General features: G+C 69.8%; 48 protein-coding genes. 11 read left to right on the forward strand and 37 right to left on the reverse strand.

Going from position 1 to position 51538, the window contains the following annotated elements; translation table 11 throughout:
• Both SCI24_RS06210 and SCI24_RS06215 read left to right on the forward strand, forming a co-directional pair.
• The coding region (locus SCI24_RS06210; RefSeq protein WP_318724550.1) for an efflux RND transporter periplasmic adaptor subunit at positions 1 to 599 on the forward strand (599 nt) is incomplete at its 5' end.
• A 1-nt stretch (position 600) separates the two neighbouring features.
• Complete coding sequence (locus SCI24_RS06215) at positions 601 to 3663, forward strand: efflux RND transporter permease subunit (protein WP_318724551.1); 3063 nt, start codon at positions 601 to 603, stop codon at positions 3661 to 3663.
• A gap of 105 nt (positions 3664 to 3768) precedes the next feature.
• On the opposite strand, the gene rsd is transcribed toward SCI24_RS06215, so the two are convergent.
• Positions 3769 to 4269: a sigma D regulator gene (gene rsd / locus SCI24_RS06220; RefSeq protein WP_318724552.1), complete on the reverse strand. Its 501-nt coding sequence runs from the start codon at positions 4267 to 4269 to the stop codon at positions 3769 to 3771.
• Positions 4270 to 4567: 298 nt separating this feature from the next.
• Between rsd and SCI24_RS06225 the strand changes: the two genes are divergently transcribed.
• From SCI24_RS06225 to SCI24_RS06245, 5 genes are all read left to right on the forward strand, one after another.
• Positions 4568 to 5710, forward strand: coding sequence for an ABC transporter substrate-binding protein (locus SCI24_RS06225; protein ID WP_318724553.1), 1143 nt, complete (start codon positions 4568 to 4570; stop codon positions 5708 to 5710).
• Between the two features lie 69 nt (positions 5711 to 5779).
• Positions 5780 to 6700, forward strand: coding sequence for a branched-chain amino acid ABC transporter permease (locus tag SCI24_RS06230; RefSeq protein WP_318724554.1), 921 nt, complete (start codon positions 5780 to 5782; stop codon positions 6698 to 6700).
• Positions 6693 to 7724 (forward strand): branched-chain amino acid ABC transporter permease, encoded by a 1032-nt coding sequence (locus SCI24_RS06235; protein ID WP_318724555.1) that lies wholly within the window; start codon positions 6693 to 6695, stop codon positions 7722 to 7724. The genes SCI24_RS06230 and SCI24_RS06235 overlap by 8 nt, the downstream gene beginning before the upstream one ends.
• The gene (locus SCI24_RS06240) at positions 7717 to 8460 is read left to right on the forward strand and encodes an ABC transporter ATP-binding protein (protein WP_318724556.1); all 744 of its coding nucleotides are present in this window, start codon (positions 7717 to 7719) and stop codon (positions 8458 to 8460) included. Before SCI24_RS06235 ends, SCI24_RS06240 begins: the two co-directional genes overlap by 8 nt.
• A 1-nt stretch (position 8461) precedes the next feature.
• Positions 8462 to 9142: an ABC transporter ATP-binding protein gene (locus SCI24_RS06245; protein ID WP_318724557.1), complete on the forward strand. Its 681-nt coding sequence runs from the start codon at positions 8462 to 8464 to the stop codon at positions 9140 to 9142.
• A gap of 17 nt (positions 9143 to 9159) precedes the next feature.
• Here the strand turns inward: SCI24_RS06245 and SCI24_RS06250 are convergent, their stop codons facing one another.
• From SCI24_RS06250 to yrfG, 9 genes are all read right to left on the reverse strand, one after another.
• On the reverse strand, positions 9160 to 10092 hold the full coding sequence (locus tag SCI24_RS06250; RefSeq protein WP_318724558.1) for an alpha/beta hydrolase: 933 nt from the start codon (positions 10090 to 10092) through the stop codon (positions 9160 to 9162).
• A gap of 5 nt (positions 10093 to 10097) precedes the next feature.
• The gene (locus SCI24_RS06255) at positions 10098 to 10634 is read right to left on the reverse strand and encodes a disulfide bond formation protein B (RefSeq protein WP_318724559.1); all 537 of its coding nucleotides are present in this window, start codon (positions 10632 to 10634) and stop codon (positions 10098 to 10100) included.
• Positions 10631 to 12262 carry a glutamate--cysteine ligase gene (gene gshA / locus SCI24_RS06260; RefSeq protein WP_412929168.1) on the reverse strand — a complete coding sequence of 544 codons (1632 nt, stop codon included), beginning with the start codon at positions 12260 to 12262 and terminating at the stop codon, positions 10631 to 10633. Before gshA ends, SCI24_RS06255 begins: the two co-directional genes overlap by 4 nt.
• Positions 12263 to 12337: 75 nt before the next feature.
• A complete protein-coding gene (locus SCI24_RS06265; protein ID WP_318724561.1) occupies positions 12338 to 14701 on the reverse strand; it encodes a Tex family protein in 2364 nt (787 codons plus the stop codon).
• Between the two features lie 56 nt (positions 14702 to 14757).
• Positions 14758 to 15255: a peptide-methionine (R)-S-oxide reductase MsrB gene (gene msrB / locus SCI24_RS06270; protein WP_318724562.1), complete on the reverse strand. Its 498-nt coding sequence runs from the start codon at positions 15253 to 15255 to the stop codon at positions 14758 to 14760.
• Positions 15256 to 15391: 136 nt separating this feature from the next.
• Positions 15392 to 16960: a phosphoenolpyruvate carboxykinase gene (locus SCI24_RS06275; protein WP_318724563.1), complete on the reverse strand. Its 1569-nt coding sequence runs from the start codon at positions 16958 to 16960 to the stop codon at positions 15392 to 15394.
• 270 nt (positions 16961 to 17230) lie between these two features.
• The gene (hslO, locus tag SCI24_RS06280; RefSeq protein WP_318724564.1) at positions 17231 to 18106 is read right to left on the reverse strand and encodes an Hsp33 family molecular chaperone HslO; all 876 of its coding nucleotides are present in this window, start codon (positions 18104 to 18106) and stop codon (positions 17231 to 17233) included.
• Positions 18107 to 18118: 12 nt separating this feature from the next.
• On the reverse strand, positions 18119 to 18505 hold the full coding sequence (hslR, locus tag SCI24_RS06285) for a ribosome-associated heat shock protein Hsp15 (RefSeq protein WP_318724565.1): 387 nt from the start codon (positions 18503 to 18505) through the stop codon (positions 18119 to 18121).
• Positions 18498 to 19187 (reverse strand): GMP/IMP nucleotidase, encoded by a 690-nt coding sequence (gene yrfG, locus SCI24_RS06290; RefSeq protein WP_318724566.1) that lies wholly within the window; start codon positions 19185 to 19187, stop codon positions 18498 to 18500. Before yrfG ends, hslR begins: the two co-directional genes overlap by 8 nt.
• A gap of 140 nt (positions 19188 to 19327) precedes the next feature.
• On the opposite strand from yrfG, the gene nudE reads away from it, so the two are divergent.
• Positions 19328 to 19933 (forward strand): ADP compounds hydrolase NudE, encoded by a 606-nt coding sequence (gene nudE / locus SCI24_RS06295; protein WP_106229833.1) that lies wholly within the window; start codon positions 19328 to 19330, stop codon positions 19931 to 19933.
• Between the two features lie 5 nt (positions 19934 to 19938).
• On the opposite strand, the gene SCI24_RS06300 is transcribed toward nudE, so the two are convergent.
• The 14 genes from SCI24_RS06300 to nrdR all read right to left on the reverse strand — a co-directional run bounded on the left by SCI24_RS06300 (position 19939) and on the right by nrdR (position 35945).
• Positions 19939 to 21027 (reverse strand): oxidoreductase, encoded by a 1089-nt coding sequence (locus tag SCI24_RS06300; protein ID WP_318724567.1) that lies wholly within the window; start codon positions 21025 to 21027, stop codon positions 19939 to 19941.
• Between the two features lie 82 nt (positions 21028 to 21109).
• Positions 21110 to 22954, reverse strand: a complete 1845-nt coding sequence (gene ilvD / locus SCI24_RS06305) for a dihydroxy-acid dehydratase (protein ID WP_318724594.1) — start codon at positions 22952 to 22954, stop codon at positions 21110 to 21112.
• Positions 22955 to 23059: 105 nt separating this feature from the next.
• Positions 23060 to 23725, reverse strand: a complete 666-nt coding sequence (locus SCI24_RS06310; RefSeq protein WP_318724568.1) for an ATP-binding cassette domain-containing protein — start codon at positions 23723 to 23725, stop codon at positions 23060 to 23062.
• A complete protein-coding gene (thiP, locus tag SCI24_RS06315) occupies positions 23709 to 25412 on the reverse strand; it encodes a thiamine/thiamine pyrophosphate ABC transporter permease (RefSeq protein ID WP_318724569.1) in 1704 nt (567 codons plus the stop codon). Before thiP ends, SCI24_RS06310 begins: the two co-directional genes overlap by 17 nt.
• Positions 25388 to 26386 (reverse strand): thiamine ABC transporter substrate binding subunit, encoded by a 999-nt coding sequence (gene thiB / locus SCI24_RS06320; RefSeq protein WP_318724570.1) that lies wholly within the window; start codon positions 26384 to 26386, stop codon positions 25388 to 25390. The genes thiP and thiB overlap by 25 nt, the downstream gene beginning before the upstream one ends.
• Positions 26387 to 26568: 182 nt before the next feature.
• The gene (lon, locus tag SCI24_RS06325; RefSeq protein ID WP_318724571.1) at positions 26569 to 29001 is read right to left on the reverse strand and encodes an endopeptidase La; all 2433 of its coding nucleotides are present in this window, start codon (positions 28999 to 29001) and stop codon (positions 26569 to 26571) included.
• A 78-nt stretch (positions 29002 to 29079) separates the two neighbouring features.
• The gene (locus SCI24_RS06330; RefSeq protein WP_318724573.1) at positions 29080 to 30339 is read right to left on the reverse strand and encodes a DUF945 family protein; all 1260 of its coding nucleotides are present in this window, start codon (positions 30337 to 30339) and stop codon (positions 29080 to 29082) included.
• 78 nt (positions 30340 to 30417) lie between these two features.
• Entirely contained in the window at positions 30418 to 30891 is a 474-nt protein-coding gene (locus tag SCI24_RS06335) for a phosphatidylglycerophosphatase A (RefSeq protein ID WP_106229826.1), read from the reverse strand.
• Entirely contained in the window at positions 30888 to 31847 is a 960-nt protein-coding gene (gene thiL / locus SCI24_RS06340) for a thiamine-phosphate kinase (RefSeq protein WP_318724574.1), read from the reverse strand. Before thiL ends, SCI24_RS06335 begins: the two co-directional genes overlap by 4 nt.
• Before the next feature lie 13 nt (positions 31848 to 31860).
• Positions 31861 to 32364, reverse strand: coding sequence for a transcription antitermination factor NusB (gene nusB / locus SCI24_RS06345; protein WP_318724575.1), 504 nt, complete (start codon positions 32362 to 32364; stop codon positions 31861 to 31863).
• Positions 32361 to 32861 (reverse strand): 6,7-dimethyl-8-ribityllumazine synthase, encoded by a 501-nt coding sequence (gene ribE / locus SCI24_RS06350; RefSeq protein ID WP_318724576.1) that lies wholly within the window; start codon positions 32859 to 32861, stop codon positions 32361 to 32363. The genes nusB and ribE overlap by 4 nt, the downstream gene beginning before the upstream one ends.
• A gap of 82 nt (positions 32862 to 32943) precedes the next feature.
• Positions 32944 to 34107: a bifunctional 3,4-dihydroxy-2-butanone-4-phosphate synthase/GTP cyclohydrolase II gene (gene ribBA, locus SCI24_RS06355; RefSeq protein ID WP_318724577.1), complete on the reverse strand. Its 1164-nt coding sequence runs from the start codon at positions 34105 to 34107 to the stop codon at positions 32944 to 32946.
• A 204-nt stretch (positions 34108 to 34311) separates the two neighbouring features.
• The gene (gene ribD / locus SCI24_RS06360) at positions 34312 to 35460 is read right to left on the reverse strand and encodes a bifunctional diaminohydroxyphosphoribosylaminopyrimidine deaminase/5-amino-6-(5-phosphoribosylamino)uracil reductase RibD (RefSeq protein WP_318724578.1); all 1149 of its coding nucleotides are present in this window, start codon (positions 35458 to 35460) and stop codon (positions 34312 to 34314) included.
• Positions 35460 to 35945, reverse strand: a complete 486-nt coding sequence (gene nrdR / locus SCI24_RS06365) for a transcriptional regulator NrdR (RefSeq protein ID WP_133637706.1) — start codon at positions 35943 to 35945, stop codon at positions 35460 to 35462. Before nrdR ends, ribD begins: the two co-directional genes overlap by 1 nt.
• Before the next feature lie 141 nt (positions 35946 to 36086).
• Between nrdR and SCI24_RS06370 the strand changes: the two genes are divergently transcribed.
• The gene (locus SCI24_RS06370) at positions 36087 to 37898 is read left to right on the forward strand and encodes a sugar phosphorylase (RefSeq protein ID WP_318724579.1); all 1812 of its coding nucleotides are present in this window, start codon (positions 36087 to 36089) and stop codon (positions 37896 to 37898) included.
• On the opposite strand, the gene SCI24_RS06375 is transcribed toward SCI24_RS06370, so the two are convergent.
• The gene (locus tag SCI24_RS06375; protein WP_318724580.1) at positions 37899 to 38363 is read right to left on the reverse strand and encodes a copper chaperone PCu(A)C; all 465 of its coding nucleotides are present in this window, start codon (positions 38361 to 38363) and stop codon (positions 37899 to 37901) included. It abuts the gene before it with no gap.
• A 220-nt stretch (positions 38364 to 38583) separates the two neighbouring features.
• Between SCI24_RS06375 and dsbG the strand changes: the two genes are divergently transcribed.
• Positions 38584 to 39348 (forward strand): thiol:disulfide interchange protein DsbG, encoded by a 765-nt coding sequence (gene dsbG / locus SCI24_RS06380; protein WP_318724581.1) that lies wholly within the window; start codon positions 38584 to 38586, stop codon positions 39346 to 39348.
• An 84-nt stretch (positions 39349 to 39432) separates the two neighbouring features.
• Here the strand turns inward: dsbG and SCI24_RS06385 are convergent, their stop codons facing one another.
• The 12 genes from SCI24_RS06385 to SCI24_RS06440 all read right to left on the reverse strand — a co-directional run bounded on the left by SCI24_RS06385 (position 39433) and on the right by SCI24_RS06440 (position 50525).
• Positions 39433 to 40449 carry a c-type cytochrome gene (locus SCI24_RS06385; RefSeq protein WP_318724582.1) on the reverse strand — a complete coding sequence of 339 codons (1017 nt, stop codon included), beginning with the start codon at positions 40447 to 40449 and terminating at the stop codon, positions 39433 to 39435.
• A 13-nt stretch (positions 40450 to 40462) separates the two neighbouring features.
• On the reverse strand, positions 40463 to 41110 hold the full coding sequence (locus SCI24_RS06390) for a c-type cytochrome (RefSeq protein ID WP_318724583.1): 648 nt from the start codon (positions 41108 to 41110) through the stop codon (positions 40463 to 40465).
• Entirely contained in the window at positions 41107 to 42501 is a 1395-nt protein-coding gene (locus SCI24_RS06395) for an ATP-binding protein (protein WP_318724584.1), read from the reverse strand. The genes SCI24_RS06390 and SCI24_RS06395 overlap by 4 nt, the downstream gene beginning before the upstream one ends.
• Complete coding sequence (locus tag SCI24_RS06400) at positions 42498 to 43199, reverse strand: response regulator (protein ID WP_318724585.1); 702 nt, start codon at positions 43197 to 43199, stop codon at positions 42498 to 42500. The genes SCI24_RS06395 and SCI24_RS06400 overlap by 4 nt, the downstream gene beginning before the upstream one ends.
• 200 nt (positions 43200 to 43399) lie before the next feature.
• Positions 43400 to 43828 carry a DUF6691 family protein gene (locus SCI24_RS06405; RefSeq protein ID WP_318724586.1) on the reverse strand — a complete coding sequence of 143 codons (429 nt, stop codon included), beginning with the start codon at positions 43826 to 43828 and terminating at the stop codon, positions 43400 to 43402.
• Positions 43825 to 44286: a YeeE/YedE family protein gene (locus SCI24_RS06410; RefSeq protein ID WP_318724587.1), complete on the reverse strand. Its 462-nt coding sequence runs from the start codon at positions 44284 to 44286 to the stop codon at positions 43825 to 43827. Before SCI24_RS06410 ends, SCI24_RS06405 begins: the two co-directional genes overlap by 4 nt.
• Positions 44287 to 44348: 62 nt before the next feature.
• Positions 44349 to 46112 (reverse strand): sulfate permease, encoded by a 1764-nt coding sequence (locus SCI24_RS06415; protein ID WP_318724588.1) that lies wholly within the window; start codon positions 46110 to 46112, stop codon positions 44349 to 44351.
• A 127-nt stretch (positions 46113 to 46239) separates the two neighbouring features.
• Entirely contained in the window at positions 46240 to 46659 is a 420-nt protein-coding gene (locus SCI24_RS06420) for a TIGR01244 family sulfur transferase (RefSeq protein WP_318724589.1), read from the reverse strand.
• Positions 46660 to 46700: 41 nt separating this feature from the next.
• The gene (locus SCI24_RS06425) at positions 46701 to 47585 is read right to left on the reverse strand and encodes an MBL fold metallo-hydrolase (RefSeq protein ID WP_318724590.1); all 885 of its coding nucleotides are present in this window, start codon (positions 47583 to 47585) and stop codon (positions 46701 to 46703) included.
• A 161-nt stretch (positions 47586 to 47746) separates the two neighbouring features.
• Positions 47747 to 48658: an MBL fold metallo-hydrolase gene (locus SCI24_RS06430; RefSeq protein ID WP_318724591.1), complete on the reverse strand. Its 912-nt coding sequence runs from the start codon at positions 48656 to 48658 to the stop codon at positions 47747 to 47749.
• A 217-nt stretch (positions 48659 to 48875) separates the two neighbouring features.
• A complete protein-coding gene (locus tag SCI24_RS21545) occupies positions 48876 to 48950 on the reverse strand; it encodes a DUF2892 domain-containing protein (protein WP_412929183.1) in 75 nt (24 codons plus the stop codon).
• Positions 48951 to 49115: 165 nt separating this feature from the next.
• Entirely contained in the window at positions 49116 to 50525 is a 1410-nt protein-coding gene (locus SCI24_RS06440) for an MBL fold metallo-hydrolase (RefSeq protein ID WP_318724592.1), read from the reverse strand.
• 295 nt (positions 50526 to 50820) lie between these two features.
• Here SCI24_RS06440 and SCI24_RS06445 point away from each other — a divergent pair, with 295 nt between their 5' ends.
• A complete protein-coding gene (locus tag SCI24_RS06445; RefSeq protein ID WP_318724593.1) occupies positions 50821 to 51330 on the forward strand; it encodes a gluconokinase in 510 nt (169 codons plus the stop codon).
• Positions 51331 to 51538 lie beyond the last annotated feature (208 nt).

Consider the following 51538-nt stretch of genomic DNA (forward strand, 5'->3'; position numbering starts at 1 on the left):
CACCCTTCGACGGGGTGCTCGATCGCCTCGACGTGGAGCTCGGCGACCTGGTCCAGGTCGGCGAGGCCTGGGGCCGGCTGGTCGACGACTCGCGCCTCACGGCCATCGGCGCGGCCCCCCAGCGGGATGCCCTGTCGCTGGAGCCCGGCCTGCCCGTCGAGATCCAGCTGCTCGACGGCACCCGTCTCGCCGGCGAACTGAGCCACGTGGCCAGCCGCGCCGAGGAGAGCACCCGCAGCTTCCCCGTCGAGGCGACGCTGGCCAATCCCGAGGGGCGCCGCCTGGCCGGTGCCAGCGCCACCCTGGTCATCCGCCTGCCCGAACGCCGGGTGCATCGCCTCTCCCCCGCCCTGCTCGAGCTCGACGGCGAGGGCCAACTGGCGGTGAAGCACCTGGACGACGACGACCGGGTCCGCCTCACCCCGGTCGAGCTGGTCGACGCCGATGCCGAGACCGCCCGGGTGGCCGGGCTGCCCGAGCGGATCCGGCTGATCACCCTGGGGGGCGGCTTCGTCGAGGCCGGCGAGCGAGTGGAGGCCGTACCCGTCGAGACCCCCACCCCGCAGGCCGGCAACGACGCGCCCGGAGACGCGCCCTGACATGCGCACCCTGATCGAGGCGGCGCTGGATCGCTCGCGTACCACCCTGCTGCTGCTGGTCGCGCTGCTGCTGGCGGGGCTCGCCGCCTGGCAGGCGATCCCCAAGGAGGCCAATCCCGACGTCACCATCCCCATCATCTATGTCTCGATGTCGCTGGAAGGCGTCAGCCCCGAGGACGGCGAGCGGCTGCTGGTGCGCCCCATGGAGCAGGAGCTGCGCAGCATCGAGGGCCTGCGCAAGATGACCGCCCAGTCAAGCGAGAGCCATGCCGCGGTCACCCTGGAGTTCGATGCCGGCTTCGACCCCGACCAGGCGCTGACCGACGTGCGCGAGAAGGTCGACATCGCCCGCGCCGAGCTGCCCGCCGAGGCCGACGAGCCGCGGGTCATGGAGGTCAACGTGGCGCTCTTCCCGGTGCTCTCCATCGGCCTGGCCGGCCCGCTGGAGGAGCGCCAGCGGCTGGCCGTGGCGCGCCGGCTTCAGGAGGAGATCGAGGGTATCCCCGAGGTGCTCGAGGTGGAGATCGGCGGCGACCGCGAGGACCTGCTGGAGATCGTGGTCGACCCCCTGGTACTCGACAGCTACGGAGTCAACTTCGGCACCCTGTTCAACCTGGTCAGCCGCAACAACCGCCTGGTGGCGGCGGGCAGCCTGGACACCGGAGCCGGGCGCCAGGCGCTCAAGGTGCCGGGGATCATCGAGCGCCTCGAGGACGTCATGGCGATGCCGGTGAAGATCGACGGCGACCGGGTGGTGACCTTCGGCGACGTGGCCTGGATCCGCCCTACCTTCAAGGACCCGGAGGGTTTCGCCCGCATCGACGACCAGCCGGCCCTGGTGCTGGAGATCTCCAAGCGCGCCGGCGCCAACATCATCGCCACCGTGGCCCAGGTGCAGGGGCTGCTCGACGAGGCGGAAGGCCTGATCCCCGACGAGCTCGAGATCACCACCATCCTCGACCAGTCCGAGACCGTGCGCGACATCCTCTCGGAGCTGCTCAACAACGTGGTCACCGCGGTGGTGCTGGTGCTGGTGCTGATACTCGCCGCCATGGGCCTGCGCTCGGCGCTGATGGTGGGCCTGACCATCCCCGGGGCCTTCCTCACCGGCATCCTGCTGATCTGGGCACTCGGCTACACGCTCAACATCGTGGTGATGTTCGCGCTGATCCTGGTCGCCGGCATGCTGGTGGACGGCGCCATCGTGGTCAGCGAGCTGGCCGACCGCCACCTGCGCCAGGGGCAGCCGCCCCGCGAGGCCTGGATCCGGGCCGCCACGCGCATGAGCTGGCCGGTGATCGCCTCCACCGCCACCACCCTGGCGGTCTTCGTGCCGCTGCTGTTCTGGCCCGGCGTGGTGGGCCAGTTCATGAAGTACCTGCCGATCACGGTGATCCTCTGCCTGCTGGCGTCGCTTGCCATGGCGCTGGTGTTCCTGCCCACCCTGGGTGGCGTGTTCGGCGTGCGCAGCGCCGGCGCCACCCGCGATGCCGAGCTGGTCACCGCCGGCGGGCGGCTCTACCGGGGCCTGCTGGGCCGCCTGCTCGCCTGGCCGGGCCTCACGCTGCTCGTCGCCCTGCTGCTGATCGCGCTGATCTACACCGCCTACGCCCGCTTCAACCATGGCGTCGAGTTCTTCCCCAGCGTCGAGCCCGACACCGCCCAGGTGCTGGTGCGCTCGCGGGGCGACTTCTCCGCCACGGAGACCGACGCCGTGGTGCGCCGGGTCGAGGCGCGGCTCGCCGGCATGAGCGAGGTCCAGGCGCTCTATGCGCGCTCCTTCGCCGTGCCCGACCAGCAGCTCGGCGGCGACGTGGTGGGGGTACTGCAGTTCCAGCTGATCGACTGGCAGCGACGTCGCCCGGCCAGCGCGATCCTGACCGAGATGGCCGAGCGCACCCGCGACCTGCCGGGGATTCAGCTGGAGTTCCGCGAACAGGAGATGGGGCCGGCCGGCGGCAAGCCCATCGTGCTGGAGATCAGCGCCGAGGAGCCTGCCCTGGCCGACCAGGCCGTCACCGAGCTGCGCCGGAGCATGGGCGAGCTGGGCGGCTTCCGCGACATCGAGGACAACCGCAGCCTGCCCGGCGTGGAGTGGCGGGTGAAGGTGGACCGCGAGGCCGCCGCCCGCTTCGGCACCGACGTGGCAAGCGTCGGCAGTGCCGTGCAGCTGATCACCACCGGGCTGCAGGTGGCGAGCTACCGCCCCGCCGGCGTCAACGACGAGGTGGATATCCGGGTGCGCCTGCCGCGGGGTGCCCGTTCGCTGGACCAGCTGGGCCGGCTGAGCATCAATACCCAACGGGGGCAGGTGCCGATCTCGCACTTCGTCTCGCTGGAACCGGCCCCCAAGGTGGGTACCCTGCACCGCATCGACGGGCGCCGGGCCATCACCCTGGAGGCCGATGTCACCGCCGACCACCGCCCCGACGAGCGCCTGGCGGCACTGATGGCCGCCATGGAGGCGCCCCCCGAGGGGGTGATGGTGAACGTGGCCGGCGAGCAGGAGGACCAGCAGGAGGCGATGCGTTTCCTGGCCACCGCCTTCCTGGTGGCGATCTGCCTGATGGCGCTGATCCTGGTCACCCAGTTCAACAGCCTCTACCAGGCGGCGCTGGTGCTCTCCGCCATCGTCTTCTCCACCGCCGGCGTGCTGCTAGGGCTGCTCGCCAATGCCCAGCCCTTCGGCATCGTCATGGTGGGCATGGGCATCATCGCCCTGGCGGGCATCGTGGTGAACAACAACATCGTGCTGATCGACACCTACAACCAGCTGCGCGGCGAGGGGCTCGCTCCCGGGGAGGCGGCCCTCGAGGCCGGCGGCCTGCGCCTGCGCCCGGTGCTGCTCACCGCCGTGACCACGGTGCTGGGCCTCACGCCCATGGTACTGGGCGTCAACGTCGACCTGATCACCCCGAGCCTGGGGCTGGGCGCGCCCTCCACCCAGTGGTGGACCCAGCTCTCCAGCGCCATCGCCGGCGGCCTGACCTTCGCCACCGGCCTGACCCTGCTGCTCACCCCCTGCATGCTGGTGCTCGGTGCGCGGTTCGATCGCCGGCTCTAGGCAGCGCCGTCAGCCTCGCATCAGGCGGATACGGCACCCGCAACGAGAACGCCCCAGCAACCTCGGGGGCCGATGGGGCGTTCTCCTTGCACGAGGGCGTTGCGCTCAAGCCCGGGTGTCGGCCTCGGCGCGAGCAGCATCCGGCGCATGGGCCGCATGCAGGCGGGCGATCAGCTGGTCCTCGAGGGTGAAGCGCTCGCTGAGCCCGCGGCTCAGGCGGTCGAGCCAGGCGGGAAGGCGACGCATATGGTGCTGGGCCCGGGCGGGACTGTCGTAGTCGCGATCGAAGGAGAGCACCAGCTCGGTGGACATCTCCAGGCGCTCGAGCAGGCGGTCGGCGAGTTCCAGGGCCTGGTGGTCGTCGAAGGCCTTGGCCTCCTCCCGCAGCTGCGGGTAGACCTCGAAGTGACCGGCGCTGATGTAGTCCATCAGCAGCTCGCCGAAGGTATCCACGCGCTCCGCGCTCACCGCCTCGAGCTCGGCGTCACAGGCCTGCTTCAGTGCGGCGAAATGGATCAGCAGCTCACGCCGCTCATGGAGCCAGCGATCGATCAGCTCGTGCACGCCGCCCCAGCGCTCCAGGGCATTCTTGCAGTCTTCCAGCATGGGTGCCTCCCTTGCCCGATGCGGCCAGCCACTCGGGGCACTCGACCCGCGAGTTGACAGACTCGCGCCTGCCGGGCCCGCTGTCAATCCCGTTGCCGCCTCGGCCCGACGCGGCCCTTGAGTCGCCGTGGCTCGCCCGCGAGGATGGGCGGGGCGAGCGGTCGTCGGGGAGCGCGAGGGGAGCGTGGAGAGGCCATCCCGGCATTCGTAGTACCGTATGCGGTACCTTGTAGCGGAGCCAGCCGCCGCGCTGCCGCCATCACAACGTCACGACACCAGGACTCTGGAGGGGATTTCCATGAACAAGCTGACCCGCGCCGGCCTCGGCCTGCTGATGACGACCGCCGTGGCCACGGCCCAGGCCGAGGAGGTCAGGATCGGCATGATCACCACCCTCTCGGGGGGTGGCTCCCATCTCGGCGTCGATGTCCGCGACGGCTTCATGCTCGCCATTGACCAGGCAGACCGCGACGACATCGAGGTGCTGATCCAGGACGACGCCCGCCGCCCCGACCTTGCCAAGACGCTCTCCAACGAGTTCATGCAGCGCGACGAGGTCGACATCATGACCGGCATCATCTGGTCCAACCTGGCCATGGCCGTGGTGCCCTCCGTGGTCCGCCAGGGGACCTTCTACCTCTCGCCCAATGCCGGCCCCTCTGCGCTGGCCGGGAAGATGTGCCACGAGAACTACTTCAACGTGGCCTACCAGAACGACAACCTGCACGGTGCGATGGGCGCCTGGATGCGCGAGCAGGGCTACGAGGCCCCCATCCTGATGGCGCCCAACTATCCCGCGGGCACCGATGCCCTGGCCGGCTTCAAGCACCTCTTCGAGGGTGAGGTCACCGACGAGATCTACACCCAGCTGGGCCAGACCGACTACGCCGCCGAGATCGCCAGGATCCGCGCCAGCGAAGCCGACAGCCTGTTCTTCTTCCTGCCCGGCGGCATGGGCATCTCCTTCATGAAGCAGTGGGAGAACTCGGGGGTGGAGATGCCGGTGTTCGGGGCGGCCTTCTCGTTCGACGAGACGATCATCAAGGCGGTGGGCAGCGCCGCGATCGGCGCCATGAACACCTCGCAGTGGGCCTACGACCTGGAGAACGCGGCCAACCAGGCCTTCGTCGAGGGCTTCCGTGAGGCCTACGAGCGGACCCCAACCCTCTATGCGGCCCAGGGCTACGACACCGCCCGCCTGATCCTGAGCGCCCTGGAGAAGGCCCACCCGAGCGACAAGGACGCCTTCCGCGAGGCCCTGCGCGAGGCCGACTTCGACTCGGTGCGCGGCAAGTTCCGCTTCGGCCCGAACCACCACCCGATCCAGGACATCCATGTCCGCGAGGTGGTCGAGGGCGAGGACGGCGAGCCGACCAACCGCCTGGTCGGACTGGCCGTCGAGGACATCCAGGACGTCTATGCCGAGCAGTGCCGGATGTGATCGTCGCGGTGCCGGGCCGGGCATCATCCCGGCGCCGCCTCCCCCCTCGTTTCCCCAAGGATGCCCGACGTGTCCGTCACCCTGCTGATCGAGCAACTGATCAACGGCCTGCAGCTCGGTACCATGCTCTTCCTGATGGCCAGCGGCCTGACCCTGGTGTTCGGGGTCATGGGGCTGATCAACCTGGCCCATGGCTCCTTCTACATGGTCGGGGCCTATGTCACCGCCCTGGCCACCGCCTCGACCGGCTCCTTCCTGCTGGGGCTGGCGGCTGGCGTGCTGGCAGCGGCCGCGGCGGGCGCCATCGTCGAGCTGCTGGTGATACGCCGCCTCTACCGGCGCCAGCACCTCGACCAGGTGCTCGCCACCTTCGCGCTGATCCTGATCTTCTCCGAGGGCACCCGCTGGCTGTTCGGCTCCTCGCCGCTGTGGCTCAGCCCGCCCGAGGCGCTGGCCGGGTCGGTGGCCCTGCCCGGCGGTTCCCGCTATCCCGTCTACCGGCTGGTGATCATCGCCGTGGGCGTGGTGGTGGCCGCCGGCCTCTATCTGCTGATCGCGCATACCCGGCTGGGCATGCGCATCCGCGCCGGCGAGAGCGACCGCGAGATGATCGGCGCCCTGGGGGTCAACATCCGGCGGCTCTATACCCTGGTGTTCGCCCTGGGGGCCGCCCTGGCGGGCCTGGCCGGTTCGCTGGTGGGCGCCCTGCAGTCGGTGCAGGTGGGCATGGGGGAGCCGGTGCTGATACTGGCCTTCGTGGTGATCGTGATCGGCGGCATCGGCTCGATCAAGGGCGCCCTGCTCGGGGCCCTGCTGGTCGGCCTGGTGGATACCCTGGGACGGGTCTTCCTTCCCGCCCTGTTCGCCCAGTTCATGGCCCCGTCGGACGCCGCGGGAGCGGGGACCGCCCTGGCCGCCATGCTGATCTACATCCTCATGGCGGGGATACTGGCCTTCAAGCCGAAGGGACTCTTTGCCGCCCATGACTAGACCCCACCCCACGACCGCCCCCGCCGCGCTGCGCTCGAGCGGCGCGAACCGCTGGCTGGATCGCCGGCGCCTGGTGCACGGCGGGCTTCTGGCGCTGATGCTGCTCGCCCCGGTCGCCGCCCACCTGCTGGGCGAGGTCTACTACGTCAACCTCGCCTCGCGCATCGCCCTGGTGGCCATGGCCGCCGTGGGGCTGAACCTGGCCATCGGCTTCGGCGGCATGATCAGCTTCGGCCATGCCGCCTACTTCGGCCTGGGCGGCTACGTGAGCGGCATCAGCGCCTACCACGCCTTCGATGGCAGCCTGTTGATGGGCCTGCCCGGCAGCGACGACATGCTGGTGATCTGGCTTTCGGCCGTGCTGCTCTGTGGCCTGCTCGCCCTGGTGATCGGCGCCATCTCGCTGCGCACCTCCGGGGTCTACTTCATCATGATCACCCTGGCCTTCGCCCAGATGGCCTACTACTTCGCCAACTCCTGGCCCGACTATGGCGGCGAGGATGGCCTGCCGATCTATCTGCGCAATACGCTGCCCGGGCTCGATACCAACCACGCCCTGACTTTCTTCCTGGTCTGCTTCACTGGCCTGGTGCTCTCGCTGGCGCTCACTTCGCGACTGATGGGGGCCCGCTTCGGGGCCGCCCTCACCATGGCGCGGCTCAACGAGACCCGCCTGGCCACCGCCGGTATCTCGCCCTTCCCCATCCGCCTGGTGGCCTTCGTCATCTCGGCAATGATCACCGGCCTGGCCGGAGCGCTCTATGCGGACCTCAACGGCTTCGTCAGCCCCTCGATGCTCAGCTGGCACCTCTCGGGCGAGCTGATGGTGATCGTGATTCTTGGCGGGGTCGGGCGCCTCTACGGGCCGCTCGCCGGGGCCATCCTCTTCGTGATGATGGAGACCCTGCTGGGGGGACTGACCGAATACTGGAAGTTCTTCCTCGGCCTGGTGCTGCTGGGCGTGGTGCTGTTCGCCCGGCAGGGGGTGATCGGCTGGCTGGCCGGGAGCGAGCGCCATGAGTAAGGCCGTGCTGTCGATGACCGGCCTGCACAAGCGCTTCGGTGCCCTGCAGGCCACCCAGGACGTGTCGCTGGATCTCCGGGCCGGCGAGATCCATGCCCTGATCGGCCCCAACGGCGCCGGCAAGTCGACGCTGATCGCCCAGATCGCCGGCAGCCTCAGGCCCGATGCCGGGCAGATCCGCCTGGGCGGGCGCGACATCACCGCCCTGGGGGTCGCCCGCCGGGCACGCCTCGGCCTGGGGCGCAGCTTCCAGGTCTCGTGCCTGGCCGAACCGCTCAGCGTGCTGCGCAACGTGATGATCGGGGCCCAGGCGCTGCAGGGGCACAGCTTCCGCTTCTGGCGGCCGGTCAGCCGCGATCGCAGCTTGCTCGAACCCGCCCATGAGGCCCTTGAGCGCATGCACCTCGCCCACCGTGCCGACACGCCGGTGGCGGCGCTCTCCCACGGCGAGCGCCGCCAGGTGGAGGTGGCCTGTGCGCTGGTCCTCGAGCCCCGGGCCCTGCTGCTGGACGAGCCCATGGCCGGGCTCGGCCCCGAGGGGACGGCACGGCTCACCGAACTGCTCGAGACCCTGAAGGAGGAGGTCCCCATCCTGCTGATCGAACATGACATGGACGCGGTGTTCCGGCTGGCGGATCGCATCTCCGTGCTGGTGGCGGGCCGCGTCATCGCCCATGGCGACAGCGAGGCCATCCGCCGCGACCCACGCGTCCGCGACGCCTACCTGGGAGACTGAGATGCTCGAGATCAGCGATATCGAGACGTTCTACGGGCCGTCCCAGGCGCTGTTCGGCGTCAGCCTGCAGGTCGAGGCGGGTGAGATGGTAGCCCTCATGGGGCGCAACGGCATGGGCAAGACCACCACCATCCGCTCGCTGTTCGGCCTGACGCCGGCGCGTCGCGGACGCATCACCTTCGCGTCGCGGGACCTGCGGCGCCTGCCGGCCTACCGCATCGCCCAGTGCGGCCTGGGGCTGGTGCCGGAGGGACGGCGCTGCTTTCCCAACCTCTCGGTACGCGAGAACCTGGTGGTCACCGCCCGTCCCGGCCCCTGGAGCCGGGAACGGGTCGAGGCCCTCTTTCCCCGGCTCGCCGAGCGACGCCGCCAGATGGCGGCCACCCTCTCCGGCGGCGAGCAGCAGATGCTCGCCATCGGTCGCGCCCTGATGACCAACCCACGCCTGCTGGTGCTCGACGAGGCGACCGAGGGCCTGGCGCCGGTGATCCGCCAGGAGATCTGGTCGGCCCTGAGGTTGATCAAGGCGCAGGGGCAGTCGACGCTGATCGTCGACAAGTCGCTGGGCGAGCTGCTGCCGGTGGTCGACCGCTGCACCATCCTGGAGAAGGGGCGCACGGCATGGGAGGGGCCGCCCGAGGCGCTGGACAGCGGCATCCGCGACCGCTATCTGGGGGTATAGCCCCGTGCGCCGGAGGCTCAGGGATGGAAGGCGGTAATTCCCTCGACGAAGCGCCCGCCGGGGCGATAGTGGTCGAGGATAGAGAAGTGGTCATCGCCTTCCAGCAGGGTCGACTCGACGCCGATGCCCCGCCCGCGCAGGTGCTCGGCATAGGCCTGCATCTGGCGGGCGAACTCGCTGGACTCCTCGCTCCCGGCGACCAGCTGCACCTCGGCCGGGACGCGGCAGGGCAGCCCCACGGGACTATAGTCGATCACGTCGCGGCCGGTGAGCTGGAGCTTGGGCTGCAGCCATGACCAGGGAAAGGGCCCGAGGTCATAGAGGCCGCTGACGCACAGCGCCCCCTTGATCAGGTCTTTGGGCAGGCCATAGACGCCTTCCCAGTCGGTGGCCAGCAGCATGGCGCAGAGGTGCCCGCCGGCGGAGTGGCCCGAAACGCTGAGCCGCTCAGGGTCGACCCCCAGTGACACGGCGTTGCGATGGACCCACGCCAGGGCCGCGCGGCTCTGTCTCACCACCTCGCCGAACGCCACCGCGGGGCAGAGGGCGTAGTTGACCACCGCCACCGTGATGCCCGACGCCACCAGGCCGTCGACGACGAAGCCGAACTCCTTGTGGCTGAGCGAGCGCCAGTAGCCGCCATGGAAGAAGAGGTGGCAGGGGGCAGGCTCGCCCTCCTCTCTCCCCTCCTCTCTCCCCTCCTCTCTCCCCTCCTCTCTCCCCTCCGCTCTCTCCTCCGCTCTCTCCTCCCCCATGCCCTCGGCGTGGTAGAGGTCCAGGCACTCGGCAAGCGTCGGTCCGTAGGGCAGGTCGAGCGTCACCCGATGGCGCTGGCAAGACACCGCGCTCCGCTCACGCCAGTCGGCGAGCAGGGCCGCCGGATCGCGCCCCCGCATGGGGTCGTAGGCGCGGTCGATCGCCTCCTGGGAGGCCAGGTCGCGATAGAGCATGGCCCCTAGCCCTGCCAGCGATAGCCGCGACGCGGGCGATTGGCCGCCAGCAGCAGGCCCAGCGGGGCCAGCGCGAGCACCAGGAAGCCAGCCAGGGTCCAGCCGGGTAGCGAGATGCCGAGCAACAGGAAGTCGATCTCGGCGCACTCACCCGAGCCGGAGAGCACCTGGGCCAGCACCTGCTGCAGGGGCAGGATCTCCATCATGTAGTCGAGCCCCGGTCCGCAGCTCGGCACCTCGTCGGCCGGCAGCGACTGCAGCCACAGGTGGCGCCCCGCCACGGCGATGCCGCCACCCACGGCGGCCAGCGACAGCAGGCCGTAGATCACTGCCCCCGCGCGGCCCTCGGGGTCGTGGATCGCGGCGACGAGGAAGACGGCGGCGGCGGCCAGCACGGCCACCCGCTGGAAGATGCACAGCGGACAGGGCTCCAGTCCGACGACATGTTCGAGCCCCAGGGCCACGGCCATCATCAGCACGCAGAAGGCGAGGCCCGCCAGGCTCCACTCGCGGACCGAGAGGCGTCGAAGATCGTCGATCATGACGTCTCTCCCGTCTGCAGCGGCGTGACGGCCCTCACCTCGCGGGCGCGCTCGAAGTAGCGGGCCAGGAAGGTGTCGAAGCCCTCGGTGTCGGCCGCCTCGAGGTCCTGCTGCTGCGCCAGGGAGGTCGCCACCAGCTCATCGAACAGCGCCTCCCGGGAGGGGTCCATGGGGGTGTCGCGGAACTCCTGGGCCTGTTCCCGGGCGAGGCCGAGCATGGCCTCGACGAAGGACTCCCCGGTCGACTCGAGGCGCGCCAGCAACCGCGCGGAGGGCGTAAGGGCGGGGTCCTCCAGGCGCGGCGAGAGGGCCGCCAGCGCCTCGCCGTGAGGCTCGCCCTCTTCCAGGCGGTCGAGCAGCTCCGCCACCGCCGCCATCTCGGCGAGGATCTCGCCGCCCCAGTCGGCAATGGAGCGGTGCCGGCCATCCTGCAGCAGACGCAGCTCGGGGTCCCGGCCACGCTCGACCACCAGGCGGCGGTTGTCGTCCAGCCGGTCGCACTCGTCGTCGGGAATCCAGGGACTCTCGCTGAGCAGGCACCACATCAGGAAGGTGTCGATGAAGCGGATCTGGGGCTCGTCCACCCCCAGCGGCAGGAAGGGGTTGAGGTCCAGGCAGCGCACCTCGATGTACTCCACGCCGCGGGCCTCCAGCGCCTGGCTCGGGGTCTCGTCGTGGCGCGCCACCCGCTTGGGGCGGATGTCGCTGTAGTACTCGTTCTCGATCTGCAGGATGTTGGCATTGAGCTGGCGCCACTCGTCGCCCTCCTTCACGCCCAGCCTCTGGTAGTCCTGCCAGGGCGTGGCGATGGCGTGGCGCAGGGTATTGACGTAGTTGGAGAGCGAGTTGAAGCAGATCTTCAGCTGCTCCTGGACCTTGTTCTGGTAGCCCAGGTCCGACATGCGCAGGCTGGTGGCGTGGCGCGACACCAGGGTCTCCTCGCCATGCCGCTGGAGCTTCTCGGGCAGCTCGCCGCTCGGCAGGAAGCTGTGATCCAGCGCCGGCGAGGCGCCGAACAGGTAGAGCAGCAGCCAGCTGTGGCGACGGAAGTTGCGGATCAGCCCGAAGTAGCGCGTCGAGCGGTAGTCGCGCAGGGGGGTGTCGAGGTCACCCTCGAGTTCGCGCAGCAGCTGCCAGAGGTCATCGGGCAGCGAGACGTTGTAGTGCACCCCGGCGATGGCCTGCATGATGCGCCCGTAGCGAACGTCCAGTCCCTGACGATAGACCCGTTTCATGATGCCCACATTGGAGGTGCCGTAGTCGGCGATGGGCACGCTGTCGTTGCCGTCCAGGCGCGATGGCATGCTGGCCGGCCAGATCAGCTCGTCGCCCAGATAGCGATAGCTGAAGCGGTGCAGGTCGGCGAGGAAGTCGAGGGCGTCGGCAGGCCGGCAGGTGACCGGGGTGATGTACTCCAGCAGCGCCTCGGAATAGTCGGTGGTGATGTGCGGGTGGGTCAGCTTGGAGCCCAGCGCGGCGGGATGCGGGGTGGCGGCGATGCGCCCTTCGCCGTCGACCCGCAGCCCCTCCTTCTCGATGCCGCGGCGCAGGCGGCCGACCCGCCCCTGGTCGGCCAGGGACTTGAGTCGATCGACGCGGCTGATGAACGATTCGGACAAGATGGTCACCCCATATGTGGAAAGGCGGGCGCCGTGGCGCCCGGCAAGCGTCAGATTATGGTGCCGCCTGGCGGCGCTTCAAGGTCAGCGTCCCTTCTTGGCCTGCAGCAGGGCCGCTCCCAGGGCGCCCATCGGGCCGGCCGGCTCGGCCGCCTTGCCGCCACGACCGGCCTTGCCGGCGCCCTGGCCCCGGCCCCGTTCATTGCCGCGCCCGCGGCGCGGCGGGTTGGTGGCCTGGTCGCCTTCCTGGCCGTCGGGCTGGTCATCGAGGCGCATGGTGAGGCCGATGCGCGAGCGCGCGAGGTCCACGCTCATCACCTTGACCCGCACGATGTCGCCGGCCTTGACCACGGTGCGCGGGTCCTCGATGAACTTCTCGGAGAGCGCCGAGATGTGCACCAGGCCATCCTGGTGGACGCCGATGTCGACGAAGGCCCCGAAGTGGGTGACGTTGGTCACGCTGCCCTCGAGGATCATGCCCGGCTCGAGGTCCTTCAGGGTCTCGACCCCCTCGCGGAACTCGGCCGCCTTGAACTCGGGGCGCGGGTCGCGGCCCGGCTTGTCGAGCTCGGCGAGGATATCGGTGACGGTGGGCACGCCGAAGCGCTCGTCGGCGAACTCGGCGGGCTTCAGCGACCTGAGGGTGGCACTGTCGCCGATCAGCCCGGCCAGCGGGCGCCCGCTGCGCTGGGCGATGCGCTCCACCAGCGGATAGGCCTCGGGGTGCACGGCGCTGGCATCCAGCGGGTTGTCGCCGTTCATGATGCGCAAAAAGCCGGCGCACTGCTCGAAGGTCTTGGGCCCGAGGCGGCTGACGTCGAGCAGCGCCCGGCGGCTGGTGAAGGCGCCCTCGGCGTTGCGGCGCGCGACGATGTTGTCGGCCAGGGCCGCATTGAGGCCCGCGACCCGCGACAGCAGCGCGCTCGACGCCGTGTTGAGGTCCACCCCCACGGCGTTCACGCAGTCCTCGATCACCGCCTCCAGGCTCCGGGAGAGCTGCAGCTGCGAGACGTCATGCTGGTACTGGCCCACGCCGATGGACTTGGGCTCGATCTTGACCAGCTCGGCCAGCGGGTCCTGCAGCCGCCGGGCGATGGAGACCGCGCCGCGGATGGTGACGTCCAGCTCCGGCAGCTCCCGGGAGGCGTACTCCGAGGCGGAGTAGACCGAGGCGCCCGCCTCGCTGACCATCACCTTGGAGAGCGCGCGCTTCCCCGCGAAGCGTTTCACCAGGTCGCCGGCGAGCCTGTCGGTCTCGCGGCTGGCGGTGCCGTTGCCCACGGCGACCAGCGCCACGTCGTGCCTCTCCACCAGCCTGGCCAGCTCGGAAAGCGACGCCTCCCAGGCATTGCGGGGCGCATGGGGATAGATGGTGGCGTGCTCGAGGAACTGGCCGGTGGCATCCACCACCGCCACCTTGCAGCCGGTACGCAGGCCCGGGTCGATGGCCAGGGTCGCCTTCTGGCCCGCCGGGGCGGCCAGCAGCAGGTCCTTGAGGTTGGCGGCGAACACCTCGATGGCCTCGAGCTCCGCGCGCTCGCGAAGCCGGCCCATCAGCTCGGTCTCCAGGTGGGTATAGAGCTTGACCCGCCAGGTCCAGCGCACCACCTCGGCGAGCCAGCGGTCGGCGGGGCGGCCCTGGTCGCTGATCGTGAAGTGCCGGGCGATGGCCACCTGGGCCGGGTGGATCGGGGCCTCCTCCTCGCCGGGCAGGCGCAGGGCCAGCGCCAGCACGCCCTCGTTACGGCCGCGGAACATGGCCAGGGCGCGGTGCGAGGGCACCTTGGCAAGCCGCTCGTCGTGCTCGAAGTAGTCGGAGAACTTGGCGCCCTCCTGCTCCTTGCCGGCGATCACCCGTGAGGAGAGCTCGCCTTCGTGCCACAGCCGCTCGCGCAGTTGGCCGACGAGCTCGGGGTCCTCGGCGAAACGCTCCATGAGGATCTGCTTGGCGCCGTCCAGGGCCGCCTTGGCGTCCTCGACGGCGGGGATGTCGCCCTCGGCGGCGCGAAGGTACCTGGCCGCCTCGGCCTCGGGGGTGAGGCTCGGGTCGGCCAGCAGGGCATCGGCCAGCGGCTCGAGTCCCGCCTCCCGGGCGATCTGCGCCTTGGTGCGCCGCTTCTTCTTGTAGGGCAGGTAGAGGTCTTCCAGGCGCTGCTTGGTCTGTGCGCCGCGGATGCTGGCGGCGAGGGCCTCGGTGAGCTTGCCCTGCTCGTCGATGGCGGCCAGCACCGCCTCGCGGCGCTCCTCCAGTTCGCGCAGGTAGGCCAGGCGCTCATGAAGCTGGCGAAGCTGGATGTCATCGAGCCCGCCGGTGACTTCCTTGCGATAGCGGGCGATGAAGGGCACGGTGGCCCCGCCGTCGAGCAGTTCCACCGTCGCCTTGACCTGCGGCGGGCGAACGGCGAGTTCCTCGGCGAGGCGGCTGATGATCTTGTCGTGTGCGTCCATGAAATCCTTGGCAATCAAACGTCCAGACGATCGCGACAAGGTACCACAATCGGGATTCAGGCGGGGACGAATCGCAGCGCCAGGCCGTTGTTGCACCAGCGCAGGCCGGTGGGTTCGGGGCCGTCGTCGAAGACGTGGCCCTGGTGGCCGCCGCAGCGGGCGCAGTGATACTCGGTGCGCGGGAAGACCAGGAAGTAGTCGACGCTGGTCAGCAGGTGCCCCTCGACGTGCTCGAAGAAGCTCGGCCAGCCGGTGCCCGAGTCGTACTTCATGGCGCTGGTGAAGAGCAGCAGGTCACAGCCGGCACAGCGGTACTCGCCCTCGCGGGTCTCCTTGTCCAGGGGGCTCGAGAAGGCCGGCTCGGTGCCCTCCTCGCGCAGGATCTCGAACTGCTCGTCGCTGAGCCGCTCCCGCCACTCGGCCTCGGAGAGCTCCAGCACCTCGAGCCCCTCGGCACGCGAAAGGTCAGGCTTGGGCCGGGCCGCGGCCAACCCCGGCAGCAGGCCGGCGAGACTGCCGGCCCCCAGCACGCCAAGAAAATACCGTCGCTTCATGGTCTCTCTCCGTCGGTGGTCGAACCCCGGCGCCAGCCTTCCCCGCGAGATCACGCCAGGACGCAAACGGGGGAAGGAGCTGACTCCTTCCCCCGGTCAGACCGTCGATACCCCCGACGGTTCGCCCATGCGCGCCTCAGGTCAGGCTGGGGCCCGCCTTGACGATCGCCTCGTTGACACCCTCGAACTTCTTGAAGTTGTAGACGAACTTGGCGGCCAGTTCCTGGCACTTGCGGTCGTAGGCGGTCTTGTCCTGCCAGGTCTCGCGCGGGTCGAGCAGGCGGGAGTCGACACCCGGCACGGCGGTGGGCACCGCCAGGTTCAGGCCCTCAACCTGGCGCGTCTCGACGTCGCGCAGCACGCCGGACTGGATGGCGCTGATGATGGCGCGGGTGGTGGGGATCGAGAAGCGCGCGCCGCCCTCCCCGTAGGCGCCACCGGTCCAACCGGTGTTGACCAGGTAGACCTGGGCATCCTTCTCGTCCACGCGCTTGACCAGCAGGTCGGCGTACTCGCGCGCCGGACGCGGGAAGAAGGGGGCGCCGAAGCAGGTGGAGAAGGTCGCCTCGAGGCCGGCGGAGGAGCCCACCTCGGTGGAACCCACCTTGGCCGTGTAGCCGGAGAGGAAGTGGTAGGCGGCAGCTTCCTTGGAGAGCACGGAGACCGGGGGCAGCACGCCGGACATGTCGCAGGTGAGGAAGACGATGGCATTGGGCTCGCCGGCGCGGTTCTCGGGCACGCGCTTCTCGACATGCTCCAGCGGGTAGGCGGCGCGGGAGTTCTGGGTCAGGCTGTCATCGGCGTAGTCCGGCTCGCGGCGGTCGTCGAGGACCACGTTCTCCAGCACGGTGCCGAACTTGATGGCCTGCCAGATGATCGGCTCGTTCTTCTCGGAGAGGTCGATGCACTTGGCGTAGCAGCCGCCCTCGATGTTGAAGACGGTGCCCGGCCCCCAGCCATGCTCGTCGTCACCGATCAGGTAGCGGGCCGGGTCGGCGGAGAGGGTGGTCTTGCCGGTGCCGGAGAGGCCGAAGAAGAGCGTGGTCTCGCCGTCCTCGCCGACATTGGCGGAGCAGTGCATGGGCAGCACATTGGCGTCCGGCAGCAGGAAGTTCTGCACCGAGAACATCGCTTTCTTCATCTCGCCGGCATAGCGCATGCCGGCGATCAGCACCTTCTTCTGGGCGAAGTTGAGGATCACGCAGCCGTCGGAGTTGGTGCCGTCGCGGGCCGGGTCGCACTCGAAGAAGGGGGCGTTGAGGATGGTCCACTCCTCCTTCACGGAGGGGTTGTAGGCCTCGGGACGCACGAACATGGTGCGGCCGAAGAGATTGTGCCAGGCGGTCTCGGTGGTGACGCGCACCGGCAGGTAGTGGACCGGGTCACTGCCCACGTGGAGCTCGGACACATAGTGCTCGCCGCCGGCCAGGTAGGCATCGACGCGGTCCCAGAGGGCATCGAACTTCTCGGCGTCGAACGGGCGGTTGACGCTGCCCCAGTCGATCCGGCCGCTGGTGCTCGCCTCGTCGACGATGAAGCGATCCTTGGGGGAACGGCCGGTGCGCTCGCCGGTGTTCACCACCAGGGCGCCGTTGGCGGCCAGGCGCCCTTCCCCGTTGGCCACTGCCCGCTCGATCAGCTCGGCGCTGCAGAGGTTGACGTGGGAAATGGCGGTTTGCTGGGGGGCGGCTTGAGTCGTGGTCATGTCGTGTCCTGGGCCTTGCGGCCGCTTCTCTCTCGTGTGCCGGGCGTCGGTGACGCAACGTGGGTCATGCCATGATCGCCGTGCGCGGGTCATTGCCGTCTTGTGCTGGGCGATCGACCGGAAAAAACGGCGCCATTATGGCAAAAACCCGGCCGGCGGGAAACGCCGTTCTTGGGCGAAGTTCATGTAGTTTTACTACTACATCGGCGCCGTTCACTACCGCTCACCCGAAGACGCATGCTGCAATGCAGCGCCGGGGCATGACGCGTCTCAGTGCAGGGTCGGCGTCTTCCCCTCGGGGCCGTCGAGCATCGCCTCGACCTCGGACACCGGGAAGTGGTAGCGGGTATGGCAGAAGTGGCACTGGGTATCGATGCCCCCCTGTTCGGCCAGCACCTCACGGAGTTCCTGCGCACCCAGGGTCATCAGCGCCGAGGCGATGCGCTCGCGGGAGCAGGTGCAGCCGAAGCGCAGCGCCTTGGGGTCGAAGACCCGCACCGTCTCCTCGTGGTAGAGCCGGCGCAGCACCTCGAGCGGCTCGAGGCCGAGCAGCTCCTCATCCTTGACGGTGTCGGCCAGGTGCACGGTGCGCTCCCAGGCGTCCACGTCCTGGTTCTGCGACTCGTCGGGCATGCGCTGCAGCAGCAGGCCACCGGCCCGTCGGCCATCGGCGGCCAGCCACAGCCGCGTCGGCAGCTGCTCGGACTGGGCGAAGTAGGCGGCGAGGCAGCCGGCCAGGCTGTCGTGCTCGAGGGCCACGACGCCCTGATAGCGGTGGCCGTCGGTGGGGTCCAGGGTGATCATGATCTGCCCTTCCCCCACCAGCTCACGGAAGTCGGCATCGTCGCCGGGAATCGCCGCGTCCTCGGCCAGGCGGGCAATGGCGCGCAGCTCGCCGCCGGGGTTGGATTCGGCCATCAGCAGGGCGAGCGCGCCCTGGCCGCGCACCTCGATGCTCAGGGTGCCGTCGAGCTTGACGGTATCGGTGAGCAGCGCCACCGCGGCGAGCAGCTCGCCGAGCAGGTGGTTCACCGCCGGCGGGTAGTCGTGGCGCTCGAGCACCTCGCCGTAGGCGCGCTCGAGGGTGACGATCTCGCCACGCACGTTGGTGTTGTCGAAGAGGAAACGCTGGATCTGGTCGGTCATGGGGCTCTCTGTCTAGTCATCCTGCTGGCGCTGGAAGCGTTGGATCTCCCGGCGCTGCTTCTTGTCGGGGCGCTTGAGCGGGTGCTGCATGACCTGGTTGGTGAGGCGCCGGGCCTCGGCCTCGCGCTCGCGGCGCGCGACGCTCTCCTCGGTCTCGCGGTAGAGCGCCCGGGCCTCGGGGGCACCGCGGCGCTGGTCGGAGAGCGCCAGCACCTCCACCTCCAGGATGTCCCAGCCCTGGGGTACCCGGATCAGGGCGCCGACCTCGACCGCCTTGCTGGTCTTGGCCCGCGCGCCCTCGTAGTGGACCTTGCCGCCCTCGATGGCCTTCTTGGCCAGGGCACGGGTCTTGAAGAAGCGCGCCGCCCACAGCCACTTGTCGAGCCTGACGCTATCCATGGCCACCTCCCTCGCCCCCCGCGGGCGGCAGGTTGTCGGGCAGGATGCTGGCGAAGCGGTCCAGGGCGATGAACTCCTCGAGCTCCCGCTCCGGCCGGCGACTGTCAGGCTGCTTGATGCCCAGCAGGTGGCGGATGCCGAACTCCCGGGCACTCTCCAGCACCGAGGCGTTGTCATCGATGAACAGGGTCCGCTGCGGGTCGAAGGGCTCGACCTCCTGCAGGGCGAACCAGAAGGCCTGCTCCTCCTTGGGAACCCCGAGGTCCTCCGAGGAGACGATGGCATCCAGGTACTCCTCCAGCCCGGTCAGCGGCAGCTTGAGCGTGAGGCTCGCCCGGTCGGCATTGGTGGCCAGCACTACCCGCGGGTGGGCCGCCTTCAGCCAGCGGAGGAAGTCCAGGGCGTCGCTGCGCAGGCCGATCAGGTGCTGCACCTCCCGCTTGAGCGCCACCACGTCGACCCCCAGCTCGCGGCTCCAGTAGGCCAGGCTGTACCAGTTGAGGGTGCCCTGCTCACGGATGATCCGTGCGCGCAGCTCCTCCTGGGTCGCCTCGTCGAGGCGGTGCAGCTCCACGTAGCGCCGCGGCAGGTGCTCGAGCCAGAAGTGGCTGTCGAAATGCAGGTCCAGCAGGGTGCCGTCCATGTCCAGCAGGACGGTATCGATGGCGCGCCAGTCGATCATCGCTACTCCGGGGGTGAGTCGAGGGCCGTTGGGACGTAGTATTGTATCGAATCGCCATCCGGGGCGCACAGCGCCTGCCTGGCATCCCCCACATGCCCCTTTCGCACGCCCCTGTCGCTCTCCAACAAGGAAGTCCGCCCATGTCCGACCCGCACGACGCCTCCCGGCCCTGGCCCGTCAAGCCGCACATCCTCGACCGGCGCAGCGTGGCGAGAAGCCGCCTCTTCCACGTCGAGGAGCTGGACCTGCGCTTCTCCAACGGCGCCGAGCGCACCTTCGAGCGGCTCACCGGCACCGGCCAGGGCATCGGCGCGGTGATGATCGTGGCCATGCCCGACCCGGAGCACGTGCTGCTCATCCGCGAATATGCCGCCGGCTTCGAGGACTACGTGCTGACCCTGCCCAAGGGGCTCGTGGACCCCGGCGAGGACATCGTCACCGCGGCCAATCGCGAGCTGATGGAGGAGTGCGGCTTCGGCGCCAACCGCATCGAGCCCCTGGTGGAGCTGTCGCTGGCCCCCAACTACATGCGCCACCGCATGCAGGTGCTGCTGGCCAGCGACCTCTACCCCAGGCGCCTGCCCGGCGACGAGCCGGAGCCACTGATCGTGGAGACCCACGCCATCGACGAGCTCTCGGCCCTGCTGGCCCGGGAGGACTTCCACGAGGCCCGCGCCATCGCCGCGCTGTTCATCGCCCGGGACAAGCTGCGCAGCGAGGCACCGGTGGATGCCGGGCTCTGGTGAGCCCTCTAGCGTGAGTGCAGCCGACGCAGTGCGCTCTTGCCGTCCTTGAGCTTCACCCAGCGGCCCTGGCGGTAGCTGTCGAGCCCGGTCTCCAGCAGGGTCATCACGTCCAGCGCCGACTCGCTGGTCACCGGCGGCGGCGTGCCCTCGAGAAGGGTCCGCGCGATCCCGGCATAGAAGGCGGGGTAGTCCCCCGGCACGACCGGTGCCTCGCGGCTCGCCAGGGAGGTCGATTCGCCCTCCCCCTCGTCGAGGGTCAGGGTACCGGGCGAGGGATCCACCCCCCAGCCCGGTGACGGGGCCTGCCCCGCCTTGAGCCAGGCTTCCTGGGGGTCGAGCCCGTACTTCACGAAGCTGCCCCGGGTGCCGTGGACCCGGAAGCGCGGGGTCGGCTCGGCCACCAGGGAACTGGCCTGCAGGCTCACCCGCAGGTGGTCGTACTCCAGCAGCGCCAGGAAGTCGTCGTCCACCTCGGCCCCCTCGCGAGAGGTGGCCAGCTCCAGCAGGATCGCCTTGGGCATGCCGAACAGCTGCCGGGCCTGGTCGAGCAGGTGCGGGCCGAGGTCGTACCAGATGCCCCCGCCCGGCTTGTGGTGGTCGCGCCAGCGGTCGGTGACCCGCGGGCGGAAGCGGTCGAAGCGCGACTCCAGCGCCACCACCCGCCCCAGGGTCCCCTCGTCGAGCAGCGCCTTGAGGGTCAGGAAGTCGCTGTCCCAGCGGCGGTTGTGGAAGACGCTCAACAGGCGCCCGGCACCATCGGCCTGGGCCTTGAGCAGGCGGGCCTCGGAGGCGCTGACGCTGAAGGGCTTGTCGATCACCACGTGCTTGCCCGCCGCCAGCGCCGCCTTGGCCAGCGGGAAGTGGGTGTCGTTGGGGGTGGCGATCACCACCAGGTCGATGTCGCGTCGGGCAAACAGCTGCGCCGCCTTGGGCAGCACCTCGACCTCGGTGAAGTCGGCCTGGACGCGCTCGGCATCGCCGCTGACCACGGCCGTCAGCTCCAGGCCGGGGGCGGCCTGGATCAGCGGGGCGTGGAAGGTGCGCCCGGCCATGCCGTAGCCGACCAGGCCGACGTTGAGGGTCTGTGTCTTCATCGTGCGGGCTTCCCTGCAGGGGTCATGGGGCCCGGCCCTCGGCAAAGGCTCGCATGGCCTGGCGTCCGGCCGGGTCTCGGGCTCAGTCGAGCCGGGTCAGGTCGCGCACCGCGCCCTTGTCGGCGGAGGTCGCCAGCAGCGCATAGGCCTTGAGCGCCGCCGAGACCTTGCGGTCGCGGGTGATGCTCGGTTTCCAGGCCTTTGCGCCCTTCGCCTCCTCCGCCTCGCGACGGCGGGCGAGCTCCTCGTCGGGGAGCTTCACGTCGATGCGCCGATTGGGGATGTCGATGCGGATGAGATCGCCGCTCTCCACCAGGCCGATGGCGCCACCGGCGGCGGCCTCCGGCGAGGCGTGGCCGATGGAGAGCCCCGAGGTCCCGCCGGAGAAGCGCCCGTCGGTGAGCAGCGCACACGCCTTGCCCAGCCCCTTGGACTTGAGGTAGCTGGTCGGGTAGAGCATCTCCTGCATGCCGGGACCGCCGCGCGGGCCCTCGTAGCGGATGACGACCACCTCGCCCTCCTTCACCTGGCCACCGAGGATATGCTCCACCGCCTGGTCCTGGGACTCCACCACATGGGCCGGTCCCTCGAAGACCAGGATCGAGTCATCGACGCCGGCGGTCTTCACCACGCAGCCATCCTCGGCGATGTTGCCCTTGAGCACCGCCAGCCCCCCCTCGAGGGAGAAGGCATGTTCCAGGTCACGGATGCAGCCGCCGGCCCGGTCGCCATCGAGGCTCGGCCAGCGCGCGGCCTGGGAGAAGGCCTCCTGGGTGGGGATGCCGCCGGGGCCGGCCTTGTAGAATTCCACCACCTCCGGGCTCGGCGAGCGCATGATGTCCCACTCGTCCAGGGCCACCTTGAGAGAGTCACCGTAGACGGTGGGCACCCGAGTATCCAGCACCCCGGCACGGTCCAGCTCGCCGAGGATCGCCATGATGCCGCCGGCGCGGTGGCAGTCCTCGATATGGTACTGCTGGGTGTTGGGTGCCAGCTTGCAGAGCTGCGGCACCTCCCGGGAGAGGCGGTCGATGTCGGCCATGGTGAAGTCCACCTCGCCCTCCTGGGCGGCGGCCAGCAGGTGCAGGATGGTGTTGGTGGAGCCGCCCATGGCGATGTCCAGGGTCATGGCGTTCCTGAAGGCCGCCTTCGAGCCGATGGCCCGCGGCAGCAGGTGCGCCTCGTTGCCCTCGTAGACCCGCTTGGCCAGTTCGACGATGCGGCTTCCCGCCTCCTCGAACAGCCGGCGGCGGTCGGCGTGGGTGGCCAGCACCGTGCCGTTGCCCGGCAGCGCCAGGCCCAGGGCCTCCATCAGGCAGTTCATGGAGTTGGCGGTGAACATGCCCGAGCAGCTGCCGCAGGTCGGGCAGGCGCTGCGCTCGATCTCCTCGATCTCCTCGTCGCTGTAGCGGTCGTCGGCGGCGGAGATCATCGCATCGATCAGGTCGATGCCGTGGTCGAGCAGCTTGGTCTTGCCCGCCTCCATGGGGCCGCCGGAGACGAAGATCACCGGGATATTGAGGCGCATGGCGGCGTTGAGCATCCCGGGGGTGATCTTGTCGCAGTTGGAGATGCACACCAGGGCATCGGCGCAGTGGGCGTTGACCATGTACTCGACGCTGTCGGCGATCAGGTCGCGGCTCGGCAGCGAGTAGAGCATGCCGTCGTGGCCCATGGCGATGCCGTCGTCCACGGCGATGGTGTTGAACTCCTTGGCCACCCCGCCCGCCTTTTCGATCTCGCGGGCCACCAGCTGTCCCATGTCCTTCAGGTGGACGTGACCCGGCACGAACTGGGTGAAGGAGTTGGCCACCGCGATGATCGGCTTGTGGAAGTCGTCGTCCTTCATGCCGGTGGCACGCCACAGGGCGCGGGCGCCGGCCATGTTGCGGCCGGCGGTGGTGGTGCGGGAACGATACTCGGGCATGGTGTCCTCTTCTTCATGCATGCCGCCCTTCTCCTCCTCGATCGATCGAGAAGACTGAGGCGATTCTGGTGTCCAGTATGAGCGATTCTGTCACGCGGCCGGCCGTCAGGCCAGCCGCTCAGCCACGGGGCGCAGCCGGCCGCCCTCCAGCCGGCAGCGCCGGTCGGCCAGCGCCTCGATGTCGTCGCGGTCGTGGCTGACCAGCACCACCGCCGCCCCCGCCGCCTTCTGGCGACGCACCAGGGCCCAGAGCCCGTCGCGGGTCGTCTCGTCCAGGCCGGAGAAGGGCTCGTCGAGCAGCAGGACCCGGGAGCCGCGCAGCAGGGCGCGCAGCAGCGCCACCCGCTGGCGCTGGCCGCCGGAGAGCTCTCCGGGCAGGCGGTCGTGCAGCCCCTCGAGCCCCACCTCGGCCAGTCCCGCACGGATCCGGGCCTGCTGCTCGCGGGTGAGCTTCATGTCCGGCGCCAGCCCCAGGCCCACGTTGAGCCAGACCGGCAGCTGGTCGAAGAGGTTGTGCTCCTGGAAGACGGTGGTGATCCCACGCTCCCAGGGCGGCAGCGCCAAGAGGTCCTGCCCCTGCCAGGCGAGCGTGCCGCCGGCCGGCTCCAGGAACCCCGCCAGCAGCCCCAGCAGGGTGCTCTTGCCGGACCCCGACGGTCCCTCCACCGACAGGCACTCGCCCGGGGCGAGCCGGAAGCTGAAGTGGAAGTCCGGCGTCTCGCCGGGCTCAAAGCGGTCGTAGTGGAAGCTCAGGTCACGACACTCGAGCATGGCGCTCCTCGCGGGTGTGGCGGTTCCAGGGGTAGCGGGGCGGACGACGGGTCAGCCACCCCAGCAGCACGAACACCAGCACCACCAGCACCAGCAGCACCAGCGCCGTGGCGGCGGCGCCCTGCCAGCGATAGCCGCCCAGCTGCTGGTAGAGCAGCATCGGCAGGGTCGGGGCCGAGGGGCTGCCGAACAGGGCGATGACGCTGAAGTCGCCCAGCGACAGGGTCATGGCGTAGGCCAGCGCCAGCGCCAGGGGACGGCGCAGCCGCGGCCAGACCAGCCAGCGCAGCCGGGCCCGTCCTCGGATGCCGAACTGGTCGGCCAGGCGCAGCTCGGGCGCCGAGAGCCCCGGCAGGGCCCCGCGCACCACCTGCATGGCGAAGGGCAGCGCCATGAAGGCATTGACCAGCACCACCAGGGCGTAGCCCTGCCAGCCGCTGCCCAGGGTCGGGCGCAGCAGCAGGAAGAGCCCGGTCCCCAGCACCAGGGAGGGAATCACCAGGATCAGCTGGCCGCCCCCCTCCATCAGCAGCGCCGCCCCGGCATGCCGGCGGGCCTTGAGCCAGCGGCTGCCCACCAGCAGGGCCACCGCCAGTGACAGGGCCCCGGCCCCCGCGCCCAGGGCCATCACCAGGCTGCGCGCCGCCGCCGGCCACAGGCTCGCGCTGCGCGGCAGCTCGGGCAGCCCGGTGAGCCCCGCCAGCACCACCGCGGCGAGCGGCGGCAGCAGCAGCGCCGCCAGGGCGGTGAGCCAGAGCGCATCGGTGAGCCGCGAGACGCCGACGCCATCGCGCCGGTGCCAGCGCCCGCCGGCCGGCAGGGCGGCGCTGCCGACCACCAGCGAGGGCGCCCCGCCCCGGGAGAGGGCCAGCAGCCACAGCGACAGGCAGATGACCAGCTGGGTCAGGGCCAGCAGGGCCGCCAGGGCCAGGTCGTGATCGAACTTGAGTGCCTGGTAGAGCGCCACCTCCAGGGTCGAGGAGCGCGGCCCGCCGCCCAGGGTCATGACGATGGCGAAGCTGGTGAAGCAGAGGGTGAAGACCAGCGCGGCCAGGCGCGGCAGCAGCGGCGCAAGGCGCGGCCACTCCAGGGTGCGCCAGAGGGTCGCCCGCGTCAGCCCCAGCTGGGAGGCCAGCCGCCAGTGCGCCGCGGGCGCCGTCTCCAGGGCCTGCAGCATCAGCCGGGCCGAGAGCGGCAGATTATAGAAGACATGGGCCAGCACGATGCCGGAGAGCCCGTAGAGGTACCCCGACTCCGCGCCGGTCAGCCACTCCCAGAGCGGCGCCGCCCAGCCCCGCCGGCCATGCACCGCCACCAGGCCGAACAGGCCGATCAGCGTGGGCAACACCAGCGAGAGCTCCATGGCGCGCAGCAGCAGGCCACGCCCCGGGAAGCGCGGACGCCGCGCCAGGGCCAGGGCCACCGGCACGGCGAGCCCCACCGCCAGCAGGGTCGAGAGGGTCGCCTGCCAGAGGGTGAAGCGCAGCACGGCGGCCAGCCAAGGCTCCTGCCAGAGCGCGGCCGGGTGCAGGCCGCGGGCCTGCCACAGCAACGCTCCGAGGCTGCCGAGCCCCAGCCCCGCCACCGCCGTCAGGGCGGTGAGGCCGAGCCCCGGCGGCCAGCGCGACAGCGTGGCCCAGCGTGGGGCCGTCGACACCACGCTCAGCGCACGCTGGCGTTGAGCCACTCGCGGATCCAGGCGCGACGGTTCTCGCGCACCTCCTCGGGGGTGAAGGTCAGGCTCCGGGGCTGGATCAGCCGCTCGAACACCTCGGGCAGCTCGTCACCCAGGTCGATGGCCGGGTTCATGACGTTGCCCAGCGGGATATGGCGCTGGAAGTCCGGCGTCAGCATGAAGGCCAGGAAGTCGCGGGCCAGCGCCGGCTGCTCGGTATTCGCCAGCATGGCGGCGGTCTCCACCTGCAGGTAGTGGCCCTCCTCGAACTCGGCGGCCTGGTAGCGGTCGGTCCCTTCCACCGCCATGTGGTAGGCCGGCGAGGTGGCGTAGGAGAGCACCATGGGCGCCTCGCCGTTCATGAACAGCGAGAAGTAGGCCTGGCTCCAGCCGTTGGTGACGGTCAGCACCCGCTCGTTGAGCCGCGCCCAGACCTCCGGGGCCTGATCGCCATGGACGTGCCGGATCCACAGCAGCAGGCCCTGGCCGGTGACGCTGGTGCGCGGGTCCTGGAGGATGACCTTGACGTCGTCCGGTGTTTCGAGCAGTTCGCGGAAGCTGCCCGGGGGGGCACTGAGCTGCTCGCTGTCGTAGACGAAGGCGAAGTGGCCCCAGTCGTAGGGCAGGAAGGTGTCATCGGCCCAGTCGACGGGCAGCGCCAGCGGCGCGGTGTCGACCCGGTGGGGGGCCAGCAGCTCCAGCTCGCGGGCCTCGGCCATCAGGCTCATGTCCAGGCCCAGCACCAGGTCCGCCGCGGTGCCCTCCCCCTCCAGGCGCAGGCGCTGGAGGATGTCGACGCCACCATCGAGGGCCACGAAGCGCAGGTTGCAGTCGCCGCAGCGCTCCTCGAAGGCGGCCTCGATGCCGGGGCCCGGTCCCCACTCGGAGACGAAGGAGTCGTAGGTGTAGACGGTAAGCGTTCGCTCGGCGGCGGATGCGCTACCCACCGCGACCAGGGTCAGGATAAGGGCTGCCGGTCTTTTCATGGGAGGTCCCCTTGTCATGGATAACCCCGGCATCGGTTCGGCACCGACCCGGGGTTGTCTTGCCGCTGGCAGATTCCCTTGGGGTCAGACCCCGGCCAGGCCGGCAAAGCCTATCAAGTTGCTCCATTCCAGCGGTAATACCCTCCGCCGGGGTCTGACCCCTGGATGGTGCACGCCACCGGTCAGCCGAACACCACCCTGGCCACGTCCCGGTAGCGGCCGGCGAAGTGCACCGTCATGCCCTCCTTGAGGTAGTCGGGCAGCTCGTCGTAGTCGCGCCGGTTGGCCTCGGGGAGGATCAGCTCGAAGATCTCGCTGCGCCGGGCGGCGATCACCTTCTCGCGGATGCCGCCCACCGGCAGCACCTGGCCGGTCAGGGTCAGCTCGCCGGTCATCGCCAGCGGACGGTCGATGGAGCGGTGCCGGGCCAGCGAGAGCAGCGCGGTGGCCATGGTGACCCCGGCGGAGGGGCCATCCTTGGGCGTGGCCCCCTCCGGCACGTGCAGGTGCACGAAGGCCGAGTCGAAGAAGTCCGCATCGGCGCCGTACTCGCCCAGGTGGCCGAGCACGTAGCTGTAGGCGATGTTGGCCGACTCCTTCATCACGTCGCCAAGCTGGCCGGTGAGCTTGAAGCCGCGGTCCAGGGCGTGCACCTTGCCGGCCTCGACGGAGAGCGTGGCGCCGCCCATGGCGGTCCAGGCCAGGCCGGTGACCACCCCCTCGCCCTTCATCACCTGCTCCTTGCGGAAGATCGGCGGCCCCAGGTACTCCTCGAGGTTGTTCACCGAGACCCGAACCGACTGCTGGTCGTTCTCCAGCAGCTTCACCGCCGCCTTGCGCACGATGCGGTGCAGCTGCTTCTCGAGCTGGCGCACCCCCGCCTCGCGGGCGTAGCCCTCGATCACCTGGCGCAGCGCCGCCTCGGTGAGGTTGATGCGCTTCTTGGGCATGCGGTCGCGCTTGAGCAGCTTGGGCCACAGGTGGTGCTTGGCGATGGCCACCTTCTCCTCGGCGATGTAGCCGGAGAGGCGGATCTGCTCCATACGGTCGAGCAGCGCCGGGGGGATCGAATCCAGGGTGTTGGCGGTGCATACGAAGAGCACCTTGGAGAGGTCCAGGCGCACGTCGAGGTAGTGGTCGAGGAAGTCGACGTTCTGCTCCGGGTCCAGCACCTCGAGCAGCGCCGAGGCAGGATCGCCCTGGAAGGACTGCCCCATCTTGTCGATCTCGTCGAGCATGATCACCGGGTTCTCGACCTCGACCTCCTTGAGGGCCTGGGCGAGCTTGCCGGGCATGGCCCCGATGTAGGTGCGGCGATGCCCCTTGATTTCGGCCTCGTCGCGCATGCCGCCCACCGAGAAGCGATAGAACTCGCGGCCCAGGGCGTCGGCGATGGAGCGCCCCACCGAGGTCTTGCCGACCCCGGGGGGACCGACCAGCAGCAGGATGGAGCCCCCCACGTCGCCCTTGAAGGTGCCCTCGGCGAGGAACTCGACGATGCGCTCCTTGACGTCCTTGAGGCCGTCATGGTCGCGGTCGAGCACCATTCGTGCATGGGCCAGGTCGAGGTGGTCCTGGCTGCGCACCCCCCAGGGCATGGCGGTGAGCCAGTCCAGGTAGTTGCGGGTGGTGCCGTATTCCGGCGAGCCGGTCTCCAGCACCGAGAGCTTGTCGAGCTCGTCGTCGATGCGCTCCATGACCCGCTCCGGCACCACGCGCCCCTCGAGGCGGGCGCGGAAGGTGTCGACATCGTTCTCGCGGTCGTCCTTGGAGATGCCCAGCTCGCGCTGGATCACCTTGAGCTGCTCGCGCAGGAAGAACTCCCGCTGGCGCTCCTGCATCTGGGCATTGACCTGGTCGCTGATCTCGCTCTGCAGCTGGGCGACCTCGATCTCCTTGCGCAGCAGGGGCAGTACCTTCTGCATGCGGGCCATCACCGGCAGGGTCTCCAGCACGTCCTGCAGCTCGGGGCCCTTGGCCGAGGTGATGGCCGCGGCGAAGTCGGTCAGCGGGCCGGGCTCGTGGGGGCTGAAGCGGTTCAGGTAGTGCTTGAGCTCCTCGCCGTAGAGCGGGTTGATCGGCAGCAGCTCCTTGATGCCGTTGATCAGCGCCATGGCATAGGCACGGGTCTCGTCCTCCTCGACATCCACCGGCTCGCGGGGATAGCTCACCTCCACCAGGTAGGGCGGCGTGCGGGAGAGCCAGCGCTGGATGCGGAAGCGGCGCACGCCCTGGGCGATGAACTGGATCTGCTGCTCCTCGCCCTGCAGCTTGTGCACCTTGACCGCGGTGCCGATCTCGGGGAAGTCCTCGTCGCCGAGCTCCTCGACCCCGGTCTCGCCGACGAAGGCCAGGCCCACGGTATGGTGCGGCGTGTTGCCGACGCGGCGGATGGTCTCCTCCCAGCGCTCGCGGTTGACCACCAGCGGCTGGACCTGGGCGGGAAAGAAGGGCCGGTTGTGGATCGGCAGCAGGTAGATGCGCTCGGGCAGCGAGTCGCTGGCGGGCACCACCGCGTGGTGGCCCTCCTCGCCTGGCCGCTCGTCGTAGGAGGCGTCGTCGCTGTTGGCCTGGATCCAGTCCAGGCCATCCTGCGCTTCATGGTCGTCGCTCATGCGTTCCTCGTCCTGGATCGTCGGGATGGGTTCCCGGGGCTGCCCTCAGGAATGCGGGCACCGGCGCCGGACTTCAAGTCACTGCAGTCGCTCGAGGGCCGGTGGCAGCGGACGGCCATTGATCCGCACCCGGCCACGTACCACATCGATCTCCAGGTCCTGGGTATCCAGCGGCAGGCCGAGCCACAGGGCCACCACCTTGGGCACCTGGTGCCAGGTGAGGTCACCGTAGAGCCGCGTCCGCCAGCGGGCCTGCTCGCGGGCCTGTTCATCGGGATCACCGAGTGCGGCCAGGCTCAGCTCCTCGAGCCGGCGCGAATCGAAGAACAGCGCCCCGTCGCCCCGCGCGTCCAGCCCCAGCATCGGGCTGTCCAGGGCGATGGCATGGATGTCCAGGCGTGGCGAATCCTGGAGCATGGCCAGCAGCGGCGGCTCCAGGCGTGCGAGCAGTTCGCGGCCGTCCTGGGCGGCATCGCCTCGGGCCGCCTCGTCGCGCAGCACCGCCAGCACGCTGCGCAGGGCGTCGGCGTTGACCCGCGAGAGCTCCAGGGCGACGCGACCGGCGAGCAGCACCTGCTCCGCCGTCACCAGTCGGTCCAGGGTCAGCTCGCTCTCGACGCGCAGTTCCTGCTCGTCGAGGACCGTGCGGCTGTGCAGGACCAGCCCATGGGCATCCAGCTCGAGGTCCGGCTGATGCCAGGACAGTCGCTCCACCTTGAGCAGGTCCTGCTGGCTGAAGTGGTAGGCGCCCTCGGTATAGGCATAGCGGCTCTCCAGGGTGGTCGGCCCCGCTTCCAGGGTGACCGGGCCATCGCTGAGCCGCCAGGGCGCAAGCCTGGCCTGCAGCCGCCAGTCGCCGTAGACGCCGCCGAAGGTGATCCGCCCGCCGCGGAAGTCGAGCTCGCGCCCCGCCTGGCTGACGATGAAGGGCGCCAGCTCGAGGTGCCCCTCCAGGGTGGCGCCGAGGGTGCGATAGCGGGCCTGCCAGGTGGGCGGGGTCGAGGGAAGCGCGTCGCCGAACAGGCGCTGGTCGCGGGGGCCGAAATGCGGCCTCAGTTCGCCGTCGATGCGGGTGCTGATTACCCCGTGACGCGCCACGTAGGGCAGCTCCAGGTGCCAGGCCTGCCCGAAGCGGGGGGTCAGGTGGAGGGTGCCGCGGGACTCGAGCCAGCCGCGTTCGACGTCGCTGCGCTTCACCGCGAGCTCCCCACGGGCGGCGAGGTCATCCAGGGCCCGGGCGAGTTCGCGCTCGAAGAGCACGCCGGAGAGGTACTGGGCGATGCCCCAGAGCAGCGCCAGCCCCACCACCAGGGGGACGATCAATCGTTCCTTGCGCATCATGGCATTCCTTACCCGCGCCTTGTCCGAACCACCCCTGTGTCGCCGGGACGCTGGAGAACTTTCAGTGCCGCCGGATCAGTGGAGCCAGAACCACAGGTGCATGGTACTCCATGCATAGGCGGCGGCGAGGACATCGTCGATCATGATGCCGAAGCCGCCGGCCACCCGCCGGTCCGCCCAGCGGATCGGCCAGGGCTTGAAGACATCGAAGATGCGGAAGACCACGAACCCCCAGAGGGCGGCCTCCCAGGAGAAGGGCACCGCCGCCATGGTCAGCCAGTAGCCGACGAACTCGTCCCAGACGATGCCCGAGTGGTCGTGGACCCCCAGGTCGTGGGAGGTCTTGTCGCACAGCCAGATGCCCCAGAAGAAGGTCACCGCCACCAGGCCCAGGTACCAGCCCAGCGGCAACTCGGACATCAGCCAGTAGAAGGGAATCGCGGCCAGGGTCCCGAAGGTGCCGGGCGCGAAGGGCACGGTGCCACTGCCCAGCCCGAAGGCCAGGAAGTGCACGGGGCGTCGCCAGACGCTGGCGGGGGCCTGGTTCATGGGGCACCCTCTCCCGGGAAGTGCTGCCAGCCCCGCTCGCCGGTGACCGTCACCCCCCGCAGACCGGGCCGGTCGCTGACGCGACCGATCACCGTCAGGGGCAGGTCCAGGGCGGCCAGCCGGGCGCGGGCCTCGTCGAGCTGTTCGGGGGGCAGGCCGAGCAGCAGCTCGTAGTCGTCGCCGCCATGGAGCCCCGCCTGCCGGGCCTCCTCCTCGCCCAGCGCCGCCACCAGGCCCTCGGCCAGGGGCAGGGTCTCGGGCGTGAGCTCGGCCCCGACGCCCGAGGCCTCGAGGACATGCCCGAGGTCGGCCAGCAGGCCGTCGGAGATGTCGATGGCGGCGCTGGCCAGGCCGCGCAGGGCCAGGCCCGCCTCGAGGCGCGGCAGCGGATGGAGGTAGCGCCTGAGCAGCGGATGGCCGGCATCCCGCTCGCCGCGGCGCCACAGCGCCAGCCCCCCGGCCCCGCCCCCCAGCGCACCGGTGACCGCCAGCAGGTCGCCCGGCCGGGCCCCGCTGCGGGTCAGCGCCTGCTCGGCGGGCACCTCGCCCATCACCGTCACGCCGATGGAAAGCGTCCCGCGGGTCACGTCACCGCCCACCAGGGCCGTGCCGGTGGCGTCGCAGAGGGCATGGAAGCCGCCGGCGAAGTCCGCCAGCCAGGCATCGTCATCGGCCGCCGGCAGGGTCAGCGACATCAGGCACCAGCGGGCACCGGCGCCCATGGCGGCGAGGTCGGAGAGGCTGACCGCCAGCGCCCGGTGGCCGACCGCCACGGCCGGGGCATCCTCGGGAAAGTGGATGCCGGCCACCGAGGTATCGACGCTGACCGCGAGCCGCTGACCCGGCGTCGGGGCGAGCAGGGTGCAGTCGTCCCCCACGCCCAGGGTCACGCCGGCCTCCGCCCCCGGCGGGTCGGGCGTGAAGAAGCGGGTGATGAGCTCGAATTCGCTGTGCATCAGGGACTGACCTTCAGCGGCGGCGCGCGGAGACCTCGGCGGATCGCAGTCGCACGGCGAGCTTGTCGAGGATGCCGTTGACGTACTTGTGCCCGTCGGTGGCGCCGAAGGACTTGGCCAGCTCGACCCCCTCGTTGATCACCGCGCGGTAGGGCACCTCGAGGCGACGGGAAAGCTCGTAGGCGCCCAGACGCAGGATCGCCAGCTCGATGGGATCGAGGTCCTCCAGGCGCCGGTCGAGCAGCGGCGCGATGGCGGCGTCGAGCTCGCGGCGCTGGTCCGCCACGTTGTGCAGCAGTTCGTGGAAGAGCGCCAGGTCGGCGATCTCCATGACCTTGTGCCAGTTCTCGTGGTCCTCGAGATCGTCATCGGCCACCTGGCTGCGGAACTCGGCCTCCACGGCAGTGATCGACTTGCCGGTCATCTGCCACTGGTAGAGGCCCTGCACCGCCAGTTCGCGGGCCGCATGGCGGGACTGCTGGGCCTTCGACGGGGCCCGCGGGCGCTCGCCGCTCATGCCTCACCCCCGTCGTCGGCATCGTCGCCGAAGCAGCGCAGCAGCGAGACCATCTCCATCGCCGCCATGGCCGCCTCGGCGCCCTTGTTGCCGGCCTTGGTGCCGGCGCGCTCGATGGCCTGCTCGATGGACTCGACGGTCAGCACGCCGTTGGCCACCGGGGTGTCGAACTCCAGCTGCAGGTTGCCCATGGCGGTGTTGCAGCCGCCGGCGACGTACTCGAAGTGCGGGGTGCCGCCGCGGATCACCGCCCCCAGGGCGATCACCGCATCGGGGCGTACCACCTGCAGCACGCGCTTGATGGCCAGCGGCAGCTCCCAGGCGCCGGGCACGTGGACGATATCGATGCCCTGCGGGTCGACGCCATGGCGCACCAGGCTATCCACGGCGCCCTCGACCAGGCTGTCCACCACATGATGATTGAAGCGGCCCACCACGATCACGTAGCGGCCATCGACGTCGACGAAGCTGCCTTCGACTTGGGAAATCGGTTGCATGGTTCTGTGTCCTGAGAGATCCGGGGCTTGAGGGTCCGGCAGGCATGGCCCTGGGGCCATGCCGAGATGTGAAAGGCGGCGGCTAGTCGTCGCCCTGCCCGGCGGTCGCCTGCTCGCCGGGCTCCAGCCGCTCCACCACCTCGAGGTCGAAGCCGGAGAGGGCCGAGAACTTCCAGGGCGAGCTCAGCAGGCGCATCCTGCCCACCCCCAGGTGGCGCAGGATCTGCGAGCCGGTACCGATGGTCAGGTAGTTGCCCGCGCCGTCGGAGTCGCTGGTGCGCGGCGGCCGACGGCGCTCGAGGAACACCTCCAGCATGTCATGGAGGTCCTGGCGCGGACGGCCGTCGTCGAGCAGCACGAAGACGCCGTGCTCGGCCTGCGCCACCTCGGCGACCGCCTGCTGGGCGGTCCAGCTCGGCGTGTCGCCCTTCTGCAGGGCGAGCAGGTCGCGCATCGGGTTGGCCAGGTGCACGCGCACCGTGGTGAGCGCCTCGGGATGCGGGTGGCCCTTGACCAGCGCCAGGTGATGGGCGCCCTGGATGCTGTCGCGGAAAACGTGCAGGTTGAGCTCGCCGAAGGCGGTCTGCACCGGCGTCGACTCCACCGGCTGCACGGTCTGCTCGTTGTGGATGCGGTAGTGGATGAGGTCGGCGATGGTGCCCATCTTCAGGCCGTGCTCGACGGCGAAGCGCTCGAGCTCCGCCCGGCGGGCCATGCTGCCGTCCTCGTTCATGACCTCGCAGATCACGCCGCTGGGGTCGAGACCGGCCAGGGCGGAGAGGTCGCAGGCCGCCTCGGTATGGCCGGCGCGGCGCAGCACGCCGCCGGGCTCGGCCATCAGCGGGAAGATGTGGCCGGGCTGGACGATATCGTCGGCAACCGCGTCACGGGCGACCGCGGCACGCACGGTGCGCGCCCGATCGGCGGCGGAGATGCCGGTGGTCACGCCCTCGGCGGCCTCGATGGAGAGGGTGAACTTGGTCCCGAAGCCGGAGCCGTTGTCGCGCACCATCAGCGGCAGCTGGAGACGCTCGCAGCGCTCGCGGGTCATCGGCAGGCAGATCAGGCCCCTGGCGTGGCGCGCCATGAAGTTGATGTGCTCGGCCTCGACCTTCTCGGCGGCCATGATGATGTCGCCTTCGTTCTCGCGATCCTCGTCATCCATCAGGATCACCATCCGGCCCTGTCGGATGTCCTCGACCAGTTCTTCGATGGGGGCCAGGCCCCCGGATGAGGAGTGCACCATGGAGTCTCCATTGATTCAGCGTGGTGGCTGTCGTCATCCGACGACGAGCGGGTCGCCATCGGGCGTCGCCACCTCGAAACCGCGTCAGGGTACCGTGGCGCGTCGTCGGGCGCCAGTAAACAGCCACGTCGTCGGGCGCCGAGCGCCGAGCGCCGAGCGCCGAGCGCCGAGCGCCGAGCGCCGAGCAGGATGATGCCGCTGTGTTCAGCTTTCGGCCACCATGCGCCGCCGGGGCCGTGCGGTGATGCGCCAGTCGCTGCCCACGGCGCGGATATCGAGGACCTCCAGCCCCTTCTGCTGGGCCATCAGGGTCAGGCCCGGCAGCTCGAAGAGCGGACGCGCCTCACCGCCGAGCAGGGTCGGCGCCACGAACAGCTGCATCTCGTCGATCAGGCCGGCCTCGAGCATGGCACCGGCCAGCGTCGCCCCGGTCTCCAGCAGTACCTCGTTGGCCTGCTCGGCCTCGGCCAGGTGGCGCAGCAGGGCGTCGAGGTCGACGCGGCCGTCGGGGCCCGCGGGCATCGCCACCACCTCGGCGCCGGCGGCCTGGAGCCGCTCGCGCCGCTCGGGCTCGTGGTCGGCCAGGGTGGCCACCAGGGTGCGGCCGGGTTCGCGCAGGCAGGCGGCGGCCAGGGGCAGGCGCAGCCGGGAGTCCACCACCACGCGCAGCGGCTGGCGGGCGGCGAGCGCCTCGCCCTCGGGCAGCTCGAGCTGCTCGGGGCGCACGGTGAGCCGGGCGTTGTCGAAGATGATCGACTCGACCCCGGTGAGGATGGCGCTGGAGCGGGCGCGCAGGCGCTGCACCTCGCGGCGGGCCTGGGGCCCGGTGATCCACTGGGACTCGCCGGAGCGCATGGCGGTGCGGCCATCGAGGCTCATGGCCATCTTCAGGCGCACGAAGGGTCGGCCGTGGGACATGCGCATCACGAAGCCGGAATTGAGCGCCAGGGCCTCCTCCTCGAGCAGGCCCACCGCCACCTCGATACCGGCCTCGCGCAGCCGGGCGATGCCCCGGCCGGCGACCCGGGGGTTGGGGTCCTGCATGGCCACCACCACCCGCGCCACGCCGGCCTCGACCAGCGCCAGGGCGCAGGGGCCGGTGCGCCCCTGGTGGGAGCAGGGTTCCAGGGTCACGTAGGCGGTGGCATCGCGTGCCTGCTCCCCCGCCGCCCGCAAGGCGTGGATCTCGGCGTGGGGCTCGCCGGCCCGCTCGTGCCAGCCCTCGCCGACCACCCGGCCATCCTTGACCAGCACGCAGCCCACCCGGGGGTTGGGGTCGGTGGTATAGCGCCCGCGATGCGCCAGCCTCAGGGCGCGCGCCATCCAGGCCTCGGGGAAGGCGTGCTCGGCCATCAGGAGGCTCCCGACGGGTCCGTGGGAAAGCCGGGCTCCTGGGCCAGTCGGTCGATCTCGGCGCGGAACTCGTCGATGTCCTGGAAACTGCGATAGACCGAGGCGAAGCGGATATAGGCCACCTGGTCGAGGCGCTTGAGGGCCTGCATCACCTCCTCGCCGATGTCCCGGGCGTGGATCTCGCGCTCGCCCCGGGCGCGCAGGTTCTGGCGAATACGCTCCACCGCCGCCTCGATGGACTCGGCGCTGACCGGCCGCTTCTCCAGCGCCCGCAGCATGCCGGCGCGCAGCTTGGCCTCATCGAACACTTCCCGCGTGCCATCGGACTTGATCACTCGCGGCATCACCAGCTCGGCGGTCTCGTAGGTGGTGAAGCGCTCGCCGCAGGCCGCGCACTGGCGCCGCCGCCGTACCTGGTCGCCATCCGCCACCAGCCGAGAGTCGGTCACGCGCGTGTCGTTGGCGCCACAGAAGGGGCAATGCATAGGGATAACCCGAGGTCGATGGAAAGGCTGTCGCCGCATTGTAACGGTTCGCGAGGAGAGCGCCCAGCGACGCAGCGCCGCCCGGAGATGGCACGGGACCTGCAAGGAAGTGGCATCCCAGGCCGACCACCGGAGCCCACCATGCCCCTGCCCCGCTCCCTCGCCCATCCCCTGGACGAGGCCGCCTTTCAGACCCGCGCCCGCGAGCACCTCGACCTGCTCTACGGGCCGCGCCGGGAGGAGGTGCTTCGCCGCCTGCTGACGCGGCTCTCGCACCATCGCGGTGCCATGCCCACGGCAACGACGACAGGCGACGCCCCCTTGTGGAGCGAGCGGGACCAGTGGCTGATCACCTACGGCGACAGCCTGCTCGACGGCGACACCCCGCCCCTGGCGGTGCTTCGGGACTTCCTCGAGGCCCGGCTGCCCGACGGCTTCAGCGGGGTGCATGTGCTGCCCTTCTTTCCCTGGAGCAGCGACGACGGCTTCTCGGTGATCCACTACCGGGAGGTCGACCCGGCCCTGGGCGACTGGTGCCACCTGCGCCGGCTGGCCGAGCACGGGGACCTGATCGTCGACCTGGTGCTGAACCACGTCTCCCGGGAGTCGCTGTGGTTCGTCGACTACCTCTCCGGGAGCCTGCCGGGACGCGACTACTTCATCGAGATGGACCCGGCCAGCGACCTCTCCGCGGTGGTGCGCCCGCGCAGTTCCCCGCTGCTGGTGCCGGTGCCCACCCGTCGCGGCACGCGCCACCTCTGGGCGACCTTCTCCGAGGACCAGATCGACCTGAACTTCGCCAATCCCGACGTGCTGCTGGAGTTCATCGGCATCCTGCTCTTCTACCTGGCGCAGGGGGCGAGGGTGATCCGCCTGGACGCCATCGCCTTCCTGTGGAAGGTGCCCGGCACGCCCTGCATCCACCTGCCCGAGACCCATGAGGTGGTGCGCCTGTTGCGGGCCGTGGTCGACCACATGGCACCCGGCACCCTGCTGCTGACCGAGACCAACGTGCCCCACCGGGAGAACCTCAGCTACCTTGGCCTGCATCGCCTTTCAGGCGGGGGTCTGGAGCGTCTTTCAGACGGCCAGGAAGAGGGTCCGGCGGCGCCGGACGAGGCGCACCTGGTCTACCAGTTCCCCCTCCCGCCGCTGCTGCTGCATACCCTCACCAGCGGCGAGGCGGCCACCCTCGCCCGCTGGCTGGAGAGCCTGCCCGCGCTGCCGCCTGGGTGCAGCTACGTCAACTTCACCGCCAGCCACGACGGCATCGGCGTCCGCCCGCTGGAGGGCTGGCTGCCGGACCACGAGGTCGAGGCCCTGCTGGAGCTGATGCACCGCTTCGGCGGGTTCGTCAGCATGCGCACCGACTCCCTGGGCCGGGACATCCCCTACGAGATCAACATCACCTGGTTCGAGGCCATGAAGGGCACCCGCCGGGGGGCCGACCCCTGGCAGGTGGAGCGTTTCCTGTGCAGCCAGCACCTGATGCTGGCCCTGCAGGGCATTCCCGCCCTCTACGTGCACTCGCTGACCGCCACCCTCAACGACCTGGAGGGGGTCGAGCGCAGCGGCCGCCTGCGGGCGATCAACCGCCGCCGCTGGCAGCGCCGCGAGCTCGAGGAGCTGCTCGACAGCCGCAACACGCCGACCCGCGAGGTGTTCCTGGCCCTGACGCGTCGCCTGGCGGTGCGCCGCCGGGAGCCCTGTTTCCATCCGGACGCGACCCAGCGCGTGGTGCCCACCCCGCCGGCGCTGCTGGTGGTGGAGCGAGGACCACTGCCCGATGGCCGACGCCTGCTGGCGATCCACAACGTCACCGACCGGCGCCAGCCGCTCGAGCTGGACCTGCTCGACGGCCCGGGCTGGATCGACCTGCTGGAGGATGTGCCCTGGGCGCGGGAAGCGAGCCTGGCCCCCTACCGCAGCCTGTGGCTGCTGGCCCCGGGCTGATCAGGGCTCCGCGTGCTGGCCATCGCCCTGCATCTCCATGGGCTGCACCCGCTTGACCGGGGCCTCGACGGTCAGGGTCTCGCCGTTGTCGAGGGTCAGGGTGAGCTCGACGCGCTCGCCCTCGACCGGGATCCTGGTCAGCTCGAAGAGCATCAGGTGCCAGCCGCCGGGCGCCAGCCGCACGGTCTCGCCGGCCGGGACCGGGATCGCCTCGACCTGGCGCATCTGCATCACGCCCTCCACCATCACGTGGTTGTGAAGCTCCAGGCTGCCGGCCAGGGGCGAGCTGCCCCCGACCAGCGCCAGGTCCGTCTCGCCCGGATTGGTCAGCTCCATGAAGGCGGCGGTGGTCGGCGACGCCGGCGGCACCGCCCGCACCCGGGCCTCCTCGACGCTGAGGGACTGGGCCAGGGCAGTGGCACTGAACAGCGAGAACAGGACCAGCGGTAGGGCAGCGAGGCGCATGTCGGTCGACTCCAGAGGCTCAAGGGGACGCATCGAGCTTACCCTGCCTCGCCGTTGACGGGGAGCGGGCTGCGACATCGCGTCCCGCCGGCGGGTGCAGGCATTAATCCATGGCTAATGGGCGCGTGGCAGGATGGGAACTCTCTGGCCTCCGGCGGGTCCCCACGACACCCCCTGGCGACATCCCTTCATGACATCTCTTCCTAAACAGGATACCGCAATGCGCTCTCTTCCCCTCTCCCTGACGGCCGGCCTGGTCACGCTCTCACTGACCTCGGCGCTCGCCGCCGAGGAGCACTGGCCGGCCCCGGTCCAGGCCCTGGTGGACCAGGGCCTGAAGATCCACGGCGAGTTCGCGGCCCCCGGCGGCCTCAGCGGCTACGCCGCCAGCCACCGGGGCCGCGAGATGGCCGTCTACCTCACGCCGGACGGCGACCATGCCGTGGTCGGCACCCTGCTCGATGCCGAGGGCAACGACCTCTCCGCCGCGCCCCTGGACGAGCACGTGCGCAGCGGCCAGGAGGCCGAGGTGTGGCAGCAGCTCGAGGAGAGCCACTGGATCCAGGACGGCGACCCGCAGGCAGAGCGCGTGATCTACACCTTCACCGACCCCAACTGCCCCTACTGCGCCCGCTTCCACGAGCAGAGCCGCTCCTGGGTCGAGGCCGGCGAGGTACAGCTGCGCCACATCATGGTCGGCATCCTGAAGAGCGACAGCCCGGCCAAGGCGGCCGCCCTGCTCGGCGCCGAGGAACCTGCCGCGGCCCTGCAGGCACACCAGGCCAGTGACAGCGGCATCGCCGCCTCCGCCCAGTCCCGCGAGATCGAGGAGCAGGTCTACGCCAACAACCAGCTCTTCGAGGGCCTGGGGCTGATGGCCACCCCCACCACCTACTACCGCAACGAGGCCGGCCGCCTGGAGAAGGTCGAGGGAGCACCCGAGGAGGCGCGCCTCGAGGCGATGATGGGCTCGCCGCGCCCCTGACGCGGCGCGACGCGCCACCATGACGCAAGCGGGCCCCGCTGCCGATGGCAGCGGGGCCCGTCTCTCCGGGGGTGAAGGGTTGCCTCAGTCCTCCAGGTCCTCGAAGCGCGGCTGGCCGACGTTCCAGGGCTTGACCTCCTCACCCTTCTCGCCCCAGTTGGCGTGGTCGGCGAGGCGGTGGCCGTCCACCTCACGCTCCTGGCCATAGCTGGAGTTCTTGTGGAAGGTGGGGCCGAACTTCTCCAGCACCTCGTCCACGCTGCCGGTGTAGCGCGGGTCCTGAGGGCGCTCCTGCTGCGTCATGTAATAGGCGATGTCCCAGGCTTCCTGGTCGGAGAGCGAGAGCGGCTGGCCCAGCGGCATGTTGTTCTTGATGAACCCGGCCGCGGTGTGGGTGCGCACGATCCCGGCGCCCCAGTTGTTGGAGCCGTCGCCCCAGGGGGCGGGGAAGACATACTCGCCGTCCTGATAGAGGCCTGAGCCATCCTCGCTGTGGCAGATCGCGCAGTTCTCCACGTAGAGCGCCTCGCCGTTCTGGTAGCTCAGCGTCTCGGGGCGCTCCGGCGCCGGGAAGCCACGCCCGTAGATCGGCTGGTCTGGATACATGGGCGCCCCCGTGGCGAGCCACTGGTGGTAGGCGGAGAGGGCCAGCATGTCGTCGCTGCCGTACTCCGGCGGGGTGCCGTTCATGGAGTAGGCAAAGCAGCCGGCAATGCGCTCCTCGAGGTTGTTGACGTGCTGGTTCTTGCCACGGAAGTCCGGCAGGGTTACCGCCGCCGGCCAGACCGGGGCGCTGAAGGGCTGACGGCCCTCGCCCAGGTGGCAGCTGGAGCAGTTCATGTCGTTGAAGACATTCTCGCCGCGCAGCTGCTGGGTATTGGTAAAGAGGTCGTAACCACGGCGGATGACCTTCTTCAGCTCGGGATGGATATCGGCCTCCTCGAGGTCCGCCATGGTCGGCGGCACATGGACCAGCTCGTCCTCCTCGGGAGCGGGATAGCCCATCTCGACGAGTTTCTCGTATTCTGCCCAGGCGGCCATGCTGATGCCGGCGGCCAGGGTCGCACTGGCCACGGCCAGGGTTGTCCTGCGAAGTGTCATGTTCTGCTCCCCCTTATTCGGACGCCACGGACTGATTGGCCAGCCAGGCCGAGACGGCACGGATGTCCTCGTCGCTCATGCGCTGGGCGATCGCGCCCATCAGGTTCTGCGGGTCATTGCCCCGCTCACCGGCCTGCCAGGCACGCAGCTGGGTCTCGATGTAGCCGGCATGCTGGCTGGCAATGCCGGGGAAGGTGCCACCGGCCCCTTCGTTACCCGGACCATGGCAGCTCTTGCAGGAGACGATGTACTCATCCCAGTCGCCGCGCAGGGCCAGCTGCTCGCCGCGGGCCAGCAGATCCTCGCCGGCATCCTCGCCCCCCTGGGCCTCGGTCACCGGCATCTCGCTGTAGTAGGCCGCCACGTCGACGATCTGCTGGTCATCGAGCATGTTGGCGAAGGGCATCATGGTGGCATTCTCGCGACGCCCCTCCTTGAAATCATGCAGTTGCTTGGCGATGTACTCCGCCGGCAGCCCGGCCAGCCGCGGCCAGGACTCTCCTCCCGACACGTTCATTCCGCTGCCGTCGACCTGGTGGCAGGCCACGCAGACTCCGGCCGCCTGCTGGCCGCGCTCGGCATCGCCCTCCAGGGCCTGGGCCTGACCGGCGGCCAGGCCCAGCAGCAGGCCGAGCCCGCTCGCGATCCTCATGCTCGTCATTTCGGGTCACCCTCGTCGTTGTCATTGATCCCTTGCGGGGTTCCTTCCCGGGCCGGCCCTGCCGGTCCCGTCGACCTCGGCGTCAGCGGCAGCGTCAGCCGGGCCTCCAGCCCACCCCCCTCGGGGCGGGAAAATGCCAGCCCTCCGCCGAAGCGCTCGGCGATGGCGGCCACGATGGCCAGCCCCAGGCCACTGCCCTGCCGGCGGCTGGCCCGCCAGAAGCGGCGCGGCAGCTGCTCGAGCTGGGCATCGTCGACCCCGGGGCCATGGTCCCTGACCCCGTAGGTCAGCGTCTGGCCATCCGCGTCGAGGCGGGCGGCAACCTCCACGGGGCTCTCCCCGGGGCCGTGGCGAAGGGCGTTGTCCATCAGGTTGCGCAGCGCGGTGATCGCCAGTTCCCGAGGCACCGCCAGTTCCACCTCGGGCCAGGCCTCGGGTAGCGCGAAGTGTTGCCGGTCGCTTGCCGAGGCGTCGCGCAGCGCCAGCTCCACCACGTCGGCGGCGCGGCTGGCCTCGCCATCCTCGAAGTGTAGTCGCCCTTCCACCCGCGCCAGCATCAACAGCTGGTCCAGGGTCCGCGACAGACGCGCCACGCCCTCCTCGGCATGGTCCAGCGACTGCCGTGCCGCCTCGCCCTCGACCCGGCTGGCCACCTGCAGGTGGGTCTTGATGGCCGTCAGCGGGGTGCGCAGCTCGTGGGCGGCGTCGTTGGTGAAGCGCTGCTCGCGCACGATGGTCTGCTGGATGCGCGCCAGCAGGCCGTTGAGCGTCTCCACCAGCGGGCGGATCTCCACCGGCACGCCATGGGTCGCCACCGGCGCCAGGGCATCCGGGTGGCGGCGGGCCAGGGCATCGCGCAGACGGCCCAGCGGCTGCAGCCCCCTCACCACGCCGAGCCACAGCGCCAGCAGGCTACCGGCGAGCGCCACCACGAAGGGCACCACCGCCACCTGCAGCACGTTGCGCATCAGGATGTCGCGCTCATCCATGCGGTCGGCGGTGGTGATGGTCAGCCCGCCCCGCTCGTAGGTGAACACCCGCCAGGTCACGCCGCCCACCTCGCGGTAGGCATGCCCCGGCTCGCGCGCCTGCAGGATGTCCTCCATGTCGGTATGGGTGCGCGCCATGATCTCGCCGCGCGGCGAGTGCACCTGGCAGGCCAGCCCCTCGATGGGCGGAATCGAGAGGGCACGCTGGTCGGCCTGTTCCCAGACGTCCAGCGGCAGCTGGGCCATCAGCCCCGCCACCATGCGGGCCGACTGGGCGAGCCGCTGGTCTAGGGTCTTCTCCACCTGCTGGTGCAGGTCGCGCATCAGCCAGGCGGCGGCCAGGCCCCAGAGGAGCAGCAGGGTCAGCCCCAGGGTCAGCACCAGGCGCGTGCGCAGGCTCATGCCCGACCGGCCCCGTGGCGGCGCGGCACCTCCACCGCGGAGGGCTTGCCCAGCCGGTACCCCAGGCCGCGCACCGTCTCGATCACCCGACTGCCGAGCTTGCGGCGCAGGTGGTGGATATGCACGTTGAGCGCATTGCTCTCCACCTCCTCGTTCATGCCGTAGAGGCTGTCCTTGAGCTGGCCGGCGGTCAGCACGCTGCGCGGCGCCTGGAGAAAGGCCTCCAGTAGCACCAGCTCGCGCCGCGAGAGGCTCACCGGCCGCCCGGCCACGCTGACCTCGCGGGAGAACGGATCCAGGCACAGCGGGCCATGCTCGATCAGCGCCCGGGAGCGCCCGGCGGCCCGGCGCAGCAGGGCCTGCAGGCGCGCGACCAACTCGTCCAGGTCGAAGGGCTTCACCAGGTAGTCATCGGCCCCCACATGCAGCCCATCGATGCGATCGCTCACCGCGTCGAGGGCGGTGAGGATCAGCACCGGGGTATCGATACCGGCCCTGCGCCACTCCTCGAGGAGCAGCATGCCGTCGCCATCGGGCAGGCCCCGGTCGAGGATGACCACATCGCTCGACACGGTGTCCATGGCCGAGCGTGCCTCGGCCATGGAGCTCACACGGTCGGCGACGAAGTCATGGACGGCGAGTCCGGCCTGGATGCCCGACGCCACCAGGGCATCATCCTCGATGAGCAGTACGTGCATGACTGGCAATCCTCATGATGTGCGACATCCTGTCACCCGACCATTAAGAAGGCGTTAAGCCGTCATAAGGCTAGAACGATTCGCACTCGTCCATTGGTCGCAAGCCCAGGGTCGCAACTTCCGGGTCGCAATTTCCGTGTCGCAGAAAAGTCCCCCGCCGGCAGGGCCGACGGGGGACGGTGGCAGCTGTTCAGGCAGGGTCACCCCCTGGCAGGGATCGCCCGGGCCAGGAACCAGCCGGCCACCATGGCCACCAGCATGGCGAGCAGCGGGCCGGAGAGCCCGGCGATGGAGGCGAAGGCCGGTCCCGGGCAGTAGCCGGAGAGGCCCCAGCCGATGCCGAACAGCGCGGCTCCGCCGATCAGGCGGCCGTCGATGTCCTGACGGGTGGGCAACTGGAAGTGCTCGCCGAACACCGGGTTGGGGCGACGCAGCACCAGCCGGTAGCCGATGAAGTTGGTGATCACGGCGCCGCCCAGCACGAACATCAGCGTCGGGTCCCAGGCCCCGGCGACATCCAGGAAGCCGAGCACCCGGGCCGGGTCGGTCATGCCGGAGATGGCGAGGCCCAGGCCGAAGATAAGCCCCGCGACATAGCCCATTATCGTCTTCAGGGTCTCGGTCTTCATGCCCCACCTCCGATCACGTGCCGGACCACGAAGACGGTGACGATCGCCGCCACCAGGAAGGTGGCGGTGGCCACCATCGAGCGCACCGACAGCCGGGAGAGCCCGCAGACGCCATGGCCACTGGTGCAGCCGCTGCCGAGCCCGGTGCCCAGGCCCACCAGCAGGCCGGCCAGCAGCATCAGCGGCACACCCCCCGCGGGCTCGCCGATCACCTCGCCCGGGGCGCCGGCCACGTTGCCGAGCCCGCCCCCGGCGAGCAGCAGCACCACGGGGCCGCTGACCAGCCCCAGCACGAAGGCCAGGCGCCAGGCGCTGTCCCCCGTGGGGCGCGCGGTGACCAGGGTGCCGATGATCCCGCTGATGCCGGCGATGCGGCCCAGGGTGGCCATCAGCCAGGTGGCCGAGAGGCCGATCAGCACACCGCCGATCAGCCCCTGAAGGCTTGCTATCCAATCCACGTCATATCTCCTCTAGTGTCAGGGTGTCGACCATCCAGCCGGGCCGGTTGCCCGCGCCGGCCCTACCTGCCGGCTGCCAGCCCGGCCTCGCCGCAGGCCTGGTCCGAGACCGCGTCGACATTGTCGTGCAATGCCCGCCAGGCGTCATAGGTGCTCAGGAACACCCTGCCGGTCAGCTCATGGCAGAACGCCGTGTGCTGCAGCCGATCCATCACCGGCCCCTTGACCTCGGTCAGGTGCAGGGTGACGGCGGAGTCCTTGAGCCGCGCATTGATCGCCTCCAGGCTCTCCAGCGCCGAGGCGTCGATGACGTTCACCGCCTGGCAGGCCAGCACGATGTGCTCGAGGCCCGGCTGGCGGGCCGCCAGCGCCATCACGGTGTCCTCCAGATAGCGGGCGTTGGCGAAGTAGAGGCTCTCGTCGACCCGCAGGATCGCCAGCCGGTCATCGGTTTCCACCGCGTGGCGGCGCACGTTGCGAAAGTGCTCGCTGCCGGGCACCCGCCCCACCACCGCGCTGTGCGGGCGACTGGTGCGATACAGGTGAAGGCCGAGCGACAGACCCACGCCGACCAGGATGCCACTCTCCACGCCATGGGCCAGGGTCAGCACCAGGGTGGCCAGCATGGCCACGCCATCGGCCCGGGAATAGGCCCAGGTGCGCCGGATGGCGGGCAGGTCGATCAGGGTGCCCACCGCGACGATGATCGTGGCGGCAAGCGTCGCCTTGGGCAGGAAGGCCAGGGGCGTGGTCAGCGCCAGGGTGGCCAGGGCGATGCCCAGGGCGGTGAAGGCGCCGGCGAGTGGCGTGGCGGCACCGGCCTCGAAGTTGACCACCGAGCGGGAGAAGCCGCCGGACACCGGCGAGCCGCCGCTCGTGCCCGCCCCGATATTGGCCAGCCCCATGGCGATCAGCTCCTGGTTGGGGTCGATCCGCTGGCGCCGCTTGGCGGCCAGGGTCTGGGCCACCGAGACCGACTCCACGAAGCCCACCAGGCTGATCAGCACCGCCGCCGGCAGCAGGCTCGACCACAGGTCGGGATCCAGGCTCGGCAGGGCCAGGGACGGCAGGCCGCTGGGCACCTCGCCGACCAGGGCCACACCCCGCTCGCCGAGGCCCAGCCCCCAGGCCAGCAGGGTGGTGGCGACCACCGCCGAGACCGGCGCGGCCTTGGCCACCAGGTCGGCGACCGTCGCCGACAGCCCCAGGCGCCTGAGGCCACCCTTGAGATGGCGCCGGCACAGCAGCAGGTAGCCCCAGACACCGAGGCCGATCGCCAGTGTGATGACGTTGGTGTCCTGAAGCCCCGCGACCAGCGCCGAGCCCATCTCCACCAGGTTGTGACCGGACGCCTCCACACCCAGCACATGACGCAGCTGGCTGGCGGCGATCAGGATGCCCGAGGCAGTGACGAAGCCCGAGATCACCGGGTGACTCAGGAAGTTGGCCAGGAACCCCAGGCGCAACACCCCCATGGTCAAAAGGACCAGCCCGGAGAGGGCCGCCAGCACCAGGGCCGCCCCGACGTACTCCGCGCTGCCGGGGGTGGCAATGCCGGAGAGCGCCGAGGCGGTCATCAGCGAGGCCACCGCCACCGGCCCCACCGCCAGGGTGGCGCTGGTGCCGAAGAGGGCGTAGAGCACCAGCGGCAGCATGCTGGCGTAGAGCCCCACTTCCGGCGGCAGGCCGGCCAGCAGGGCATAGGCCAGCGCCTGGGGCACCAGCATCAGGGTGACGATCACCGCCGCCACCAGGTCACGCGCCAGCACATCGCGCCGGTAGCCGGGCAGCCAGCCGATCAGGGGAATCCAGCGTGAAGGGATCATTAAGGTCTCGTCATCTGCGGTGAACCCTGTTCAGTCGCGGCGAGCCGCCCGGGCCCGGCACTCCTGCCCCTTGAGCATGCCATTCCGTAGCGCCAGGACGGCGTTATCGCTGTCGTGCGCGGCGCTGTCAGGTCTCGAGCATCTCGCGGATCGGCTCAGGGTCATGGCCGGCGTCATGGGCCGCCGCCAGCAGCGCCGGGATATCACAGCCGGCCTCCCGGGAGCGGGCGTGGGCCCAGAGGTGCACGGCGCGCTTGCCGGTCTTGCAGAAGGCGAGGATGGGGGTGGGCAACCCGTCGAGGGCCTGGCCGAAGGCCGTGATGTCGGCCTCCGAGTAGTCGCCCGGGGTCACCGGGATACAGCGCCATTCGAGGCCCAGCTCGGCGGCTCGGGCACTCAGGGCGCGGTCGTCGGGGTGGTCCTCGGCCTCGCCGGGGCGGCGGTTGCAGATCACCGAGCTAAAGCCGCGGCGGGCGACCTCGTCGAGGTCGGCGGGCGTCACGGCGTCGGCGATGGCGAAGCCGGGTTCGAGTTCATGGATCTGCATGGGCGCTCTCCTGGGGAGATGATGACTGGGAAGAGGGACGATCAGAACTTGTTGATCGGTACCTTGAGGTAGACCTGGCCGTTGTCGTCGGCCGGCGGCATGTGGCCGGCGCGCATGTTGACCTGCACCGAGGGCAGGATCAGCCGGGGCATGTCCAGGGTCGCGTCGCGTTCGGTGCGCATCTTCACGAACTCCTCCTCGCCGATCCCTGCGTGGACATGGACGTTGTGAGCGCGCTGCTCCGCCACGCTGGTCTCGTGCTGATACTCCTCGCGCTCCGGCGCCTTGTAGTCGTGGCACAGGAAGAGGCGCGTCTCGGCCGGCAGCGCCAGCACCTTCTGGATGGAGCGGTAGAGGGTGCGTGCGTCGCCGCCCGGGAAGTCGCAGCGGGCGGTGCCGTAGTCGGGCATGAAGAGGGTGTCGCCGACGAAGGCGGCATCGCCGATCACGTAGGTCAGGCAGGCCGGGGTGTGGCCCGGGGTGTGCAGTACCCGCCCCTCGAGGTTGCCGATGGCGAAGGTATCGCCCTCCTCGAAGAGGCGGTCAAACTGGCTGCCGTCGCGGGCGAACTCGGTGCCGGCGTTGAAGGCCTTGCCGAAGACGTCCTGCACCACCGTGATCTTGGCGCCGATGCCGGTCTTGCCACCCAGCGTCTCGTGCAGATAGGGGGCGGCGGAAAGGTGGTCGGCGTGGACGTGGGTCTCGAGGATCCACGCCACCTCGAGGCCGTTGTCGCGCACGAAGGCGATGATCTCGTCGGCGGAGCGCACGTCGGTACGGCCGGCGGCGTAGTCGAAGTCGAGCACCGAATCGAGGATCGCGCAGGACTTGCTGGCGGGATCCTGTACCACATAGCTGAAGGTGTTGGTGGGCTCGTCGAAGAAGTGGGTCACGGTTGGTCGGGCCGCGTTCGGCTGCTGGGACATGGGGAATGACCTCCATCGAGTGTCACTGGCCGGGGTATGAGGTCAGCTTAGCGCAATACAAGTTCTAAAGATAGATTTTTTTGCTATATAAGACCGAGGATGGATGACCTCCCCGCCATCCAGGCGGCACGTCGCCGTGGCGACGGGCCTGTTGCTGGCCGTCACTCCCAGGCGGCGCCTTCCAGGGCGTCCAGCGGGATCTTCAGGTAGCGCTTGCCGTTGGCCTCGGGCTCCGGCAGGCGACCGCCCAGGATGTTCACCTGCAGGGAGTGCAGGATCAGCTTGGGCATCGGCAGCTCGCCGTCACGCTGGTCGCGCATCGCCACGTAATCGCTCTCGGAAACACCCCCGACCAGGTGCTTGTTGGTCTCGCGCTGCTCGCGCACCGTGCTCTCCCACTGCGGATCGCGCCCGTCGGGCATGTAGTCGTGGCCGGTGAACAGCCGGGTCTCGTCGGGCAGCGCCAGGACCGCCTGGATGGAGCGCCACAGCTGGCGGGCATCGCCGCCGGGGAAGTCGGCCCGGGCGGTGCCGAAGTCCGGCTGGAAGAGGGTGTCGTGGACGAAGGCAGCATCGCCCACCACGTAGGTGATGGAGGCCAGGGTATGGCCCGGCGAGAACATCACCCGCACTTCCAATTCGCCGATGCGGAAGGTCTCGCCCTCGGCGAACAGCCGATCCCACTGGGAGCCGTCGGCGGGGAAGTCGGGCCAGTGGTAGAGCTCCTTCCAGAGCTGCTGTACCTCCACCACCTTCTCGCCGATGGCGGTAGGCGCCCCAGTCCTCTCCCTCAGGTACTGCGCCGCCGAGAAGTGGTCGGCATGGGGGTGGGTGTCGAGGACCCACTGCACCTCGAACCCCTGCTCATTCACATAGGCGAGCAGCTCGTCGGCGTGGTGGGTGGCGGTGGCCCCGGACTTCTCGTCGAAGTCATGCACCGGGTCGATGATCGCGCACTGGCGGGTCGCCGGGTCGCTCACCACGTACTGCACGCTGGAGGTCTGAGGGTCGAAGAAGCCGGCCACGTCGGGGCTGCCGGCACCGCTGCTCGGGGAGAGGGCGAAGGTCTTCATGGTCACCTCCTCTTGGCGCCCGGCCTCGACCGGGCGGTGATTTACGGATTTTTGAATAACCTTAGCGCATTATGCTCTATGCACCGATTGAGGCCGTACATGGTCGCGATAGTTCCATGCCGACCCGGAAGCGGCCTGCAAGCCTCCCAACGCAAGGCGCCCGCGACCCGAAGGTCGCAGGCGCCTTGTGGAACACTACCGGCCTGAGCCGTTCCGCCTACTGGTTCGGCTTGCGGGTATTGATACCCAGCAGTTTCCAGGCCGGGCAGAAGTTGAACAGGCCAGTGGCCAGTGGCCAGCGGCAACACGCCGATCCAGCCCCAGGCGCCGATGGTGCCCGTCAGCGCCAGCAGGATCAGCACGGCGCCGACCACGATACGGGCAATAAGGAGGACGAAGAACGGCGGAATGAGGCCATCAGGGTGAGCCGGCGAAGCGCATCGCTACATGGGCCAGCTCAGAGCTCGATACGGTCGCCGTAGGCGGGAATCTCGGCCTCGATGTCGCTCTCGGCCAGCGCCGCCTGCAGCGCCTGCTGGGCCCCGGGTTCGCCATGCACCAGATAGAAGCGGGGACGGTTGCGAAAGGCCCCGGCCCAGCCCAGCAGCTGGGTCTGGCCGGCATGGGCCGAGAAGCCGCCGATGGTGTGGACCTTCGCCTTGACCGCCAGGTCCCGGCCCATCACGCGGATCCGCTCGGCGCCGTCGACGATCTGGCGCCCCACCGTGCCCGCGGCCTGGAAGCCGACGATCACCAGCCGGGTATCGGGCTTCTCCAGGTTGTAGCGGAAGTGGTGGATGATACGCCCGCCGTTGCACATCCCGGCCCCGGCGATGATGATCGCCCCGCCGTGGATGCGGTTGATGGCCATGGACTCCTCCACCGTGCGGGTCATGCGCAGCACCGGCAGGTACTGGCTGGTGTCGCCGCTGGCCGCCACGTTGAGCACCTTGAGGTCCTCGGGATCCAGCGACTTGCGTGCCCGGTGATAGAGCTCGGTGACCTTGATCGCCATGGGGCTGTCCAGGAACACCATCTGCTGGCGCAGCCGCCCCTCGTGGTAGAGCACGCTCAGGTGGTAGAGGATCTCCTGGGTGCGCCCCACGGCAAAGGCGGGAATCAGCACGTTGCCGCCCGCCTCGTGGGCCTCCTCCAGCACCCGGGCGAACTCCTCGAGGGTCTCCTCCAGCGGCCGATGGTCGCGGTCGCCGTAGGTGCTCTCCATCAGCACCAGGTCGGCGTCATAGAGCTTCTCGGGATCCTTCATCAGCACCGAGCTGGGATTGCCCAGGTCCCCCGAGAAGACCAGCCGCTTCGTCTGCCCCCCGGAGGGAATGGCCAGCTCGACGATGGCCGAACCGAGGATGTGGCCGGCGTCGCGGAACACCAGGCTGGCTCCGCCGGGCAGCTCGACCGGCTGGCCGTAAGGGTGGGATTCGCAGAGCGCCAGGGTCTGTTCCACGTCCTCCAGCGCGTAGAGCGGCTCGACCAGCGGCTTGTCGTTGCGCCTGCGCCACTTGTTCTCCCACTCGACGTCCTTGGCCATGATGAAGGCGGCGTCCTGCAGCATGATCTCCAGCAGGTCGCGGGTGCCCCGGGTACAGTGGATCGGCCCGCGATACCCCTCCCGCACCAGCTTGGGCAGCAGCCCCGAGTGGTCGAGATGGCCATGGGAGAGCACCACTGCCTCGAGCTCCCGGGGCAGCCTGCCGAAGGACCTGGCGTTGGCCTCGTCGGCGTCGCTGCCGCCCTGATGCAGGCCACACTCCAGCAGCAGCTTGTGCGAGCGGTCATTGCCGTCCAGCTCGATGAGATAGCGCGAGCCGGTGACCTCCTTGACCGCGCCCTGGAAGGTGAGTGTCGACATGGTCTCGCTCCTTGTAGCCGAAGAACTGCTGGTAGCCGAGGAACGGGGCAAGGCCCCGTCCCAGGCCGGCCCCTTCACCTCAGCATAACGGATTCACGGCCGGCCGGCGCCATCCACGCCACTCCCCTTGACGCGGGGCATCCGCCACCCGGCAGGTCGTCGACTCTCCCTGATGCGACGCCGGAAGAGAGGTAGAGATATCCCGGGGTCAACGACCGATATTCACTGGCCATTCACGGCGCATTTTCGATATGATGTTCGTCAGATATCCCACCCATACAATGGAAGAAGAGAAATGAAATCCACGCCGACACTCGTGCTGGTCATGGGGGTTTCAGGATCCGGAAAGTCTCACATCGGCAAGCGCCTTTCCGAGGCCATCGGTGCCGACTTCATCGATGCCGATGACCACCACAGTGCCAGCAGCATCGCCAAGATGTCCCGTGGCGAACCCCTCAACGATGGCGACCGGGAGGGCTGGCTCGAGACCCTTGCCGGCTTCTTCCGTGACCATGCTCGAAAGGGGCGTTCGCTGGTGATCGGCTGCTCGGCGCTCAAGCGCCGCTACCGCGACCAGCTCCGCCGGGGAGCGCCGGACCTTAAAATCCTCTACCTGCATGGCAGCCGGGAGCTTCTGCTGGCACGACTGCGCGCCCGCCAGGGGCATTTCTTCCAGGGCGATCACATGCTGGACAGCCAGCTTCGCGACCTGGAACCCCCGGGTGAGGACGAGGCGATTCGCTTGGACATCTCTCTCTCACCGGAGGTGATCGTCTCGACCTTTCTCGAGCGAATCGATGCCTGACCCCTGCCCTTCCCTGGCATAAAATCCAGCAGAGACCCAAGGAAAAGGGAGGCCATTATGCCTCCCTTTTTTATGCCTTTTCCAGGCTTACTCCCACATCTACAGCGGCCAGATGGCGAGCTGCGGCCAGGTGAGAAGGGCCGCCAGCACGCACAGCTGGATCGCCATGAAGGGCAGCACCGAGACGTAGATGTCCTTCAGGCTGATG

The organism is Halomonas sp. (genome assembly GCF_033549285.1).
In the GTDB taxonomy this organism is placed as follows: domain Bacteria; phylum Pseudomonadota; class Gammaproteobacteria; order Pseudomonadales; family Halomonadaceae; genus Halomonas.

Bases quoted from the DNA above. Each gene is read 5' to 3' on its own strand.
- SCI24_RS06215 (WP_318724551.1), top strand. From the start codon at position 601: ATGCGCACCCTGATCGAGGCGGCGCTGGATCGCTCGCGTACCACCCTG.
- rsd (WP_318724552.1), bottom strand. From the start codon at position 4,269: ATGCTGGAAGACTGCAAGAATGCCCTGGAGCGCTGGGGCGGCGTGCAC.
- SCI24_RS06225 (WP_318724553.1), top strand. From the start codon at position 4,568: ATGAACAAGCTGACCCGCGCCGGCCTCGGCCTGCTGATGACGACCGCC.
- SCI24_RS06235 (WP_318724555.1), top strand. From the start codon at position 6,693: ATGACTAGACCCCACCCCACGACCGCCCCCGCCGCGCTGCGCTCGAGC.
- SCI24_RS06240 (WP_318724556.1), top strand. From the start codon at position 7,717: ATGAGTAAGGCCGTGCTGTCGATGACCGGCCTGCACAAGCGCTTCGGT.
- SCI24_RS06245 (WP_318724557.1), top strand. From the start codon at position 8,462: ATGCTCGAGATCAGCGATATCGAGACGTTCTACGGGCCGTCCCAGGCG.
- SCI24_RS06250 (WP_318724558.1), bottom strand. From the start codon at position 10,092: ATGCTCTATCGCGACCTGGCCTCCCAGGAGGCGATCGACCGCGCCTAC.
- SCI24_RS06255 (WP_318724559.1), bottom strand. From the start codon at position 10,634: ATGATCGACGATCTTCGACGCCTCTCGGTCCGCGAGTGGAGCCTGGCG.
- SCI24_RS06265 (WP_318724561.1), bottom strand. From the start codon at position 14,701: ATGGACGCACACGACAAGATCATCAGCCGCCTCGCCGAGGAACTCGCC.
- msrB (WP_318724562.1), bottom strand. From the start codon at position 15,255: ATGAAGCGACGGTATTTTCTTGGCGTGCTGGGGGCCGGCAGTCTCGCC.
- SCI24_RS06275 (WP_318724563.1), bottom strand. From the start codon at position 16,960: ATGACCACGACTCAAGCCGCCCCCCAGCAAACCGCCATTTCCCACGTC.
- hslO (WP_318724564.1), bottom strand. From the start codon at position 18,106: ATGACCGACCAGATCCAGCGTTTCCTCTTCGACAACACCAACGTGCGT.
- hslR (WP_318724565.1), bottom strand. From the start codon at position 18,505: ATGGATAGCGTCAGGCTCGACAAGTGGCTGTGGGCGGCGCGCTTCTTC.
- yrfG (WP_318724566.1), bottom strand. From the start codon at position 19,187: ATGATCGACTGGCGCGCCATCGATACCGTCCTGCTGGACATGGACGGC.
- nudE (WP_106229833.1), top strand. From the start codon at position 19,328: ATGTCCGACCCGCACGACGCCTCCCGGCCCTGGCCCGTCAAGCCGCAC.
- SCI24_RS06300 (WP_318724567.1), bottom strand. From the start codon at position 21,027: ATGAAGACACAGACCCTCAACGTCGGCCTGGTCGGCTACGGCATGGCC.
- ilvD (WP_318724594.1), bottom strand. From the start codon at position 22,954: ATGCCCGAGTATCGTTCCCGCACCACCACCGCCGGCCGCAACATGGCC.
- SCI24_RS06310 (WP_318724568.1), bottom strand. From the start codon at position 23,725: ATGCTCGAGTGTCGTGACCTGAGCTTCCACTACGACCGCTTTGAGCCC.
- thiB (WP_318724570.1), bottom strand. From the start codon at position 26,386: ATGAAAAGACCGGCAGCCCTTATCCTGACCCTGGTCGCGGTGGGTAGC.
- lon (WP_318724571.1), bottom strand. From the start codon at position 29,001: ATGAGCGACGACCATGAAGCGCAGGATGGCCTGGACTGGATCCAGGCC.
- SCI24_RS06330 (WP_318724573.1), bottom strand. From the start codon at position 30,339: ATGCGCAAGGAACGATTGATCGTCCCCCTGGTGGTGGGGCTGGCGCTG.
- SCI24_RS06335 (WP_106229826.1), bottom strand. From the start codon at position 30,891: ATGAACCAGGCCCCCGCCAGCGTCTGGCGACGCCCCGTGCACTTCCTG.
- thiL (WP_318724574.1), bottom strand. From the start codon at position 31,847: ATGCACAGCGAATTCGAGCTCATCACCCGCTTCTTCACGCCCGACCCG.
- nusB (WP_318724575.1), bottom strand. From the start codon at position 32,364: ATGAGCGGCGAGCGCCCGCGGGCCCCGTCGAAGGCCCAGCAGTCCCGC.
- ribE (WP_318724576.1), bottom strand. From the start codon at position 32,861: ATGCAACCGATTTCCCAAGTCGAAGGCAGCTTCGTCGACGTCGATGGC.
- ribBA (WP_318724577.1), bottom strand. From the start codon at position 34,107: ATGGTGCACTCCTCATCCGGGGGCCTGGCCCCCATCGAAGAACTGGTC.
- ribD (WP_318724578.1), bottom strand. From the start codon at position 35,460: ATGGCCGAGCACGCCTTCCCCGAGGCCTGGATGGCGCGCGCCCTGAGG.
- nrdR (WP_133637706.1), bottom strand. From the start codon at position 35,945: ATGCATTGCCCCTTCTGTGGCGCCAACGACACGCGCGTGACCGACTCT.
- SCI24_RS06370 (WP_318724579.1), top strand. From the start codon at position 36,087: ATGCCCCTGCCCCGCTCCCTCGCCCATCCCCTGGACGAGGCCGCCTTT.
- SCI24_RS06375 (WP_318724580.1), bottom strand. From the start codon at position 38,363: ATGCGCCTCGCTGCCCTACCGCTGGTCCTGTTCTCGCTGTTCAGTGCC.
- dsbG (WP_318724581.1), top strand. From the start codon at position 38,584: ATGCGCTCTCTTCCCCTCTCCCTGACGGCCGGCCTGGTCACGCTCTCA.
- SCI24_RS06385 (WP_318724582.1), bottom strand. From the start codon at position 40,449: ATGACACTTCGCAGGACAACCCTGGCCGTGGCCAGTGCGACCCTGGCC.
- SCI24_RS06390 (WP_318724583.1), bottom strand. From the start codon at position 41,110: ATGACGAGCATGAGGATCGCGAGCGGGCTCGGCCTGCTGCTGGGCCTG.
- SCI24_RS06395 (WP_318724584.1), bottom strand. From the start codon at position 42,501: ATGAGCCTGCGCACGCGCCTGGTGCTGACCCTGGGGCTGACCCTGCTG.
- SCI24_RS06400 (WP_318724585.1), bottom strand. From the start codon at position 43,199: ATGCACGTACTGCTCATCGAGGATGATGCCCTGGTGGCGTCGGGCATC.
- SCI24_RS06405 (WP_318724586.1), bottom strand. From the start codon at position 43,828: ATGAAGACCGAGACCCTGAAGACGATAATGGGCTATGTCGCGGGGCTT.
- SCI24_RS06415 (WP_318724588.1), bottom strand. From the start codon at position 46,112: ATGATCCCTTCACGCTGGATTCCCCTGATCGGCTGGCTGCCCGGCTAC.
- SCI24_RS06420 (WP_318724589.1), bottom strand. From the start codon at position 46,659: ATGCAGATCCATGAACTCGAACCCGGCTTCGCCATCGCCGACGCCGTG.
- SCI24_RS06425 (WP_318724590.1), bottom strand. From the start codon at position 47,585: ATGTCCCAGCAGCCGAACGCGGCCCGACCAACCGTGACCCACTTCTTC.
- SCI24_RS06430 (WP_318724591.1), bottom strand. From the start codon at position 48,658: ATGAAGACCTTCGCCCTCTCCCCGAGCAGCGGTGCCGGCAGCCCCGAC.
- SCI24_RS06440 (WP_318724592.1), bottom strand. From the start codon at position 50,525: ATGTCGACACTCACCTTCCAGGGCGCGGTCAAGGAGGTCACCGGCTCG.
- SCI24_RS06445 (WP_318724593.1), top strand. From the start codon at position 50,821: ATGAAATCCACGCCGACACTCGTGCTGGTCATGGGGGTTTCAGGATCC.